At 67.8% G+C, this 55,604-nt stretch carries 60 protein-coding genes, 3 tRNA genes and 1 pseudogene; 35 read left to right on the top strand and 29 right to left on the bottom strand.

Going from position 1 to position 55,604, the window contains the following annotated elements; all coding sequences use genetic code 11:
* Positions 1-37: 37 nt before the first annotated feature.
* Complete coding sequence (locus ACFVDI_RS08570) at positions 38-682, top strand: TetR/AcrR family transcriptional regulator (RefSeq protein ID WP_378902912.1); 645 nt, start codon at positions 38-40, stop codon at positions 680-682.
* Here ACFVDI_RS08570 and ACFVDI_RS08565 read toward each other — a convergent pair whose 3' ends face one another.
* The 5 genes from ACFVDI_RS08565 to ACFVDI_RS08545 all read right to left on the bottom strand — a co-directional run bounded on the left by ACFVDI_RS08565 (position 683) and on the right by ACFVDI_RS08545 (position 5,537).
* Positions 683-1,915 carry an erythromycin esterase family protein gene (locus ACFVDI_RS08565; protein ID WP_378902909.1) on the bottom strand — a complete coding sequence of 411 codons (1,233 nt, stop codon included), beginning with the start codon at positions 1,913-1,915 and terminating at the stop codon, positions 683-685.
* Between the two features lie 80 nt (positions 1,916-1,995).
* Complete coding sequence (locus ACFVDI_RS08560) at positions 1,996-3,354, bottom strand: phosphoribosyltransferase family protein (protein ID WP_378902905.1); 1,359 nt, start codon at positions 3,352-3,354, stop codon at positions 1,996-1,998.
* Positions 3,355-3,458: 104 nt separating this feature from the next.
* Positions 3,459-3,830 (bottom strand): DoxX family protein, encoded by a 372-nt coding sequence (locus ACFVDI_RS08555; protein WP_378902902.1) that lies wholly within the window; start codon positions 3,828-3,830, stop codon positions 3,459-3,461.
* A gap of 165 nt (positions 3,831-3,995) precedes the next feature.
* Positions 3,996-4,769, bottom strand: coding sequence for an alpha/beta hydrolase (locus ACFVDI_RS08550; protein ID WP_378902899.1), 774 nt, complete (start codon positions 4,767-4,769; stop codon positions 3,996-3,998).
* Between the two features lie 24 nt (positions 4,770-4,793).
* The gene (locus ACFVDI_RS08545; RefSeq protein WP_378902896.1) at positions 4,794-5,537 is read right to left on the bottom strand and encodes a dihydrofolate reductase family protein; all 744 of its coding nucleotides are present in this window, start codon (positions 5,535-5,537) and stop codon (positions 4,794-4,796) included.
* A gap of 363 nt (positions 5,538-5,900) precedes the next feature.
* Between ACFVDI_RS08545 and ACFVDI_RS08540 the strand changes: the two genes are divergently transcribed.
* Positions 5,901-6,743: a helix-turn-helix transcriptional regulator gene (locus ACFVDI_RS08540; protein WP_378902893.1), complete on the top strand. Its 843-nt coding sequence runs from the start codon at positions 5,901-5,903 to the stop codon at positions 6,741-6,743.
* Between the two features lie 102 nt (positions 6,744-6,845).
* On the opposite strand, the gene ACFVDI_RS08535 is transcribed toward ACFVDI_RS08540, so the two are convergent.
* Positions 6,846-6,929 (bottom strand) — tRNA-Leu (locus ACFVDI_RS08535).
* A gap of 242 nt (positions 6,930-7,171) precedes the next feature.
* Here ACFVDI_RS08535 and ACFVDI_RS08530 point away from each other — a divergent pair.
* From ACFVDI_RS08530 to pknB, 7 genes are read left to right on the top strand one after another with little or no spacing between them, the layout of a single operon-like run.
* The gene (locus ACFVDI_RS08530) at positions 7,172-7,879 is read left to right on the top strand and encodes an FhaA domain-containing protein (RefSeq protein ID WP_378902891.1); all 708 of its coding nucleotides are present in this window, start codon (positions 7,172-7,174) and stop codon (positions 7,877-7,879) included.
* Positions 7,876-8,355, top strand: coding sequence for an FHA domain-containing protein (locus ACFVDI_RS08525; RefSeq protein WP_328528071.1), 480 nt, complete (start codon positions 7,876-7,878; stop codon positions 8,353-8,355). The genes ACFVDI_RS08530 and ACFVDI_RS08525 overlap by 4 nt, the downstream gene beginning before the upstream one ends.
* Positions 8,352-9,686: a PP2C family protein-serine/threonine phosphatase gene (locus ACFVDI_RS08520; RefSeq protein WP_378902889.1), complete on the top strand. Its 1,335-nt coding sequence runs from the start codon at positions 8,352-8,354 to the stop codon at positions 9,684-9,686. The genes ACFVDI_RS08525 and ACFVDI_RS08520 overlap by 4 nt, the downstream gene beginning before the upstream one ends.
* Positions 9,683-11,116: an FtsW/RodA/SpoVE family cell cycle protein gene (locus ACFVDI_RS08515; protein ID WP_378902886.1), complete on the top strand. Its 1,434-nt coding sequence runs from the start codon at positions 9,683-9,685 to the stop codon at positions 11,114-11,116. Before ACFVDI_RS08520 ends, ACFVDI_RS08515 begins: the two co-directional genes overlap by 4 nt.
* Positions 11,113-12,579: a peptidoglycan D,D-transpeptidase FtsI family protein gene (locus tag ACFVDI_RS08510; protein WP_378902883.1), complete on the top strand. Its 1,467-nt coding sequence runs from the start codon at positions 11,113-11,115 to the stop codon at positions 12,577-12,579. The genes ACFVDI_RS08515 and ACFVDI_RS08510 overlap by 4 nt, the downstream gene beginning before the upstream one ends.
* A complete protein-coding gene (locus tag ACFVDI_RS08505) occupies positions 12,576-14,138 on the top strand; it encodes a serine/threonine protein kinase (protein WP_378902880.1) in 1,563 nt (520 codons plus the stop codon). The genes ACFVDI_RS08510 and ACFVDI_RS08505 overlap by 4 nt, the downstream gene beginning before the upstream one ends.
* Positions 14,131-15,942: a Stk1 family PASTA domain-containing Ser/Thr kinase gene (gene pknB / locus ACFVDI_RS08500; protein ID WP_378902877.1), complete on the top strand. Its 1,812-nt coding sequence runs from the start codon at positions 14,131-14,133 to the stop codon at positions 15,940-15,942. The genes ACFVDI_RS08505 and pknB overlap by 8 nt, the downstream gene beginning before the upstream one ends.
* A 137-nt stretch (positions 15,943-16,079) precedes the next feature.
* Here pknB and ACFVDI_RS08495 read toward each other — a convergent pair whose 3' ends face one another.
* Positions 16,080-16,868: a DUF881 domain-containing protein gene (locus ACFVDI_RS08495; protein ID WP_378902874.1), complete on the bottom strand. Its 789-nt coding sequence runs from the start codon at positions 16,866-16,868 to the stop codon at positions 16,080-16,082.
* A gap of 43 nt (positions 16,869-16,911) precedes the next feature.
* On the opposite strand from ACFVDI_RS08495, the gene ACFVDI_RS08490 reads away from it, so the two are divergent.
* Complete coding sequence (locus ACFVDI_RS08490) at positions 16,912-17,373, top strand: cell division protein CrgA (protein ID WP_378902871.1); 462 nt, start codon at positions 16,912-16,914, stop codon at positions 17,371-17,373.
* Between the two features lie 144 nt (positions 17,374-17,517).
* On the opposite strand, the gene ACFVDI_RS08485 is transcribed toward ACFVDI_RS08490, so the two are convergent.
* The 7 genes from ACFVDI_RS08485 to ACFVDI_RS08455 all read right to left on the bottom strand — a co-directional run bounded on the left by ACFVDI_RS08485 (position 17,518) and on the right by ACFVDI_RS08455 (position 23,141).
* Positions 17,518-18,324 (bottom strand): rhomboid family intramembrane serine protease, encoded by an 807-nt coding sequence (locus tag ACFVDI_RS08485; RefSeq protein ID WP_378902868.1) that lies wholly within the window; start codon positions 18,322-18,324, stop codon positions 17,518-17,520.
* Positions 18,325-18,591: 267 nt separating this feature from the next.
* Entirely contained in the window at positions 18,592-19,107 is a 516-nt protein-coding gene (locus ACFVDI_RS08480) for a peptidylprolyl isomerase (protein WP_008355625.1), read from the bottom strand.
* Positions 19,108-19,185: 78 nt separating this feature from the next.
* Positions 19,186-19,518 carry a DUF3817 domain-containing protein gene (locus ACFVDI_RS08475; protein ID WP_160026085.1) on the bottom strand — a complete coding sequence of 111 codons (333 nt, stop codon included), beginning with the start codon at positions 19,516-19,518 and terminating at the stop codon, positions 19,186-19,188.
* Positions 19,515-20,375, bottom strand: coding sequence for an SURF1 family protein (locus ACFVDI_RS08470; protein ID WP_378902864.1), 861 nt, complete (start codon positions 20,373-20,375; stop codon positions 19,515-19,517). The genes ACFVDI_RS08475 and ACFVDI_RS08470 overlap by 4 nt, the downstream gene beginning before the upstream one ends.
* A gap of 22 nt (positions 20,376-20,397) precedes the next feature.
* The gene (locus ACFVDI_RS08465) at positions 20,398-21,300 is read right to left on the bottom strand and encodes a hypothetical protein (RefSeq protein WP_378902861.1); all 903 of its coding nucleotides are present in this window, start codon (positions 21,298-21,300) and stop codon (positions 20,398-20,400) included.
* 115 nt (positions 21,301-21,415) lie between these two features.
* The gene (locus ACFVDI_RS08460; RefSeq protein WP_378902858.1) at positions 21,416-22,453 is read right to left on the bottom strand and encodes a TauD/TfdA family dioxygenase; all 1,038 of its coding nucleotides are present in this window, start codon (positions 22,451-22,453) and stop codon (positions 21,416-21,418) included.
* Positions 22,454-22,721: 268 nt separating this feature from the next.
* On the bottom strand, positions 22,722-23,141 hold the full coding sequence (locus tag ACFVDI_RS08455) for a MarR family winged helix-turn-helix transcriptional regulator (protein ID WP_378902855.1): 420 nt from the start codon (positions 23,139-23,141) through the stop codon (positions 22,722-22,724).
* Between the two features lie 169 nt (positions 23,142-23,310).
* Between ACFVDI_RS08455 and ACFVDI_RS08450 the strand changes: the two genes are divergently transcribed.
* The 3 genes from ACFVDI_RS08450 (at position 23,311) to ACFVDI_RS08440 (ending at position 24,738) form a co-directional block, all read left to right on the top strand.
* Positions 23,311-23,712, top strand: a complete 402-nt coding sequence (locus ACFVDI_RS08450) for a DUF1304 family protein (protein ID WP_378902852.1) — start codon at positions 23,311-23,313, stop codon at positions 23,710-23,712.
* Positions 23,713-23,807: 95 nt separating this feature from the next.
* Positions 23,808-24,140, top strand: coding sequence for an ArsR/SmtB family transcription factor (locus ACFVDI_RS08445; RefSeq protein WP_378902849.1), 333 nt, complete (start codon positions 23,808-23,810; stop codon positions 24,138-24,140).
* Position 24,141: 1 nt separating this feature from the next.
* Positions 24,142-24,738, top strand: a complete 597-nt coding sequence (locus tag ACFVDI_RS08440) for an SRPBCC domain-containing protein (protein WP_378902846.1) — start codon at positions 24,142-24,144, stop codon at positions 24,736-24,738.
* Positions 24,739-25,151: 413 nt separating this feature from the next.
* On the opposite strand, the gene ACFVDI_RS08435 is transcribed toward ACFVDI_RS08440, so the two are convergent.
* From ACFVDI_RS08435 to ACFVDI_RS08425, 3 genes are all read right to left on the bottom strand, one after another.
* The gene (locus ACFVDI_RS08435; protein ID WP_378902843.1) at positions 25,152-25,538 is read right to left on the bottom strand and encodes an SMI1/KNR4 family protein; all 387 of its coding nucleotides are present in this window, start codon (positions 25,536-25,538) and stop codon (positions 25,152-25,154) included.
* A 173-nt stretch (positions 25,539-25,711) separates the two neighbouring features.
* Entirely contained in the window at positions 25,712-26,020 is a 309-nt protein-coding gene (locus ACFVDI_RS08430) for a hypothetical protein (RefSeq protein WP_378902840.1), read from the bottom strand.
* Positions 26,021-26,152: 132 nt separating this feature from the next.
* Positions 26,153-27,214, bottom strand: a complete 1,062-nt coding sequence (locus tag ACFVDI_RS08425) for a DUF1152 domain-containing protein (protein ID WP_378902837.1) — start codon at positions 27,212-27,214, stop codon at positions 26,153-26,155.
* 75 nt (positions 27,215-27,289) lie between these two features.
* Between ACFVDI_RS08425 and ACFVDI_RS08420 the strand changes: the two are divergent.
* The 10 genes and pseudogenes from ACFVDI_RS08420 to xerC form a co-directional block, all read left to right on the top strand.
* Positions 27,290-27,496 (top strand): annotated as a pseudogene (locus ACFVDI_RS08420) (winged helix-turn-helix domain-containing protein); the annotation flags it as partial.
* A 24-nt stretch (positions 27,497-27,520) separates the two neighbouring features.
* Positions 27,521-28,033: a UTRA domain-containing protein gene (locus tag ACFVDI_RS08415; RefSeq protein ID WP_378903066.1), complete on the top strand. Its 513-nt coding sequence runs from the start codon at positions 27,521-27,523 to the stop codon at positions 28,031-28,033.
* Between the two features lie 121 nt (positions 28,034-28,154).
* Positions 28,155-28,622, top strand: coding sequence for a plasmid replication, integration and excision activator (locus ACFVDI_RS08410; RefSeq protein WP_378902834.1), 468 nt, complete (start codon positions 28,155-28,157; stop codon positions 28,620-28,622).
* Positions 28,622-28,888 (top strand): hypothetical protein, encoded by a 267-nt coding sequence (locus ACFVDI_RS08405; RefSeq protein WP_378902831.1) that lies wholly within the window; start codon positions 28,622-28,624, stop codon positions 28,886-28,888. The genes ACFVDI_RS08410 and ACFVDI_RS08405 overlap by 1 nt, the downstream gene beginning before the upstream one ends.
* An 11-nt stretch (positions 28,889-28,899) precedes the next feature.
* Positions 28,900-29,061, top strand: a complete 162-nt coding sequence (locus ACFVDI_RS08400) for a hypothetical protein (RefSeq protein ID WP_378902828.1) — start codon at positions 28,900-28,902, stop codon at positions 29,059-29,061.
* A gap of 103 nt (positions 29,062-29,164) precedes the next feature.
* Entirely contained in the window at positions 29,165-30,490 is a 1,326-nt protein-coding gene (locus ACFVDI_RS08395; protein ID WP_378902825.1) for an FtsK/SpoIIIE domain-containing protein, read from the top strand.
* Entirely contained in the window at positions 30,487-30,750 is a 264-nt protein-coding gene (locus ACFVDI_RS08390; protein WP_378902822.1) for a hypothetical protein, read from the top strand. Before ACFVDI_RS08395 ends, ACFVDI_RS08390 begins: the two co-directional genes overlap by 4 nt.
* On the top strand, positions 30,747-32,378 hold the full coding sequence (locus ACFVDI_RS08385; protein ID WP_378902819.1) for a replication initiator: 1,632 nt from the start codon (positions 30,747-30,749) through the stop codon (positions 32,376-32,378). The genes ACFVDI_RS08390 and ACFVDI_RS08385 overlap by 4 nt, the downstream gene beginning before the upstream one ends.
* 12 nt (positions 32,379-32,390) lie before the next feature.
* On the top strand, positions 32,391-32,585 hold the full coding sequence (locus ACFVDI_RS08380; RefSeq protein WP_189117145.1) for a helix-turn-helix domain-containing protein: 195 nt from the start codon (positions 32,391-32,393) through the stop codon (positions 32,583-32,585).
* Positions 32,582-33,790: a tyrosine recombinase XerC gene (gene xerC, locus ACFVDI_RS08375; RefSeq protein ID WP_378902814.1), complete on the top strand. Its 1,209-nt coding sequence runs from the start codon at positions 32,582-32,584 to the stop codon at positions 33,788-33,790. Before ACFVDI_RS08380 ends, xerC begins: the two co-directional genes overlap by 4 nt.
* An 80-nt stretch (positions 33,791-33,870) precedes the next feature.
* Here the strand turns inward: xerC and ACFVDI_RS08370 are convergent.
* The 3 genes from ACFVDI_RS08370 to ACFVDI_RS08360 form a co-directional block, all read right to left on the bottom strand.
* Positions 33,871-33,943: transfer RNA gene (locus ACFVDI_RS08370), tRNA-Ala, on the bottom strand.
* 16 nt (positions 33,944-33,959) lie between these two features.
* Positions 33,960-34,079, bottom strand: coding sequence for a DLW-39 family protein (locus ACFVDI_RS08365; RefSeq protein WP_008355567.1), 120 nt, complete (start codon positions 34,077-34,079; stop codon positions 33,960-33,962).
* Positions 34,080-34,159: 80 nt separating this feature from the next.
* Entirely contained in the window at positions 34,160-35,107 is a 948-nt protein-coding gene (locus ACFVDI_RS08360) for a hypothetical protein (protein ID WP_378902810.1), read from the bottom strand.
* Between the two features lie 72 nt (positions 35,108-35,179).
* Here ACFVDI_RS08360 and ACFVDI_RS08355 point away from each other — a divergent pair, with 72 nt between their 5' ends.
* From ACFVDI_RS08355 to ACFVDI_RS08340, 4 genes are all read left to right on the top strand, one after another.
* Entirely contained in the window at positions 35,180-36,112 is a 933-nt protein-coding gene (locus tag ACFVDI_RS08355; RefSeq protein WP_378902807.1) for an MBL fold metallo-hydrolase, read from the top strand.
* 105 nt (positions 36,113-36,217) lie between these two features.
* Positions 36,218-36,694 (top strand): CoA-binding protein, encoded by a 477-nt coding sequence (locus tag ACFVDI_RS08350; RefSeq protein WP_378902804.1) that lies wholly within the window; start codon positions 36,218-36,220, stop codon positions 36,692-36,694.
* A 6-nt stretch (positions 36,695-36,700) separates the two neighbouring features.
* Positions 36,701-37,609, top strand: coding sequence for an SPFH domain-containing protein (locus ACFVDI_RS08345; RefSeq protein ID WP_378902801.1), 909 nt, complete (start codon positions 36,701-36,703; stop codon positions 37,607-37,609).
* Entirely contained in the window at positions 37,606-38,553 is a 948-nt protein-coding gene (locus ACFVDI_RS08340; protein ID WP_378902798.1) for a universal stress protein, read from the top strand. The genes ACFVDI_RS08345 and ACFVDI_RS08340 overlap by 4 nt, the downstream gene beginning before the upstream one ends.
* A 57-nt stretch (positions 38,554-38,610) precedes the next feature.
* Here the strand turns inward: ACFVDI_RS08340 and ACFVDI_RS08335 are convergent.
* Positions 38,611-38,684, bottom strand: a tRNA-Ile gene (locus tag ACFVDI_RS08335).
* A 153-nt stretch (positions 38,685-38,837) separates the two neighbouring features.
* Between ACFVDI_RS08335 and ACFVDI_RS08330 the strand changes: the two genes are divergently transcribed.
* On the top strand, positions 38,838-39,824 hold the full coding sequence (locus ACFVDI_RS08330; protein WP_378902795.1) for a hypothetical protein: 987 nt from the start codon (positions 38,838-38,840) through the stop codon (positions 39,822-39,824).
* A gap of 66 nt (positions 39,825-39,890) precedes the next feature.
* Here ACFVDI_RS08330 and ACFVDI_RS08325 read toward each other — a convergent pair whose 3' ends face one another.
* The 5 genes from ACFVDI_RS08325 to recF all read right to left on the bottom strand — a co-directional run bounded on the left by ACFVDI_RS08325 (position 39,891) and on the right by recF (position 47,328).
* Positions 39,891-40,445 (bottom strand): DUF3566 domain-containing protein, encoded by a 555-nt coding sequence (locus ACFVDI_RS08325; RefSeq protein ID WP_378902792.1) that lies wholly within the window; start codon positions 40,443-40,445, stop codon positions 39,891-39,893.
* Positions 40,445-43,144 carry a DNA gyrase subunit A gene (gene gyrA / locus ACFVDI_RS08320; RefSeq protein WP_378902789.1) on the bottom strand — a complete coding sequence of 900 codons (2,700 nt, stop codon included), beginning with the start codon at positions 43,142-43,144 and terminating at the stop codon, positions 40,445-40,447. The genes ACFVDI_RS08325 and gyrA overlap by 1 nt, the downstream gene beginning before the upstream one ends.
* Before the next feature lie 49 nt (positions 43,145-43,193).
* Positions 43,194-45,257, bottom strand: coding sequence for a DNA topoisomerase (ATP-hydrolyzing) subunit B (gyrB, locus tag ACFVDI_RS08315; protein WP_378903063.1), 2,064 nt, complete (start codon positions 45,255-45,257; stop codon positions 43,194-43,196).
* Between the two features lie 354 nt (positions 45,258-45,611).
* Positions 45,612-46,187 carry a DUF721 domain-containing protein gene (locus ACFVDI_RS08310; protein ID WP_378902786.1) on the bottom strand — a complete coding sequence of 192 codons (576 nt, stop codon included), beginning with the start codon at positions 46,185-46,187 and terminating at the stop codon, positions 45,612-45,614.
* On the bottom strand, positions 46,180-47,328 hold the full coding sequence (recF, locus tag ACFVDI_RS08305) for a DNA replication/repair protein RecF (RefSeq protein WP_378902782.1): 1,149 nt from the start codon (positions 47,326-47,328) through the stop codon (positions 46,180-46,182). Before recF ends, ACFVDI_RS08310 begins: the two co-directional genes overlap by 8 nt.
* A 29-nt stretch (positions 47,329-47,357) precedes the next feature.
* Here recF and ACFVDI_RS08300 point away from each other — a divergent pair, with 29 nt between their 5' ends.
* Together ACFVDI_RS08300 and ACFVDI_RS08295 are read left to right on the top strand one after the other, a co-directional pair.
* Positions 47,358-47,780 carry an NINE protein gene (locus ACFVDI_RS08300; RefSeq protein ID WP_328528096.1) on the top strand — a complete coding sequence of 141 codons (423 nt, stop codon included), beginning with the start codon at positions 47,358-47,360 and terminating at the stop codon, positions 47,778-47,780.
* Positions 47,755-48,219 (top strand): DUF2752 domain-containing protein, encoded by a 465-nt coding sequence (locus ACFVDI_RS08295; protein ID WP_378902779.1) that lies wholly within the window; start codon positions 47,755-47,757, stop codon positions 48,217-48,219. Before ACFVDI_RS08300 ends, ACFVDI_RS08295 begins: the two co-directional genes overlap by 26 nt.
* Positions 48,220-48,274: 55 nt before the next feature.
* Here the strand turns inward: ACFVDI_RS08295 and gnd are convergent, their stop codons facing one another.
* From gnd to dnaA, 3 genes are all read right to left on the bottom strand, one after another.
* On the bottom strand, positions 48,275-49,165 hold the full coding sequence (gnd, locus tag ACFVDI_RS08290) for a phosphogluconate dehydrogenase (NAD(+)-dependent, decarboxylating) (RefSeq protein ID WP_378902776.1): 891 nt from the start codon (positions 49,163-49,165) through the stop codon (positions 48,275-48,277).
* Positions 49,166-49,240: 75 nt separating this feature from the next.
* Positions 49,241-50,380 (bottom strand): DNA polymerase III subunit beta, encoded by a 1,140-nt coding sequence (dnaN, locus tag ACFVDI_RS08285; RefSeq protein WP_008355535.1) that lies wholly within the window; start codon positions 50,378-50,380, stop codon positions 49,241-49,243.
* Positions 50,381-50,988: 608 nt separating this feature from the next.
* Positions 50,989-52,662 carry a chromosomal replication initiator protein DnaA gene (dnaA, locus tag ACFVDI_RS08280; protein WP_378902773.1) on the bottom strand — a complete coding sequence of 558 codons (1,674 nt, stop codon included), beginning with the start codon at positions 52,660-52,662 and terminating at the stop codon, positions 50,989-50,991.
* A gap of 546 nt (positions 52,663-53,208) precedes the next feature.
* Here dnaA and rpmH point away from each other — a divergent pair.
* The 5 genes from rpmH to ACFVDI_RS08255 are packed head-to-tail and all read left to right on the top strand — an operon-like array spanning position 53,209 to position 55,559.
* Positions 53,209-53,346, top strand: a complete 138-nt coding sequence (gene rpmH / locus ACFVDI_RS08275) for a 50S ribosomal protein L34 (protein ID WP_141778545.1) — start codon at positions 53,209-53,211, stop codon at positions 53,344-53,346.
* 25 nt (positions 53,347-53,371) lie between these two features.
* Positions 53,372-53,725, top strand: coding sequence for a ribonuclease P protein component (gene rnpA, locus ACFVDI_RS08270; RefSeq protein ID WP_378902768.1), 354 nt, complete (start codon positions 53,372-53,374; stop codon positions 53,723-53,725).
* The gene (gene yidD, locus ACFVDI_RS08265; RefSeq protein ID WP_328528101.1) at positions 53,722-54,045 is read left to right on the top strand and encodes a membrane protein insertion efficiency factor YidD; all 324 of its coding nucleotides are present in this window, start codon (positions 53,722-53,724) and stop codon (positions 54,043-54,045) included. Before rnpA ends, yidD begins: the two co-directional genes overlap by 4 nt.
* 3 nt (positions 54,046-54,048) lie before the next feature.
* On the top strand, positions 54,049-55,041 hold the full coding sequence (yidC, locus tag ACFVDI_RS08260) for a membrane protein insertase YidC (protein ID WP_328528102.1): 993 nt from the start codon (positions 54,049-54,051) through the stop codon (positions 55,039-55,041).
* A gap of 11 nt (positions 55,042-55,052) precedes the next feature.
* Positions 55,053-55,559 carry a R3H domain-containing nucleic acid-binding protein gene (locus ACFVDI_RS08255; RefSeq protein ID WP_328528103.1) on the top strand — a complete coding sequence of 169 codons (507 nt, stop codon included), beginning with the start codon at positions 55,053-55,055 and terminating at the stop codon, positions 55,557-55,559.
* Positions 55,560-55,604: the final 45 nt, after the last annotated feature.

The raw sequence follows: 55,604 nt of genomic DNA, 5'->3' as shown, positions 1-55,604 counted from the left end.
TTCAGCGTAATCTACACCGCTGTAATATTGTGTGCACGTGACGCCCGACACACCTCCACGGCCGAAGCGCCGCTATGCGCGCCGGCTTCCGGTCGAGCAGCGGCGCGAGCATCTCCTCGACGCAGCACTGAGGGTGATCGCCCGCGACGGCTACGAGTCGGTCTCCATCGAGGCGATCGCGCAGGAGGCGGAGGTCACCCGCCCCGTCGTCTACAGCGCGTACGACGGCCTCGAGCCGCTCCTCCACGCCCTGCTCGACCGCACCCAACGGCGCGCCCTCGTCTCGGCGCTGCGGCTGATGCCCGAGCCCGGACGCGACCAGGACGTCGCCGAATGGGCACTCGAGGCGTACGCCGCCCTGCTGGACATCGTGCGCAAGGAGCCCGACGTGTGGCGCCCGGTGCTCGGCCTGACCCGCAACGCCCCCGCCGTCGTACGCGACCGCATCGACGCCACCCGGGAACTGATCCGCGGCTACCTCTCCGACGCTTTTCAGGAGGGTATCGAGCGGCGAGATGACAGCATGCAGGTCGATGTCGATCTCCTTGCCCACCTGACGCTGGTCACCGCCGAGGAGTTCGCCCGGCTCACCCTCGAGGACCCGGATCGCTACGACAAGGACCGCCTGATGGCAACCATCGAGACCCTGCTGTCCTCGTTCACGGACCCGGGTCGCGGCTGATCAGAGCCCTGAGGGCTCGGTCTCGTACTCGGGCTCCTGGGGTGGCGCCTCGTGGTGGAGCGGGCGCAGTGCTGTCGACTGCTCCAGCCACACGAGCGCGTCATACCGCTGGCCGATGACGGTGGAGACGTAGTTCCCTGCTTCGCGGCCGGGTTCGTAGACCACCCCGATGGCACGGTGTCCTCGCGGAACGGTGAGCCAGCTGCCGCTGCGGTCCTCGGGGAAGATCAGGCATGCTGGTTCACCCAGCGTGTGGTGGAGGAGATCCTCATGGCTCCCCGGACGGGCTGCGGGGACGTCGAGCACCAGCTCGGGCTCGCCCCAGCCGGAGGCCGCCAGGACCGATCCGCGGTGCGCGGCGAACCCCACCAGCGCCACACCGTCGTCGGCGTGCCGCTCCCTGAGCAGCTGCCCCACGTTGACCAGTCCGGCCTGTGCCATGTCGGTGGCTCGGGCGTCTCCGATGTGGGTGTTGTGCTCCCAGATCAAGCCTTTGGCCCCTGGCCCGAGGTGCTGTGCGATCCGAGCGGCGGTGCCGGCCATGTGCAGGTCACGGATGTTCCAGGACATGCGGTCGCCACGGACCATCGTCCGGTAGTAGCGCTCGGCGTTGGCGGCGACCTCCGCGTTCTGCCATGCGTCGAAGGCGTCTTCGTCGTTCTGGGAATCCGGTACGGCCGTCGTACGCCGGCGGACCTCCGCAAGCATCGTGACGACCTCCTCCTCGCAGGACAGCGGCACCAGGCGGGTGGCCCACGCGTACTGGTGCGGATCCTCGCCGAAGGGAACGAAGCAGCGCCATGCCTCGAGCGCTTGTGCCACTGCGGCGGGGGCGTGCTCGTCCAGCCAGGCGATGAGCTTCCGCAGGGAGTCCCACAGCGAGTAGACGTCGAGGCCGTAGAACCCGACCCGCTGGACCGCAGGCCGGGCGAGGTTCCAGGCGCGCAACCAGTCCAGGAAGTCGGCGACGTCGGTGTTGGCCCACATCCAGGTCGGCCAGCGCTCGAAGCCGGCGAGGACCTGCCGGGCGCTGAGGTCGAGACCGGTCGCGCCGCGGACCCAGCGGTTGATCCGCCAGCAGTCCGGCCAGTCACCCTCCACTCCGATCCAGGTGAATCCCTTCTCCTCGATCAGCCGGCGACTCAGGTCCGCCCGCCAGCGGTAGAACTCGTGAGTTCCATGCGAGGCCTCGCCCAGGCAGGCGAAGCGTACGGGGCCAAGGCGCTCGACCAAGGCGTCAAGATCGTCTGTGCCTGTCAGCGGACGGGCCAGGTCCCGGATCTGTGCCGGGGACGCATCGTCGAGCCACTCCCTCATCGGGTCCCCGCCGACGTCGTTCCGTGACGGCTGTCGTTCGTCAGGACGAGGTGGTGACGGAACCAGTCCCGGGCGAGCCGAGCGGCCTCCTCCAGGGCACCCGGCTCCTCGAACAGATGCGTCGCGCCGGGTACGACACTGACGCGACTCGGCCCACCCAGCTCGATGGCCGCCTCCTGGTTGAGCCGAAGCACCTCGGTGTCGGCACCGCCGACGATCAGCAGAGTCGGCACGCTGACAGAGCCCAGCCGCGGGACAGCGAGATCGGGTCTCCCACCACGCGAGACCACGGCGGCGATGTCCAGGTCCGAGTCCGCCGCCGCCCACAGAGCGGCCCCGGCCCCCGTGCTCGCACCGAAGAGACCGACCGACGCCCCCACCGCGTCCGACCTCCGCCGCACCCATCGGACAGCCGCGCCGAGGCGGTCGGCCAGCAGCTGGATGTCGAACACGTTGGCGCGGTCACGCTCTTCCTCCGGCGTGAGCAGGTCCAGCAGCAAGGTGCCCAGACCCGCGTCGTACAGCACCGAGGCGACGTACCTGTTGCGGGGACTGTGTCGGCTGCTGCCGCTGCCATGTGCGAACACCACCACGCCCGCAGGACGCTCCGGCAGGTGCAGATGCCCTTGCAGTACGACCCGTCCGGCCGGGATGTCGACGTCGATGTCACAGTCGGCCGCGGCCTCGACCGCCCGCCGCCGGTCACGCCTGGCCGCTTCCGCGAGCAGCGTGACCACCTCATCGTCACTCGTCGGGGCGAAGTCCCGATAGTGATACCCCACGGCCAGGAACGGATCAGGGGTCTCCAGCACGACTACCTCATCGGCACCGGCGATGCCGTGGCGTACCTCGGGCGGACCGACCGGAGCGGCGAGCACGACGCGTCGCGCGCCCTTGTGGCGCGCCACCTCGCAGGCGACCCTCGCCGTGGCCCCCGTGGCGATGCCGTCATCGACGATGACGGCGACTCGGTCGGCGAGGTCGAGCGGGTCCCGACCCCGACGCAGCCTCGTGACCCTCGACTCCAGCTCGGATCGCTCACGGGCCTCGACCATGTGCAGCTCGCTCTCGGTGACACCTGTGTGGGCGATCAGCGGCCGGTCGAGCACCTCGTAGCCGCCTTCGCCGATCGCCCCCATGGCCAGCTCGGACTGGAACGGCAGGCCGAGCTTGCGGACCACGATCACGTCCAGGGGCGCCTGAAGTTCCTGGGCGACCTCGAACGCCACCGGCACACCTCCTCGCGGGAGGCCCAGCACGACCGGTGCCTCTGCACGCAGATGTGCCAGCCTCTTGCCCAGCCGACGGCCGGCATCGACGCGATCCTCGAACTCCCCCCTCGCGAGGTGGACCATGGCAGACCTCCCGCCGTTCGTTGCCCTCCACCGATCGTGGATCGCGCCGGAAGCCGCCGGGCAGAGACCTTCGGCCTTCTCATCACGGACGGATGGCCTTGCCGCTAGAACGGTTCGATCTCGAAGCGCCCCCACGCGATGAAGACCATCGCCGCCAGGAACACCAGGTCGCCGAGCAGCTCCTTGTACTCACCGCGCCGGATCCGCTCGGTGATCGCTCCGGCCATGTAGAGCGCCATGCACGACGCCGCGACGGGAACGAGGGTCGGTGCCACGCCGACCAGCCCAGGCAGGACCAGCCCGATGCCGCCGAGCACCTCGATGACGCCCATGAACCTCACGTTGCCGGGCGTGAAGTCCTCAGGCCAGCCCAGCTTCGCTGCGTACTTCTCATAAGGCATTGTCAGCTTGAGGATGCCGCCGGCGACATAGCCGAAGGCGAAGACGCCTGCGACGATCCACAGCGCGATGTTCATGATGTCTCCCTGTTCCGATGATCTCGATGTTCATCCCTTCGACGGAGCACCGGATCGATCTGTGACATCGACGGAGACCGCGTACCTGGATCAGGACGGCCCGCCACAGCAACGACCATCACGCTCGGTCACGCGTGAACCGCCGTCCTGCCAGGCGGGCGGGTCCTACATCTGGGGGAGGTCCCGGATCCAGCGCACGACCGGGGGTCCGACTCGAGGCAGAGCAGACTCGGCGATGATCCAGTGCGGCAGGTCGGGATGGACCTGATGCTCGGCGCGGTAGCGTCGAGCGAGCCGCTGCGACATCCAGGACGCGACGTTGCGGTCAGCGCCGCCGCTCACCACCAGCACCGGGCACTCAACCCGTTGTGCAGGAACTCGGGTAGCGCGGGTGCCCAGGCTCATCTCGCGGAACACCCGGCCTGAGTCGCGCACGAGCTGAGGGATGACCTCATCCTGTTCCTCAGGCGGCAGGTTGTAGAGGGGTACGTTGCGCATCGTCGTCGCCGACGGCAAGAACGGCCGCCCCCGGAGGACCGAGGGCAGGACCGGGAACAGGTAGGGCAGCATCCGGACCTGGGGCCAAAGGACTCCCGGCGGGACGGACGCCAGGAGCACGAGCGCCTTCGGATCCCGCCGGGCGGCGACTCGTTGGGCGACGAGGCCGCCCATGCTGTGGCCGATCAGGATCGGCGGGGTCGTGAGCGCGTCGTAGGCCTCGGTCGCCGCACTGACCAGGTCGTCGATGCGCGTCTCTAGGAGGACATCGTCCGAGGACGGATCACAACCCCTCAGCACCGGGACGTGGCACGTGAACCCCGAGCGCCTGAGGTAGGCAGCCCACGGTCCGAGGAGCGCAGGGGAACCGAAGACGCCGTGCAGCAACAGCACGGTCGACCCCGTCGTTGGCAGCGGGCCGTGCTCGATGACTCCGTTCACCGCAGGCTCCCTGCTCGACTCTCGTCAACCCGGCATCCCGACCTCGGCGTCGAGGTGAGAGAGCCACAGGTCACGGAGTGCCGGGGCGTGAGGCTGCTCGGCGACTTCGGAGCGCGTGCCGATGCGGGAAGCTGCCTGACGCACACCGGCCGCTTCGACGCCCGTTCGCGTATCCGAGCTGTCGGTGCTGTCATCGGCGGGAAGGTCCGTAGATGAGTTCCACCGTGTGGCCATCGAGTGTCCTGCTCTCGAGCAGCTCGAGGTCGAAGTCGGCGGCGCCTCTGAGGATGGGGTGGTCCCTGTTCGTCCTGAGATGACAGGGAAGATCGTCACCTGCAGGCGGTCGACGAGGCCGGCAGCCATGAGGGACCAGTTCAGCGACAGGCTTCCCTGGGACCGAAGGGGTACGTCGGACTCCTGCTTGAGTCGGGTGACGATGTCGACGGCGTCACCGCTCACGATGGTCGCGTCCGGCCAGCCGAGAGTGTCGTGCAGGGTGGAGGAGATCACCGTGGCCGGCGTCCGCATCGTGCGGATGTTCCAGTCGTCGAGTGTGTTGGGGTCGGTGTCCGAGCCCATGATCTGGGCCATCTCCCGAAACGTCGTGGCCCCGAAGACCATCCGATGCTTCGGGTCGACCAGGGCGGCGCGATGCTCGAGCAGGGCGGGACCTTGCTTGCCCCAGTAGCCGCCCCAGTCGGCTCCGTCGGCATAGGAGCCGTACCCGTCGAGGGTGGAGAAGACGTCCCAGGTGTAAGTGGCGGTCATGCAGTTCTCCTCAGGTGGTGATCGATGGACGTGACCAGGAAAGGCCTGGCGACACCGTGCCGCCGTTGGAAGGCTGCCGCCAGCGCCTGGCGGGGCTAACACCGTCGTGGGTGCCCCCGGCAGTGGCAGGCAACGGCGGGCGTGGCGGCTTCTGGTTCATGGCTCTCCTTCCGCTTCGGTCCCCGTCGCGGCCACGGACCCGGTCGAACTCGACATGGTGGGCCGGGCATGGTTGGTTGCCCAGGCCGTGATGGTCGGTGGCCTCGCGGCGTTCCCGGGCCGAACAGGGTGGCTCCGGCACTGACCTGCGACTTCCTGGCCGATCGGTCATCACAGCCGGTCGATCGGGGATACCGTCGGGGGGTGACTCAGCCCTCCCACGAGATCGCGCTGGGCGAGTTCCTGCGCAGCCGGCGCCACCGGGTCGATCCGGAACAGGCCGCCCTCCCGTCGTATCGGCGCCGACGCGTACCAGGCCTCCGACGCGAGGAGGTGGCACTGCTGGCCGGCGTCAGCACGTCGTACTACACGCGGATCGAGCAGGGCACGGCGTCCGGGGTGTCGGCGGGCATCCTCGAAGCGATCGCGCGCACGCTGAGACTCGACGACGAGGAGATCGCGCAGATGTACCGGCTGGCGCAGCTCGCGCCGCCGCGCGACCTGCGCGAGCCCGGCGCCCTCGCCCCGGAACTCGACCTGCTGCTGCGCAGCCTGACCACCGTGCCCGTCGGCGTGCTCGACAGCGCCCTGCAGGTGCTCGGCTGGAACCGGCTCGGCCACCTGGTGTTCGGGTCGCATGTCGCCTATGAGGCCCCGTGGTCGCCGCCCGGACTGAACTGGGCCCGAGAGCTCTTCCTCGAGGAGCGGGTCCGCTGCCTGTTCCGTGACTGGAACATGGTCGCCCTCGACGCGGTGGGACGTATGCGGGCCGCCGCCTCGCTGGGGCCGACGGCACCGGCACTGACAAGGACCGTTGCCGACCTGTGCGCGGCGAGCGCAGAATTCGCCGAGATGTGGGCCGCTCACCCGGTCCGCGAACGACCCTTGGGCCTCGTCATCCTCGACCATCCCACGCTGGGTGAGTTGCACATCACCGATTCGGTGCTGCGTCCTGGCGACCGGGACGACCAGGCCGCCTTCGTGTTCTACCCCGCACCCGGCAGCGACACCGAGCGGGTGCTGGCCAAGGCATGCGGCAAACAGTGAGTATCGCCGGCACGACCTGGTGCGCAGCGGCTGCCGATTCTTCCCAGAAAGCCATAGAAATGGACAAAGCCCCGGATCCGAGGACCCGGGGCCAGTCACACGTGCGCGAGGGGGGAGTTGAACCCCCACGTCCTTTCGGACACACGGACCTGAACCGTGCGCGTCTGCCTATTCCGCCACTCGCGCGTGCAACAGAGGAAACGTTAGCCCACACGGGTCCGCCCGCCCAAAACGACGGCACCCCGCTCGCCTTGACGCTGGCGGTCACCCGATCGTGGGAGGATCGAAACCACGCAGAATGCGGGAAGTGGCAGATCCCCTGGGGTGCACCGATACGATCGGGCCGAATCCGGGGACCACTGTGCCCGTACGCGACTGACACACCCAACCCGACCGGCCTACCCGGCACCTGAGAGGAGCGCAACAACGTGAGCGGCCTGCAGAAGTTCGAGCAGAAGCTGGAGCAGCTCATCTCAGGCGCTTTCGCCAAGGCGTTCCGGTCCGAGGTGAAGTCGGTGGAGATCGTCGCCGCACTCCAGCGCGAGATCGACAACAACGCCCAGGTGCTCAGCCGCCAGCGGCGCCTGGTCCCCAACGACTTCTTCGTGGAGCTGTCCTCCAGCGACCTGAGCAAGCTGGAGTCCTACGGACCCCACCTCAAGGAAGAGCTGAAGCGCCAGCTGATGGACCACGCCGAGGCACAGGGATTCGTGTTCCCGGGCCGCGTGAGCATCGAGTTCGGTGAGGCGAAGGACCTGACCATCGGTCGATTCCGGGTGCGGAGCCGTGCCCAGGCCGCGGTCTCCGGCGGCGACATGAGCGACACCCAGGTCAGCCGTGCGCAGGCCTACCTGGAGATCAACGGCACCAGGCACCCGCTCCACGGCAACCTCGTCGTGGGCCGAGGCACCGACGCCGATCTGCGCATCAACGACCCGGGCATCAGCCGCCGCCACATCGAGTTCCGCTCGAAGCAGGCCGGCGACCGCGTGCGCGTCGAGGTCTACGACCTCGGCTCGACCAACGGCATGCTGGTCAACGGGCAGAAGATGGCGAGTGCAACCTTGGACGACGGCTCTCAGGTGCGCATCGGCACCACCGTCATCACCGCGCACATCGTGGAGGAGCGCCGTTGAGCGAGCTGACTCTGTTCCTGATCCGGGTCGCTTATCTGGCGATCCTGTGGATCTTCGTGCTGGCCGCGTTGTCGGTGATCCGCTCCGACATGTTCGGCGCGCGGGTCACCAACGCCTCCGCCGGCCAGCCCGCCGCCGCACCGGGCCGCGGCAAGTCTCCCGCGCCGAGGGCACCGCGGCGCGGCGTACCCACGCATGTCGCGGTCACCACCGGCTCCAACGCCGGCGTGACCGTGCCCCTCTCGCAGGCCCCCATCGTCATCGGCCGCGGCAGCGATGCCGCGATCATCCTCGATGACGACTACGCCTCCACCCGCCACGCCCGGATCGCCGTCTCCGGCGACCAGTGGTTCGTGGAGGACCTCGGATCGACCAATGGCACCTACATCGGGTCCGTCCGGATCAATCAGCCGACCGCCATCTCTCTCGGAACCCAGGTGCGGATCGGTAAGACAATCCTGGAGCTGCGCAAGTGACCGCTGCGACCGACCCCACCCCCGACCCCTCTCCTGTCCGTGGCTCTGCCGACGGACGCCCGTTTCGCCTCGAGTTCGCGGCGATCTCGGACGTCGGCCGGGTCCGCAAGGACAACCAGGACAGCGGGTACGCCGGCCCCTGGCTGCTGACCGTCTGCGACGGTGTCGGTGGCGCTGCCCGTGGCGACATCGCCTCCAGCACGGCCGTCCAGCAGCTGCGCAAGCTCGACGAGGAGCCTGCTCCCGGCCTGGTCGACGACGACCTGATCGGCCTGGTCTCCCACGCGCTCCACATGGCGCACGACGAGATCGGCCACCTGGTCGACCACGACCCGACGCTCAACGGCACGAGCACGACCTCGACCGTCGGCCTCTTCGACGGCTCCAAGCTGACCGTCGGCCACGTCGGTGACAGCCGCGCCTACCTGCTGCGCAACGGCGCGATCCACCAGGTCACCCACGACCACACCTTCGTGCAGACACTGCTCGACGAGGGGAGGATCACGGAGGATGAGGCCAAGACCCACCCCCACCGCAACCTGATCCTCAAGGCCCTCGACGGCACCCGTGAGCTCGAGCCCGACCTGTTCATCGTCGACCTCGCCGCCGGCGACCGGCTGATGTTCTGCAGCGACGGCGTCTGCGGCTACGTCGACGATCCCCGGATCGCCGACATCCTCGCCACCGGCACCCCGGAGTACGCCGCCGTCGAGCTGGTCCGGGTCTCCCTCGACTCCGGCAGCACCGACAACGTGACCTGCGTGGTCGCCGACGTGGTGCCGAGCGACACCGTCCCGTCGGCCGGCCTCGAGGCCCAGATGGTGGGTGCGGCGGCCGAGCTCAAGCGGAGGACCACCAAGACCGGTCAGATGACCGCTCTGTTCCGCGGGCACCGGATGGGCGACACCGGCGAGCTGGACCCGATCGACGAGGAGATCCCCGACGGCGCGATCGCCGCCGACCCGGAGGAGATGCGCTACGCGCTCCAGGCGCCGGCGAAGTATCTGAAGCTGCGTTGGGCCTTCGGGCTGCTGACGCTGCTCGGTGTCGTCTGGATCGCAGTTGCGACCGCGTTCGTCTGGTCGCAGAACCAGTGGTACATCGGCGAGCAGGATGGCAACGTCACGATCTTCCGTGGCGTACCCACCACGATGATCGGCCTCGACCTCTCCGAGCCCTACCAGACCTCGGACCTGAAGGTCTCCGACCTGGCCGAGACCTACCAGAACCAGCTCGAGGACGGCATCCACAGCAAGGACCTGGCCGGCGCCCAGGAGAAGGTGCAGTCACTGGCCGACCAGAGCGCCGCGGACGCGGGAAGCGGGTCATGAGCGGTTTTACGCCGGCGAGCTCCATGCCCGTCTTCGTCCACCGGTCACGCCGAGGGGCGGAGCTGGTCCTGCTGCTCCTCGCCCTCGCGGTCGGGATCGGGGCCTACGCCGCGGTCGGCCTCGGGGTGCAGGAGGAGATCCCGGTCGACATCGTCGGCTACGGCACCTGGCTGGTCGCGCTCCTGGTGGCGGCCCACATCGGCGTACGTCTGCTGGCTCCGTACGCCGACCCCGTGCTGCTTCCGCTGGTGGCGATGCTCAACGGGTTCGGCCTGGCGGTCATCCACCGGCTCGACCTGGCCGCAGGAGCGAGCGAGACCGACGCGTTCGCTCGTCAGCAGCTGATCTGGATGACGATCGGCGTGGTGCTGTTCCTGATCACGCTCTTCGTGGTCCCCGACCACCGGATGCTGCAGCGGTTCACCTACACCGCCGGCCTCGGCGCAGTCGTCATGCTGATCCTGCCGATGCTCCCGCTCATCGGCAAGACGATCAACGGCGCTCGGATCTGGATCAACCTCGGGCCGGTCAGCTTCCAGCCCGGTGAGGTCGCCAAGGTCCTCCTGGTGATCTGCTTCGCCGGCTACCTGGCTGTCCACCGCGACGCGCTCGCCCTGGCCGGGCGCCGCTTCGTCGGCATCGACCTGCCCCGCGGCCGCGACCTCGGCCCGCTGCTGATGATGTGGGTGATCAGCCTCGCGATCCTGGTCCTGCAGCGCGACCTCGGCTCCAGCCTGCTCTTCTACGGCCTCTTCGTGGTGACGCTGTACGTCGCGACCGAGCGCAAGGGCTGGATCGTCGTCGGCGGACTGCTCTTCGCAGGTGGTGTCTTCGCTGCTCTGACCCTGTTCAGCCACGTACGCGTCCGGGTGTTCACGTGGCTGGACCCGTTCAAGTACTACCCCGTGGGCGATGACGGCGTGACCTCTTCAGGGCAGCTGGTCGAGGGGATGTTCGGGATGGCCTGGGGAGGCATGATCGGTCGTGGCTTCGGCTCCGGCGAGCCCTGGCGGATCCCCTACGCCAACTCCGACTTCATCGTCCCGGCGATCGGCGAGGAACTGGGTCTGACCGCGCTCCTCGCGCTGCTGCTCTGCTACGGCCTGATCGTCGAGCGCGGCCTGCGCACGGCGATCGTCGCCCGCGACGACTTCGGCAAGCTGCTCTCCGTCGGTCTGGCCACCTCGGTCGCGCTGCAGACCTTCGTGGTCGTCGGCGGCGTGACCGGGCTGATCCCGCTGACCGGTCTGACCACACCGTTCCTCTCGTATGGTGGATCTTCGCTGGTCGCCAACTGGGTGATCGTGGCCCTGCTGTTGCGCGTCTCGGACCAGTCGCGCCGTCCGCTGCCGACTGCGCCGTCCGATGAAGACCTCGCCGCTGAGGAGACCCAGATCGTCAAGCTCGACAAAGGGGCGATGAGCAAGTGAACCGCCCCATCCGCACGTTGAGTGTCGGCTGCCTGATCCTGTTCGTGGCGCTGATGCTCAACCTGACGTACGTCCAGTTCTTCAAGGCGAGCTGGTACAACAACCGCGCCGACAACCGACGGGTCACCGAAGAGGCCTACTCCCAGCAGCGCGGCGACATCCTGGTCGGCAAGAAGGCGATCGCCACCAGCAAGCCGAGCGACGACAAGTACGAGTGGCTGCGCACCTATCCCGGCGGCAAGAAGTACGCCCCGATCACGGGTTTCATGTCCTACTCCTACGGCCAGACGGGGATCGAGAGATCCCAGGACTCGGTGCTGTCGGGCAAGGACAACAAGCTCTTCACCAACCGCCTGGTCGACCTGGTCACCAACTCCGAGCCGGCCGGCGGCAACGTCGAGCTGACCATCGACCCGAAGGTCCAGGACGCTGCGTACGAGGGCCTGACCGCGCTGGGCGAGGACGTCCAGGCGGCCGCGGTGGCGATCGAGCCGAGCACCGGCAAGATCCTGGCGATGGCGTCCACCCCGACCTACAACCCCGACCGGCTGGCGACCCACGACTTCTCCGACGCGACGAAGTCCTACAACCAGCTCTCGAAGGACGACGACGAGCCCCTGCTCAACCGTTCCATCCAGACCGCGCTGCCGCCTGGCTCGACCTTCAAGCTGGTCACCGCCGCGGCCGCGATCGAGAACCTCGACATGGACGGCGACAGCAAGGTCTACGGCGGCGCGTCCCTCGACCTGCCCGGCACCACCACCGACCTGCCCAACCTCAACGGCACCAGCTGCGGCGGCGAGCAGATCACGCTGACCCGGGCGCTCGAGGTCTCCTGCAACACCGCCTTCGGTCAGCTCGGGATGGAGCTCTCCGACGAGGAGATGCAGGAGCAGGCCGAGGCGTTCGGGTTCGGCCAGGACTACCTCGACGACCTCGGTCCGCTGGCCAAGAGCCAGTACCCCGCCAACGACGGCAAGGCCGAGCAGGCCAGGGCCGCGATCGGTCAGCAGAGCGTGATCGCGACCCCGCTGCAGATGGCGATGGTCTCCGCGGGCATCGCCAACGGCGGCGAGGTCATGAAGCCCTACCTCGTCGACCGCGTCACCTCCTCCTCGCTCGACGTCATCGACCAGGGCAACCCGACCGCGATCGACAACCAGCCCGCGGTCTCGCAGGACACCGCCGAGATCCTGACCCAGATGATGGTCAGCACCGTCGACAACGGCACCGCCGAGGCGGCGTCCATCGACGGCGTGAGCGTCGCCGGCAAGACCGGCACCGCCCAGACGACGCCGGACAAGCCGCCGTACGCCTGGTTCACCTCGTTCGCCCCGGCGGAGAACCCGTCCATCGCGGTCGCCGTGATGGTCCAGAAGAGCGGCACCGAACGCAGCGAAATCGCCGGCGGACGGCTGGGCGGCCCAATCGCGAAGGCCATGATGGAGGCAGCGATCTCATGAGTCGTTACGTATTCCACGAGCTCATCGGCACCGGCGGGATGGGCGAGGTGTGGCGGGCGACCGACACGACGCTCAACCGCGAGGTCGCGATCAAGCTCCTCAAGCCGGAGCACGCCGAGGACCCGATCGGCCGCTCCCGCTTCGAGTCCGAGGCCAAGCACGCCGCCGCGCTCCACCACCCCAACGTGGTGGCCGTCTACGACGTCGGCGAGATGCCGACCGCCTCCGGCCTGATGCGCCCGTTCCTGGTGATGGAGCTGGTCGATCACAAGCCGCTCTCCGAGCTTCTCCGTGACGGTCGTCCCCTGGCCCCCGAGGTCGTACGCGACCTGCTCGGTCAGGCCGGCGACGCGCTGGCCGCCGCCCACCGGGCCGGCATCGTGCACCGCGACGTGAAGCCCGCCAACCTGCTGATCACCCCGCAGCGCAAGGTGAAGGTCACCGACTTCGGCATCGCCCGCGCCCAGGCGTCGACCGGCATCACCGGCACCGGCCAGGTGATGGGCACGCCGCAATACCTCAGCCCCGAGCAGGCACGTGGCGAGAAGGCCACGCCGGCCTCCGACGTCTACTCCCTCGGTGTGGTCGCCTTCGAGTGCCTGGCCGGCTACCGGCCGTTCCAGAAGGAGACCCCGGTCGCCACCGCGATCGCCCACCTGCACGACCCGGTGCCCCCGCTGCCCGACCACGTCCCCGCCGACCTGGCCGCGATCGTGATGCGGAGCCTCCAGAAGGACCCGACCCTCCGCTACGCAGACGCGGCCGCGTTCACGGCCGCGATGGTCGGTCACGGTGCCGCTGCTGACCCCGACGCCGACGCCACCACCGTCGTCGCCGCCGCGCCCGGTGACGCGACCGCGACGTCGGTCATGGACCCGGTCCCCTCGCCCGCGGGCACTCAGAACTTCGTCGGCATGCAGGGTGGTCCGGGCGGTCCCGAGGGGCCGACTCCGCCTCGCTACCAGGATCCATACGACCGTTACGACGAGGACGAGGACCAGCGGCCCTGGTACAAGAAGCCGTTCAACATCGTCGTGCTCGTGATGCTCGTGGCGGTGATCGTCGCGATCATCTGGATCATCTCGACCCTCGCCGCCGACCCGGAGACGCCTCCGGCCAACGACACCTCCACCACTCCCTCGGCCTCCCCGACGCCCACGCCGACGGAGAAGGCCGAAGAGGAGCCGAAGCCCGTCGAGATCGACGAGGACGCCTACATCGGCCGCAACGTCGACGAGGTGCGCGGCGAGCTGCGCGACCTCGGGCTGACCGTCAAGGTGACGGTCCAGGACAACGACGGCAGCTACGAGCCCGACACCGTCGCCGGCCTCGACCCGACCCGCAACCTCTACGAGGGCGACCCGATCACCATCCGCTACTACGGCGAGCGTCCGGAGGTCGACCCCACTCCCACCGAGGAAGAGCCCGACGAGGAGGAGACCGACGAGGAGGAGCCGACCGACGGCGAGTCCTCCGACGGCTGGGTCTTCCCCGACATCCCCGGCGAAGAGAACACCGACGGTGGCAACGGAAACGGCAACGGGGGCGGCAATGGCTGACGGAGCGCTCCTCGCCGGTCGTTACGAGGTCGGCGAGCTGCTCGGCCGAGGCGGGATGGCGGAGGTCCGCAAGGGCACCGACCACCGGCTCGGCCGCGTGGTCGCGATCAAGCGGCTGCGGATGGACCTCGCCAGCGATGCGACCTTCCAGGCGCGTTTTCGGCGTGAGGCGCAGTCCTCGGCCAAGCTCAACCACCCCTCGATCGTGTCGGTCTACGACACCGGCGAGGAGAAGGCTGACGACGGCGTCGCGCAGCCCTACATCGTGATGGAGTACGTCGCCGGCCGCACGCTGCGCGACGTGCTCCGTGAGGGTCGCAAGATCCTGCCCGAGCGGGCGCTGGAGATCAGCTCCGACGTACTCAACGCTCTCGACTACAGCCACCGCAACGGGATCATCCACCGCGACATCAAGCCGGGCAACGTCATGCTGACGCCGGCCGGTGACGTGAAGGTGATGGACTTCGGCATCGCCCGGGCGCTCAACGACGCCCAGTCCACGATGACCCAGACGGCGGCCGTCGTCGGCACCGCGCAATACCTCAGCCCCGAGCAGGCTCGTGGTGAGCAGGTCGACGCCCGCTCCGACGTCTACTCCGCCGGCTGCCTCCTCTACGAGCTGCTCACCGGCCGTCCGCCGTTCGTCGGCGACTCGCCGGTGTCGGTGGCCTACCAGCACGTGCGCGAGCACGCCCAGCCTCCGTCGGCCCACGACCCGTCGCTGCCCCGTGAGCTCGACGCGATCGTGATGAAATCGCTGGCCAAGCGGGTCGAGGACCGCTACCAGTCGGCACAGGCGATGCGCACCGACATCGAGCGCTACCTCGCCGGACGTCCGGTCCAGGCGACGGTGCCGCCGAGCATCGACCAGACCCAGGTCGCCCAGAACCGCGCCGTTCCCGGCGGCCCCTACGGCGATCCCACCAACGGTGGCTACTACCCGCCCCAGGACGAGCGTCCCGGCGGTCCGCGCCCGTGGGTGCTCGTCCTGCTCGGACTGGTCATCATCGGCCTGATCGCGGTGGGCGCCTACTTCCTGCCGACGGCCCTCGGTCCGCAGACCACGCCCGCGCCCGACGTCACCGGGCTGACCCAGGAGAAGGCGATGGCCGAGCTGAGCACGGCCAAGCTCAAGGGCGACGTCAAGCAGGAGTCGAGCGACTCCGTCGCGGTCGGCGTGGTGATCTCCCAGGACCCGCCCGCCGGCCAGGAGGTCGAGGAGGGCAGCACCGTCACCCTGACGGTCTCCACCGGGCCACCCAACCGGGAGATGCCCAACGTGGTCGGGATGCAACAGGCGGCGGCGAAGGACCTGCTCGAGGGCGCGCCCTACAACTTCACGGTGAAGATCGAGACGGCCCCCTCCGACAAGGACAAGGGCACCGTGATCGAGTCCGACCCGGTCGCAGACCAGAGCGTCACCACCGGCAAGACCACCGAGGTCCTGCTCACCGTCTCCAAGGGCCCGAAGAAGGTCCCCAACGTCGTCGGCAAGACCGCTGAGGAGGCCGAGGAGATCCTCCGCAACGCCGGCTTCACGCCGGTCCGCAAGGACGAGCCGAACACCGACAAGCCGAAGGACACCGTCGTCGACCAGACGCCGGCCAAGGGCACGCCGCTCGCCCAGGACGGCCAGGTGATCATCTTCGTCTCGACGAAGGAGGAGGCCCTGCCGAGCTGTCAGACGCTCGTGCCCGGGACCGACCCGGCCAACCCGTCGGCCTCGGCCACCCAGACGGCCGAGCCGGGCGACCCGCCGACGTGTGACCCGGCGCTTCCGCCGAGCACCCCGGCGGCACCGTAGCCCCCGCTGGTCGAGCCCGCGAGCGCCAGCGAGCGGTGTCGAGACCAACACAGTCCCATCGAGCGCCGAGGGCACTGTGTTGGTCTCGACACGCCTCCGCCTAGCGGCTCCGGCGGCTCGACCAGCGGCGCGGCTTCTCAGTTGTCCTGAGGCAGGGGCTTCGCGTATTTCACGTCGAGCAGGCCGTCGTAGGCCGGCGCGGTGAGGTAGGTCAGCGGCTTGAGGAACCAGCCGATCTGGACGTTGGGGTCACGGGCGTCGTCCCGGTAGTTCTGAACGTGGTCGTCCCGGTCGATCGCCGCCTGGAGACGGTCGGGGTCGCCGACGGCCTCGATGACGTACGGCTGGGGGTAGGGCACACCGTCGAGCTGCACCGTGCTGCCGGAGCACTTGATGCCGGTGGTGGTGATGATCCGCTTGCCGGCGATCGTGATCGCCTCGGCGCCACCGGCCCAGAGTGCGTTGACGACGGCCTGGATGTCCTGCTGGTGCACGACCAACGAGTTGGGGTCGTCGCCGGTGTAGCTCTCCTGGACCTCCGGGGGCGCGTCGCCCAGCACGATCTGCATGCCGGCGCCGCTGTGGTCGGAGGTGCCCGCCGGGTCGGCGAGACGCGCGGACTGGTGTCGGAGCTTCTTGACGTCCTTGTCGGTGACACCGCTGGTGAGCTGGTCCACCTCGCTCTGCAGGTCGGCCAGCTGGGCCTCGAGGCGGTTGTAGCGGATCCGCTCGCCGTCGACCAGCGTCGCCAGGTCCTCGTAGCGCCCCGGACGCAGGTCGGTGCCGTCCGCGTTCACGAAACTCACCGCCAGCAGGCCGCCACAGAGCAGCACCACGACGGGCGTACCGATCCTCCAGGAGGTCGCACGGGTCCAGCGCTTTGGTTTAGAAGTGGGGTTAGCCTGGGTTCCGGAGCTCACGACCATTAGGGTATGCGCAGCAATCACATTTGTCTGAGGAGCATCACCCGTGGCCAAGCTCAAGCTCTCGAAGAAGAGTGATCTCGACCTGCCCAAGGACCCGGTCTTCACTCCGCGCTTCGGGATCGCCCTGCTGCTGATCGCCCTCGGCATCGGCTGGATCGTCTACTACTACGTCGGGGTCCGCCCCAATGAGGTCGGTGGCGACTTCACCGGGCCGAAGCCGGTGCAGAAGCTCGAGGGGTGGAACTACCTGATCGGCTTCGTCCTGCTGTTCCTGGGACTGGCCGTCTCCGCCCACCCGAAGACCCCGCTGGGTCGCGGCCGCGGCGTCGTGGTCGGCATGCTCGGCTGCTTCTTGATCGGCCTGGTCTGGATCTGCGTCTTCTACGTCTTCGCCAACGACCACCTGGACAAGATCTGGGTGTTCAACGACCTGGGTCAGAAGAACCTTCTGGTCGGCATCGGCTTCATGGCGGTGGGCTTCACCTTCGCCACGAAGTGGGAGTGATCCCTGCGTTAGACCCCGAAAGAGGCGCAACCCTTGCGGTTGCGCCTCTTTGCGTTACACGGGTGTAGTTCTCCACAGGGTCTTCCACACCTGTGGATTTGTCCACGCCGTGAAAACGCCCCGAGAACACCTGCTACGAAGGCGTCAGAACAGCATCATCCGTACGCCGACCAGAGCAAGCAGCAGCAACGTGAGTCCACCCATCGCAGCCCATTGCAACGGCGCCTTCCGGTCGGCCCGGAGCGAGGTGAAGATGCCTGCGACGGCGAGACCGCCCACGAAGCCGCCGACGTGCCCCTGCCAGGAGATCCCGGGGCCGAAGAAGGTGATCGCCGCGTTGATCAGGAGGATCGGCAGCAGCGGAGACAACGACTGCCCGGCCCGCACGAACAGCACCACCAGGACACCCAGGAGTCCGAAGATCGCGCCCGAGGCGCCGACGGTCGAGCCGGCGGGAGCCGCTGCCCAGACCACCAGGGCCGAGCCTGCCAGCCCGGAGATCAGGTAGAACACCAGGAACCGCAGCCTGCCCACGATCGGCTCCAGGAAAGAGCCGAGCAGGTAGAGCGAGAACATGTTCACGGCCAGGTGGATGATCGAGACGTGCGTGAACGTCGAGGTCAGCAGCTGCCAGACCGCGCCGTCGTCGACGCCCGGCATCCAGCTGTAGCCGCTCGACCGGCAGACGCCTTCCGGCACCGCGAAGCCACCGTCCGGCGTGAGGCAGTAGCCCTGCAGACGGATCGCGATGAAATCGGCGATCCTCGAGCCGGCACCGCCGGTGAGGGTGATGCTCAGCCAGACCAGGACGTTGACGCCGATCAGCGACAGGGTCACCGGGAGTGCCCGGAAGCCGATCCGCGCGCTCGTGAAGCGCTTGGGCTGGCGTACGGACTTGTGGCCTTCCTTCACGCACTCGGGGCACTGGAAGCCGACGGAGGCGCTGGCCATGCAGTCAGGGCAGATGGGACGCCCACAGCGCTGACAGCTGATGTGAGTCTCACGGCCGGGGTGGCGGTAACAGATCGGCACCCCGACCGGGGTCGTCTCGGACAACTAGGCCATGCCTCCCGATACATCGCCTGCTGCGCGGCGCTTCGCATCCGATCTGGCGGCGTTGGCGCCGCTCGATGGTGCATCCAGACCGCCTTCGCGGCGCCGCCTTGCCAGATCGGCGCGAAGCACCGCTCGCGACGGCGCTGCATCGAGAGTCATGGCCTAGCCCTCGACGATCTCGACCGTCTCGATGACGACCGGCTCGACCGGGCGGTCCATCGCGCCGGTCTTGGTGCCGGAGATCGAGTCGACGGCCTTCTTCGACGCCTCGTCGGCGACCTCACCGAAGATGGTGTGCTTGAAGTTCAGCCACGGCGCCTGGCCGGTGGTGATGAAGAACTGCGAACCGTTGGTGCCGGGGCCGGCGTTGGCCATCGCGAGCAGGTAGGGCTTGTCGAAGGTGAGCTCGGGGTGCGGCTCGTCCTTGAAGGTGTAGCCCGGGCCGCCCGTACCGGTGCCCAGGGGGCAACCGCCCTGGATCATGAACCCGTCGATGACGCGGTGGAAGCCGAGACCGTCGTAGTAGGGGACACCGGAGCGGCCGGCGTCGTCCGTGTACTCCTTGGTCCCCGTCGCGAGGCCGACGAAGTTGGCGACCGTCTCCGGAGCGTGGTTGGGGAACAAGGTGATCGTGATGTCACCGTGGTTGGTGTGGAGGATGGCCTTCTGGTCAGCCATGACCTGCCCTTCCGACATTGGGATTGGTACGGGATGTAACTCCTCGATCCTCCCACAGGGTCGGTCGTGGACCCGAGGTCAGGAGGCCGCGTCAGCCAGCTTCGGAGCAATCCGGTCGGCGACGCGGCGCTCGACCCAGAAGATCAGCCCGGGGATCAGGCCGGCGATCATCATCAGCAGGAACTCGGGGATCGTCCAGCGAGCCTTCTGGGTGAGCAGGAAGGCGACGATCACGTAGATGATGAAGATCCAGCCGTGCGCGACCCACAGCGGCGTCATCGCCTCGCCGAAGGACTGCAGGGCGGTGCCCTCGGGAAGCAGGTACTTGAACAGCGAGGAGATGGTGCCGACGAGCAGCAGCACCCCGACGACGTAGGCAAGCACCTTGTAGGTGCCGAACAGCTTGTTCACGCGTCTGAGGGTACGCCCCCGGTGGTCGAGCTTGTCGAGACCATCTGTCCCGACGCATCGACCCCGTGATCAGCATCATCGTCATCGGTCCGCGGACGGAGCGTGTCGCGCACGTAGCGCCACCACACGTAGATCCCGAAGAGGCCGAACAGCCACCACTCGATCGCGTAGAGCAGATTGCGCAGTCCGGTCGTGGCCTCCGGCTCGGGCAGCTGCGGAGCGGGTACGTCGGCGACGTCGGTGGCACCGTCGTTGACCGGCATCGAGCTGGCCGGCCAGTTGTCCTCGATCGGCGAGCGCACCATGTAGGCGCTGTAGAGGTCGTAGCTGGTGCGCGAGATCAGGTCGGAGATGTCGAGCTGCGGGAAGACGTTGTCGGACTTGCGGTCGTCAGCGACGTCGGTCCAGTCGCTGGGCTGCAGCCAGCCGGTGACGGTGACGTGGCCGCGCGGCGCGGGCGGTGCGGTGCCGACCTCGGGCGTCCAGCCGCGCACGACATAGACGGCCGACTCAGCGTCCTCGACGAGCACCGGCGTCACGGCCCAGAAGCCGACCTGAGAGCCCCGCTCCATCCCGTCGATGAAGATGGTCTCCTCGGGCATCCAGATCCCGGAGACGGTCACCGGACGGCCGATCTGCTCCCACGGGAAGGCATCGTTGGGCCCGATGACGTCCGTGAACGCCTTCGGCTTCGCGTGCACGAGCTCCGCGACCTGGTCCTGCTTGTCCTGCTGGCTCGACTCGTACTGCCAGACCCCGAGCAGCACCGCGCCGGTCACGAAGATCACCACCAGCGCGTGCGCACCCCACATCCTGGGGGAGAAGATGCTTCGCGGGGGTCTGGTCTGGGCGGCCATAGCACTCCCAGCGTACGGCCCCTCAATCACAGACGGCGAATGGGACGGGTTCGCTGGTGATGAGGGTGGCCGCCGTCACCGGGCTCGTCACCCGGAACCCGATCCGCCCCGTGGACGGATCCGCGACTCCGTTGGTGAAGACCTTCCCGTACGCAGCATCCTGATCACCCAGCTTCAGCCGGTAGAACAGGTCGTCGCGGTCCGCGCCGAGTCGCAGCGTGGCCAGTCCTCCGCCGAACTCGACCGAGTAGGCCTCGACCGGCGCCAGCCGGGTCTTCTCCTTCGGCCCACCCTCCGCGCAGCCGTTGACGACGTACGTCGAGGTGGCGGGGCCTCCGGCGACTGCGACCAGTGCCTCCTGAGCCGCCCAGTTCTCGGCACCCGGGGCTGCGGTGTTCTTGGTGATCAGATGCGTCTTCGGGTCGAACTTCGCGCCCTTCAGGGGGCCGACGCCGGCCTTGATCGCCTGGCCCGGCTTCACCCGGTCGGCGACCCTGATGACGAACCCCTCCTTGACGCCACCGGTGAACCTGGCCTCCCAGACCACATCGGCCGCGCCCCACTGGTAGGTGTCGCGCAGGCGCTGATCCACCCCGCGCAGGAGCCCACCGCTGACCTGGGCTGCTCCCTTGTCGGCCCGGCTCCACAGCTCGCTCTGGTCCGCGGGACTCGACCTGCTGGTGACGCCGCCGAGGCCGAAGAGCGACTTCACCTCGTCGTAGTCGGTCACTGCCAGCGTCTTCGCACCCGCAGGAGCGAGCGTCATGGCCGCCTCGACGGGGCTCATCGTCGCGGCGTACCCGGGGTAGGTGTCCTCCGTCGGCGCCGCTTCCGGCTTCTTCGGCTCGCTGTCGTCCCCACAGCCGACCAGCGCAACGGCCAGCCCAATGGCCAGCACCCCGATGCCCCATCGCCTCACGTTCACCCCAACGAGTATTCCCGATCCCCGTCACGGTATGTGACACATCCGTCCCAGCGAGACGGCGCCACATAGAGGGAGGCCGCAGGCAGACTGCCTGCGGCCTCCTGGATCCCGAGCGTCAGCGACCAGCGCCTGTGAGCTCAAGGGATGCGGGGAGAGGCTCGAGCACCGGGTCGATGATCCGCGACGATGCCTCCGACCGAGCGACCCGACTGCGGCGCAGGTCCTTGACGGTCGTGAGGCGACGCAGCCAACGGTCGGTGCCGTCATAGCGAGCCTTGAACGGCTTGCGGCCGTGCAGTGCACGGTGGTTGTCGACGATGAGGATCTCACCCGGGGCCAGCGCGACGTCCTCGACGTTCGCGGAGAGCTCCATGATGAGCAGCTGGAGAGCCCGGTCGGCCTCGACGTCACCCGGCAGCGCCTCCATGTAGGGCGGGTCGAGCCGGACGTCGGGAGCCTGCGGAGAGCCGGAGAGCACGGCGGTCGGCGCGGCGAGCAGCTCGCCCTCGTTGACGCCGGCCTCGCGGAGGTTGCGCAGGTGCTCGTCGTCGGGGCGGATCACGTAGCGCGGCTCGAACAGGGGCGCGTACTCCGGGCCGCTCACGTCGATCGAGCTGATCCCCACCGCGGTGGTCGGGATCAGGTCCTCGTTGCGCAGCGAGATCAGGCCGAGGTGGTCGCAGCGCAGGCTGCTGAACGCGTCCTCGATGTGGAGGTCGAGCACGACGTCGCTGCTGTGACCGGTCTGCAGGCTCTCCTGCTTCTGGATCGGCAGGATGTTGTTGACCAGCTGGCCACCCTGCAGCGAGGACCAGGAGACGGCGTCACCGAGCTGGGCCATGATCAGCGCGAGCCAGAAGTCAGCGGCGTGCGGCGCCTGGGCGTCGGGGTGGTTCCAGTGCGGCGGGGTCGGGCCGGCGGTCACCGGGAGCCCACTGATCACCAGAGCGTCGGTCGCATCGCCGTAGCGGAACGCGCGGATCGCCCGGGCGACGCTTTCGGGGAGCTCGCCACCGAGGAACGGCGCGGTCTCGAGGAACTCCGAGGAGACCGGATCGCCGAATCGAGCGAGCAACGACTCCGCCAGCGTGGCTGCGGCCTGGGACTCGGCTGGGGTCATCTCGACCCGGGTGACTACGGACTCTGCGCCCACAACATTGACCTTTCGGACTTTGTGGTGGAGGGGTTTCGTCAGAAACGTTTTCTGGCACCCGCACCAAAGGGTTTCCTAAGTTCGAGACCACTTTGTTCCGCCGTACGGAATTCAAACGAGTGATAGGTCCAAATGGCGAGACGATAGGTATTAGGCCCCTTGCGCAAACGGCTCGAACCTGTTTAGGGAATGTATCTCCCTTGCGGTATCCCAGTTACCAGAGATTTGCCCGCTCAGCCGGGCTTTTCGGAAACCGTACGCCGGAAGTTCACCGGTACGGATCGACGAGCTCGCGCAGCGACATGAGCGCCTCCCGGAGAGCCGTCGCCAGATCCGGCCCGAGGTGCTCGTTCCACTCCTGCTCAACACCCATCACCACCTCCCGCGCACGGTCGGCGGCAGCCTGCCCCTCCGCGGTGAACCTGATCAGCCGCGCACGGCCGTCGGTCGGGTCCGGGACTCGCTCGACGAGGCCTTCTCGCTCCAAGGCCGCGACCAGCATGCTCGCGGTCTGCTTGGTGACCTGGGCCTGCTCGGCCAGGTCGACCAGGCGCGAACCGTCCACGGCGATCCGCTGGGCGAGCCGAGCCTGCGCGACGGTGATGTTGTAACCCGCTTCCCGCATCGCGGCGATGACGCGCTCGTCCATCGCCCGGTAGGCGATGAGCATGAGCGTGGCGACGTCCATCGAGCCCCTTGACACTGGTCGGCACTCTGGCGAATATGGTCAGTAAGACTGACTATTATACCGCTTTCCGGTGTCCAGACGACCGTCTGTTCACGGGGCTCCGCCGGACGCGCGTTGATTCCACGATCTCAACAGCCTCGCCATCGAGGCCCGTCCCGAGCAGGTCACCATGAACGCAGTCGCACAGCTCAGCGCCGGCATCTCCGCCCTGATCCTCATCGCCGTCTTCCCCTTCGAGGCCTTCCTCATCGACCGTCCAGCGGTCCAACGCTTCCTCGGCATCGAGCCGCACGGCATCCGCAACGTCCACCTGTGGTCGGCGTCCGTCGGCACCCGCAACGCCTTGGCCGGCGTCGGCACGCTGATCGGCCTCGGGATGGTGAACTTCGGCAACGAGTCCGCGGGAGTCACGGTCGTAGTCGTGACCTGCATCTACATGCTGCTCACCTCCTTGTCCATGGGCCTTTCCGATGCCCTCGGCGTCTGGCTCCCACACGGCGGCAGCATCAAGGGCACGGTCGCATCCTCGGTCCTGCCCGCGGTCGCACTGATCGCGATCGCTGTCGGATAGCACGGCGCTCTGGATCGCCATCGCGCAGCTGTCGGCCAGCCACGCACAGTTCATATGCCTTGACAGGAATATTCCGGTTGCGACATGTTTGAGGCGTGTCCACCCGCGACGTCTTCAGCGTGATCGCCGACCCGACCCGTCGACAGATCCTCGATCTGCTCTGCCAGCGCGAGATGGCGGTGGGCGAACTGGTGGAGACCCTCGGGCTCGCCCAGCCGAACGTGTCCAAGCACCTGCGGACGCTGGGCGAGGCAGATCTGGTCCACGTACGCATCGACGGACCGCGCCGCCACTACCGGCTGCGTCCCGAGCGGCTCCGCGAGCTGGAGGAGTGGCTGGCGCCCTACCGCCGGATGTGGGCCGACCGGCTGGATGCGCTCGAGCGTCACCTGGACCAGCTCGACGACCCTGATCATGAGGAGGACTGAGATGACCACGACGACCGGACCCATGGGCGAGGTGTTTCGCGACGGCGAGAGGACGGGCCTTCGCTACGTACGCCTGCTGCGCCACTCGCCCGAGAAGGTGTGGCGGGCGCTGACCGAGCCGGACGGCCTGCGGCACTGGTTCCCGACCGACATCGTCGGCGAACGCGCCGTCGGCGCGCGCCTGAGCCTCCCGTTCTGGCCCGAAGGCCTGGAGCTGGCGAGCACCACCGAGGCGATCGAGGAGATGGGGGTCGACCCGGAGAGCTACGTATCAGAGGGGGAGCTGCGCGTGTGGGACCCGCCCCGGACCTTCGAGTTCACCTGGGGGATGGACGGCCGCACCGACCTGACCGACCTGCTCCGCTTCGAGCTCGAACCCACCGACGACGGCACCCGCCTCACCTTCACCACCTGGCTGGGCGGCCCCACCGGCAACACGGACACCGCCGTCGGCTGGCACGTCTGCCTGGACCAGCTGGCCGGCCTCCTCGACGCCCCTGAGCCACCGACCGAGGAAACCCCGGCCGTCGTCGTCCAGCGTGTCATGGCCCAGGCCGACGAGCTGCGCCCGGCGTACGCCGCCCTGATCTCGTCGTAAATGAAACGAAACCGCAGGTCACCCTGCGGTCTCTGTGGGTGGAGCGTAGGGGACTCGAACCCCTAACCCCCTGCTTGCAAACGACAATCTGTTCGAATGCCGGACCACTGTCCACGCGGCCGAACGTCCGTGTTCGTCCACTCTCGGCGGTGCTGAGAGTCGAACGTTGTCAGGCAGTTTGTCAGGCACGAGCGGTTGTCCGTATCGCGGGGGCGGAGCGCAACCCTGGCCGGCACCTGGCCCCATTGGCGGGGGTCTGGGGGCTTGCCCCCACGCCGCCCAACCTCACCGTGCCTCGAGGTGTCGCGGGGTGTGTCCTTGCCGGCAGCAGCCCCTCCTCCTCCCTCGTCATCAGCCCAATAAACTTGAGCGAGTTCGTAGCTGCGGCCGACCTGCGGACTGGGAGGGGATGGTCAGGCTCGATTCGTCCAGCTGCGCCAGAACTCGTATGTGTCGTTGGCGATCGTCTCGAGTTCCCCGTCGATGGGGTGCCAAAGACTCACTCCTTCTTCTCCGCTGGTGACGCAGAAGGGTTCGCCGGCGCCGTTGTCTCCGAAGGCGATGAGGGGTGGGGGTGGTGCCCAGGTCTCGGAGGCTTCAGTGATGACTCGGCTGAGCGGCCAGATGACGAACCATTGGCCGGCCTGGTCGTAGACGCCGTCGGTGGTCCGGTAGAGGGCGCGGAGGCTCGGCGGGAGACGTCGGTTGATGGCGGCTTCGGCGCGGCTGATCGTGTCGTCGGTGGCGGCCTGGTCGAGGGTAACGGGGTCGGCGGTTAGCAGCTCGTGCCAGCGGTTCACGCTGCGATGGTCGCATAGAGCGCTTGGTCTACGGACTGGGCGCTCTACTTCATTTGCGCGGCACGTAGGGGGACCGGCCGCCAGGCCGCACGCCCCCGGAGGCCGCGCTCGCGGCCGAAGGCCGCCTTGAGTCAGTAGAGAAAGTTCTCACGCAAACATCAATGGGACGGCCATCACGGAAGCACCATCCCAACGAGCTTCACAAGGACCCGGACGCATCCCGACAGGCCCGCGGCGAGAACCATTGCAGCTACCGCGCCGAGGAACACCGTGCCGAAGGTCTGATTCAGCTTCTCGCCTGGGTTCAGCTCCTGCCACTCAAGGCGTCGCCATTCGAACTGGACGGGCCACCTCGAATGAACGTCTTTGTCGAACAGGCGTCGGTTGTACTGGACAATCCAGCGCCACCACATCACAGACGCCCAAGTGAGAAGGGCGCCGAGTGCCAGCAGGGCCCCCGTGCCGAAGATGAGCACGACCACCAGTCCCGGTCCTTCCGACAAAATGTTCGCGCCAAAGTTAGCGGATAAAGCAACACCTCGTCAGGGCTTCGACTACAACGTCTTTCGATCGGTCCGCTGCTTCACAAGGGCCAATTCCTGCCCTACCTCTGCCTATGCGCCGGCGAGTATCGCGTCGAGCGACCAAAGGCCGAGTCCGTCGACACGCGCCGCCTCAAACTGAGGGCAGTCGGCAGTCGTAGCCTCGAGCAGACGGCGCGTGGTGATGAACGACGCACCTAGCTCGAGACTCGCTCTAGCAATCGCGGACAGCGACATGGGCGGGTGACGGACCGCTTGCCCAGCGGCACGACGGCGCTCGTAGTCGAGTTCGTCGACGGCGACATTGCGCATGATCTGCTCAGCCCCTTGAAGGCTGTGCGTTTGCATGAGGGCAGCCGCGAGCGGAAAGTCCTCGATCGCCAGGGTGTCGACGACCCACACGCTCGCGCTGTCGTCGACCACCGGCACAGGATCCAGGCCCCGCCGCATGTCCACCAATCCCCGATGCCCCATCGCAGCCGCAGCTGCAAGTGTTGTTGCCTCCGTTGGGTGCCACGCGAGCACGTCAGACAGGGCCTCGACGTCAGCCGGAGTGATGTAACCGGTCCGTTCTGCACGAAGACGCGCGAGGACCTCTGTCACTTCGCCGGCCGTGAGTTCACCGTCTACTCCTGGTCCGAGGATCGCGAGCCGGACGGGAAGACCGGTCTGGAAGCTCGCCGCGAGGGTCAGTGAGTCTGCTAGCGGGCTAAGAAGTCTGGGCTCGTCGCCGCGCGCGACAATGTCCCCGCCGACGTCCACCACGGTGAGCGACTGAGCATCGAGGGCGTGCGCGAGCGACCGCAGCTGAGCGGCCAGGCCGACCGCACCGCCGGCGAAGTCGTGTACAAACAACCGAGCGTCGATATCTCCTGCGAGCCTCGGGAGGACCGAGCGGCCGGCGGGAAGCGTGTCGCTGGTTGGTCCGACCTCAGCACGAACGCCTGCGACAGCACGGAGGCCGACGAAGTCGCCTCGTGATCTAGGACCGGGTACCGGGTCGATCCGGAGTCGTTCCCAGGCACACGTAGTGACCAGGGTTTGCTCGCGTGGGTCGTGGCCTAGGAGTCGACGGATCAGCATTGCGCCTACCGCATCGCCGCCACCGCCGGCCGCCACCAAGAGAGTCCGCATGGCCTCGATTGTCACCTGCCAGTGGTCTAGGCGCTACCGTTGAGAAGTGGTATTAACCAGTCGGAAGAAGTAGCGATGAGCAACACGGCCAACGGAGCACCGAAGTTCCGTCAGATTGCGGACCAGATCCGCGCTCGGATCCTGAGCGGGGAACTGCGCCCGGGTGACGAGATCCCCAGCGAGCGGGCAGTCGCGGCGGATTACAACGTGTCGCGCCCAACCGCGACCAAAGCTCTGATGCTGCTTCGTGAGCTCGGCCTTGTGCACTCGATCCAGGGTTCAGGAACCTTTGTGTCCGATCTCGCTGTGAACCGGCGCGCAAGCGAGCGCTACACGAAGGCGCGTACGTCCGGCCGGATCTACGCCGATGGGACGCGCGCCGAGATCGTGGCTGCGGAGGTCGTTCTCGAGGCTCCAGAACATGTCGCGCGGGCCCTGCAACTCGAGGCAGGGAGCGCTGCGATTCGACGCCGTCGCATCACCTGGGAAGGTGAGCGCCGAGCTGAGACCTCGACATCGTGGTTCAACGCCGACCTGGCCGGCACCGCTCCCCGGCTGCTCACCAAGGAGCGGATCCGGTCCGGAACCCTGGCGTACGTCGAGACGCAGACCGGCCGGCTTGGCGCCTATGCCCGAGACCGGACATGCGCACGCACAGCCGGCGCAGATGCCGAAGACCTCGGCCTGGTCGACGATGCCGCACCGGTTCTCGTGGTCGAGCACATCGTGTACGACCAGCACGACCGCCCGATCGAGTTCGCGGAGGCGGTCTACCCGTCCGACCGCTGGAGCTACGAACAGCGGTACGACCTGAGCTAGTCAGCGCTCGTCACCGAGAAACCTTCGGGAAGGTGCTTGCATCCCCAAGTGGTATATGCCACTCTGTTGGTGAGTGGCATATACCACTTACCAACACACTCAGATCCGAGGAGATCAAGTCATGGCGATGAAGCAGCGTTTCGCAGTCCAGCACGGCGACGTGTTCCCGCAGGGAGCGTTCCTCAAGGGCGAGGTCGAGCCGGTCCTCGACTTCGACGCCGGCAAGCGGGCCGATGGGTCGATGCCCCAGCAGCTCGAGAAGGAGACCGGTCTCCCGATCTGGCAGGTCGTGGTCCTCGACGCCGACGACGCAGTCGGGAAGAAGGACACCGCGATCACGGTCAAGTTCCTGGCCAAGCACCAGCCGGTCCCGCCGGCCAACGACACCCCGTTCCCCTGGACTCCGGTGGAGTTCGTCGGCCTGACCGCGCTGCCGTACGTGGAGTACACGGGCGGGAAGAACCGTGAGGGCCAGGACCGGACCCGGATCACCTGGTCCTACCGGGCCGAGTCGATGGTGAAGCCCGGCGAGAACGCCGCGCGCAAGCCTGCCGCTGGTGGTGCCGCTGCTGCCTCGAAGGCGGCGTGATGGACACCCCGACGATCCAGCAGGTCAAGGACGAGGCCGAGATGTGGGCCGACCTGCTCACCTCCGAGCTGCGGGCCAAGTCCGCCCAGCACGAGGTCACCAAACGGGCTGACATGTACGTCCGCCTGGCTGGCCTCCGGGTCGAGAAAGTCCTCGACGCTCTCCAGATCGACGCCGAGACCTGGGCCGCGCGCCTCGAGGACCTGGAGGCCTGGCGCGCTGAGAACCGACGTGCCTACGACGAGACCCGGAGCGCCGCGTCGTGAGCCTCTACCTGGTGTGGATCGGCGATGGGTCCGACCCCGCGCATTACGCCGGGCTCAACGCCGATCACACCCTGTGCGGCCAGCCCAACGCCGGCAGCTCCTGGACCTGGGACTACCCCGACCTCTCAACCCCGGTGTGCCCGACCTGCCGCGCTAAGGCAGCCGGCTTGTGAGCGCACTCCACATTCGCCCGCTGGTCGTCATGGATGGGAAGCCGTGGCGGCTGGCGGGTCTCCAGCTCGATACCTCGAAGGAACGCAACGAACGGAGCATCTGATGAACGAGACAATCTACGTCAGCCTCGGCGGCATCCTCGCCCTGGCGATCGCGGTCCTGGTCGTGATCAAACCGACTCGCCCTGCAACCCTGGCCGCCTTGGGCTGGCTGGCCTCCATCGGCCGGCGTAGCTGGTGGTGGCTGGTCTTCCGGATCACCTGGAAGGGCGTTGCCCGTGAGGCCGGTCTGTCCAAGCGCCGCACGAAGCGGGTCAAGAAGATGGGCGTGGGTGAGGAGTCCATCGAGAAGTGGCGCGACCCCCGTCTCAAGCGCGTAACGACCTCGGCGCACTCGGTGACCCTCAAGGTCCGGACCCGTCGTGGCCAGGCCCTGGCCGACCTCGAGGCGTTCGCTCCGAAACTGGCCGCGACCTACAGCGCCGACGCCTACCGGGTCTACCCGCCCAAGCGCCGCGCCGGCTCGACGGTCATGTTCGAGCTAGTGATGCGGGACCTCATCAAGACACCGACCACGGCCGGGATGCCGGAGCCCCGGATGCAGACCGAAACGGTCCGCCTCGGCCGCCGCCAGTCCGGCAAGCCCTTCAACCTCCAGATCGAGCAGCGCCACACGCTCGTGGTCGGTTCCTCGGGCTCGGGGAAGGGCTCCTTCCTGTGGGGCATCGTCGGGTCCCTGGCGCCCGCGATCAAGGTGGACGCTGCGCGGGTCTACGGGATCGATCTCAAGGGCGGCATGGAGCTGACCATGGGTGCCCCGCTGTTCACCAAGATCGCCGTCACCGGGGAGCAGGCCCTCGAGCGGCTACGGGAGTTCGTCGCGATCGCGGACGCCCGTACCGAGGAACTGCGCGGGGTCTCTCGCAATCACAAGCCCGCCCCGGGGGACCCGCTCTACGTCCTCGTCATCGACGAGCTGGCCTCGCTGACCGCCTACGCCGACCAGGACATCAAGAAGGAGGCCGAACGGCTGTTGAAGCGGCTGCTCTCCATCGCCCGCGCCGTCGGTGTCGTGGTGTGCGCCTTCGTCCAGGACCCGCGTAAGGAGGTCATCGACATGCGAGGGCTCTTCACCCAGACCATCGCTCTGCGGCTGCGCTCCGCGATGGAGACCAACATGGTCCTGGGTGACGGCATGGCCCCGTTCGCGCCGGCACACCGCATCCTCAAGGGTGCCCAGGGCACGGCCTGGATCATCGACGAGGACGGCTCCACCGACCGCATCCGCGCCGACTACTGGTCCGACGACCTCATCCGCCGCGTTGCCTCGCTCTACCCGGCGACCCCGGAACTGGTCACGATCTCGGACGCTGCTCCTGGTGACCTGCCCGGGATGCAGCTCTCCCTCACCGATGGGGGTGCCCGATGACTACGCCGGCTTGGATGGAGCACGCCGCGTGCACGACCCGAGAGACTCGCGGTCTGCCCTGGACCACCGATGAGATCGAGACCCCGTCGGTCCTGGTCGAACTGATGCAGGAGACCTGCGCCGGCTGCCCGGTCCGGCTCGCCTGCACCGCCTACGCCCGCACCGCTACCGGTGGATGGTGGGCCGGCGTCGACCACGCCGCTGAGCCGGCCGACCTGCTCGACCTGCTCGACGTGATGCCCCTGGATGGTGCAGCGTGACCGTCTCGACCAGCTCGACTCTGGATGCGCCGGGCATCCACAGTGACGCATCGTCTCCGGCTCAGGGCTCGTTCCCTGGGTATGGGGAGGATGCGCCGCTGGATCTGTCCGGACTCACCCCGGCCGCCTTCAACGCGGTCGGTGCCCGACTCCTTGACGGCTCCTTCGACGCCTGGGCCGAGACCGCAGCAGCGGTCAAGTACTGCGCCCACCCGATCCGGCTGTCTGGCTCGTCGACCACGATTGATGCCCGTAGCGGGGAGCTTGTCGGTACGTTCTCGTCCGCGAATGCCCCGCTCGGGGTGCTCTACCGTCCCTGCGGCAACCGCCGCGCCGACGTCTGCCCCTCCTGCTCCCGGGTCTACGCCCGCGACACCTTCGCCATGATCAACGCCGGCCTGGTGGGCGGGAAGACGATCCCCGCCACGGTGGCAGACAACCCGCTGCTCTTCGTCACCTTCACCGCCCCTTCCTTCGGACACGTCCACGGATCCCGACCGAAGAACGGGCAACCGGTTGGCGGCAGGTGTCGGCCACGCTCTGCCAGGCCCGGGCAGCCGGTGACCTGCGAGCACGGCCGCCCCCTGGGCTGCATGAGCGTCCACGGTCCCGACGATTCCGCCAATGGCGCGCCACTGTGTCCGGAGTGTCACGATACCGATAGCGCCGTCATCTGGCAGTGGCACGCGCCGGAGCTGTGGCGGCGGACCACCATCGCGCTACGCCGTGCGCTGGCTCATCAGCTCGGGGTGACAGAGACCCGCCGGAAGCCCACCAAGAAGAACCCGACCCCTCCGCCGGCCCTTGCTGACGTGGCCTCGGTGCAGTTCGCCAAGGTCGCCGAGTACCAAGCCCGTGGGCTCGTGCACTTCCACGCCCTCATCCGCCTGGACGGTCCCGATGGTCCTGGATCACCTGCACCGCTGGACGGTCGCACTCTGGGCCGGCTCCTGGAGCACGCCGCCGGCGAAGTTCACCTCGAGGCTCCTCCGGTCGATGACGATGACACCGCTCGGGTGCTGTGCTGGGGGAAGCAGCTCGATGTCCGGGTCGTGCGTGACACGAACCGCACCGACGACCCGGACGGCCCTCTCACGCCTGGGCAGGTGGCTGGCTATTTGGCCAAGTACGCGACCAAGGACGCCACCTCGATCCGCGCTGACCGGCCGGTCGAGCACGTCGCCGAGTTCGCCTCGAGGTGCCGGCAGCTCAGCGCTCGAGCACGGGAACACTACGGACCCCACGTCGACGCCAAAGGGACGCCGGCCAACCCGTACCAGCTCCTGGGGAAGTGGGCTCACATGCTCGGGTTCCGGGGTCATTTCTCCACCAAGTCCCGGCGCTACTCCGTCACCCTTGGCCAGCTCCGCCGGGCACGTGCCAAATACCGCGACCTGGTGGCGACCGCTGAGCACGACGAAGACGCCCGTAAAGCGCTGCTCGACCTCGAGGAGCTCGAGGCACGGCTCTTGGCCGACGACACCGAGACAACCCTCGTCATCGGCAACTGGACCTACCAAGGCACCGGGTGGACGAACCCCGGCGACGAAACCCTCGCTCTCGCGGCCGCAGCTCGAGCGCGTGAGTACGAGCAGTGGAAAGCGCAGAACAAGAACACCAACCGATGAAGGAGTGAAGTGATGAGCGAGACAGTCGTCGTCCCGGTGCTCTACCGGGTTGAGGAAGCGGCCGAGGCGATGCGCATCAGCCGGTCTGTCATCTACGAGCTGATCCGTTCGGATCGTCTGCGGACGGTCAAGGTCGGTCGTAGTCGCCGGGTTCCGGTCGATGCCCTCGCTGAGTGCGTCGCCCTGCTCGCTGAGGAGGCAGCATGAGCACCGAAGACAAGAAGTCTCGTCGAGCTCGAGGCGATGGTGGTGTGCGTTGGGATGAGAAGCGCCAGCGCTACATCGCTGAGAAGACGGTGGGCTACGACGGACGCGGAAAGCGCATCGTCAAGACCGGCACCGGCAAGAGCGAGTCGGCAGCCCTCCGTAACCTGCGTGATCGCATCCGCGAGTACGAGGCCGGCCTCATGCCCGCAGCTCATCGGGTGACCGTGGCTCAGGTCTGTGAGGACTGGTTGAAGTTCGAGCGCTCGGACGTGGGGGAGAAGACGAAGGAGGGTGACAGCGACAAGTACCGCGTGCACATCAAGCCACATCTGGGCGGGCGTCGCTTGAAGGATCTTCGTCCCGACGAGGTCGACAAGTGGCTGCTCAAGTTGTCGTCGGATCTGTCGACCTCGACCTTGAAGCAGGTTCGCTCCGTGCTGCGGAGGTCGATCAATCGGGCGGTCAAGCGTGGGCTTGCTGAGCGAAACGTCGTCGACCTGTGCCCTGCGCCGAAGGGTCGGACTGGTCGTCCGTCGAAGTCGCTGACTCTCCAACAGGCCTCGGACATCCTCGAGAAGACGCGCAAGCACCACATGCACCCCTACATCGCGGTTTCGCTGCTCGTCGGCGTACGTCCTGAGGAAGTCCGGGCGCTGCGGTGGGATCGTGTGCACCTCGACGAGGCGACCCCTTACATCGAGGTATGGCGTTCCGTGCGGGCCGGCGGAGACACGAAGACGAAGAAGTCGAAGCGGACGCTTGCGGTCTCCGGCTACGTCGCCGCGATGCTGGAACGTGCCCGACGTGAGCAGGTCGAGATTCGGGAACGTGCGGGGGACCGGTGGCAGGAGAACGACCTGGTGTTTCCGTCCCTCGTGGGCACTGAGCAGGATGCACACAACGTACGCCGGATGTTCCGCGATGCTCTCCGCCTGGTCCCCGGCATAGATCCCGACGAGTGGGTGCCGTACGAGCTGCGGCACTCCTTCGTCTCGATCCTGTCCGAGCGGGGGATGCCGGTCGAGGAGATCTCGCGTCTCATGGGCCACAAGGGAACGGCGGTGACGGAGCTGGTCTACCGCCACGAGCTGCGGCCGGTGATCGAGTCAGGCGCCAGCGTCATGGACAGCGTGTTTCCGCTCTCCCTCGAGGACGCCGGCGACGACACCGAGGACGAGGAAGGCAACGACGATGACGCGGCGTAGTCAGGCAGTTCGTCAGGATTTGGCCCTTCGGCCGCTGACCCTTGCTCAGTCGCTTTCGCGTTTTGCCTGGTCAGAATGGGTGGAGCGTAGGGGACTCGAACCCCTAACCCCCTGCTTGCAAAGCAGGTGCGCTACCAATTGCGCCAACGCCCCGGACGGTGTCCGTCGGTCAGTTCACCTTGTCGGTCGCCGCGGCCCAGTGACCCTTCTCGGGGTTGGACTGGTCGAGCTTCTTCTTGGCGAGGACGATGCCAGCCGCGGCCAGCAGTACGAGGACGATCTTCTTCATGTCTTCTCCTGCGAGTCGTGGTGAGCATCGCTGCCCGTTAGACCAGGAAAGCGTACCGGCCCGCCATGAGGCGTACGAAATCACCCGGCCTCGGCGTCCGGTGCCAGGCCGAGGGAGGCGATGGGGGTGAGGGTCATGTGGGTGCTCGCCCACATCCGGCCGGTCAGGAGCCCGAACCCGTACGCCGAGGGCCGGCTGTAGGGGGAGGCGCCGGACTCGTAGGTGGTGATGAGCTCGCCCGAGACCTCGACGATCGCCTCGGCCATGTTGGGGAACCTGTACTTGCGCTGCACCGCACCGACCATGCCGTCGGGCTTCCGCTCGCAGATGAAGATCGTGCTCGGGCGGTGGCGGCCGAACGAGGAGGAGAAGACGTACTCGTCACGGCGGACGACGACACCCTGGACCTTCGGCGGGGTGGTGGTGGAGATGACCGGCTGGGAGAAGTCCCACTCGCCGTTCTCGCCCTTCTCGTAGGCGAACAGCGTCTGGTTGCCGAAGCCACCGACGTAGAGCTGGTTGCCGCGGATCCGGCAGTAGGAGCCGGCCGCCACCTTCGCCGGCGCCTCGATCGGCTCGACCTCGGCGGCCTTCTCCGAGTTGCGGATCTTCGACAGTGAGTAGCGGTAGAGCTTGCCGGTGCCGCCGCCGGCCCCCTTGGACACCCAGACGTCGTCGCCGTCGACCGCGACGCCGCCGGCGTGACCCGGTCCTGCCTTGCCGTTGTGTCCCACGAGCAGCACCTCGGCGACGGTCTTGCCGCTCTTCAGGTCGACCAGCACGAGCGCCGAGCCCTTGTCGTGGGAGTAGTAGCTCTGGGCCAGCAGGTTGGTGTCCGGCCCGTAGCCCAGCCCCTGCGGAGTCCAGTCGTCGGTGCCACCGGTGGCCAGCGTGTTGGGGATGAGCGGGCCGACCCGCCCACCCAACCGCTTCCCCCACCTCTCGGTGCGCCGCATCCCTCCCCTGACCCATCGCCGCGTACGTCCCGGGATGGAGTCGAGGTCGAACGGAAGGTCGATCTTCGTCATGATGGCGATGTTCGCATGCGGTTCCTACCGTGGTCGGATGGCGTACCGGCTCTTGGTCGATACGTTCCCTCTGTGACGAGCGATCCCACTGCTTCTGCAGCCACGCCGACCCCTCGCGAGCTGATCGGCGCCCTGACCGGGTTCGGCCGCGGTCTGCTCCGACCGCGGCGACCCGACCAACGACTTCTCGCCTCGATCACCGACGCCGGCCTGCCCCGGGGCGACCGGACGGTGACCGTACGCACGATGCCCCAGGTGCCACGCACACTGCCCGCCGGCGGTCTGATCGAGGGCGCCGGCCTCCGGCGGTCCGTACGCAACGCGATGACCTGCTTCATCGTCAGTCATCCCGAGGCGACGTTCGTCGTCGACCCCTCCTACTGCCGAGACGCTCCCGAGCGAGCCCTGAGCGAGCTCCCGGGGATGCTGCGTCGCCTTGTCACGCCGCCGTCGGACACCGTCGCCACCGTCGACTCACTGCTCACCGCGCAGATCAAGCCCGACTTCGCCCTCCCGACCCATGCCCACTGGGACCACGTCTGTGGTCTCCTCGACCTGCCCGGCCTCCCGGTCCACATGCGGACCACCGAGCGTGACTGGATCCTCGGCCCCGGCCGGCCGCCCGTCGGGGGAGTGCGCCCGGCTCTGACCGATGGCCGCCCGGTGGAGACGTACGACCTCGACGGCCCGCCCGTCGCCACCTTCACCGCCTCCCACGACCTGTTCGGGGACAGCTCCGTCCTGCTGGTCGAGCTCGCCGGCCATACGCCGGGCAGCATCGGTGTCCTCGCCCGGACCGCCTCCGGCTGGGTCCTGATCGCCGGCGACGCCGCCTGGCACTACGACCAGGTCGACCTGATCAGGCAGAAACCGGCATTCCCCGGTGACCTCGTCGACGAGGACCGCGATGCCGCCTTCGCCACTCTCCACCGCCTCCACCTGGCTCGCCACCTGATGCGGGTCGTCCCGACTCATGATCACGACGCGTCCGCCGGAATGGCGTAGGTCCCGGCACAGATGACCTAGGTCTCCTGAGCTCCTGGCCGGCCGAGAACAAGACTGGCAGCGGAGGGTGCGCCACACGCGCATCCGTGGACCCAGGGAGCTCAGATGATCCCCATCAAGCAGGCGACCGCACAGTTCCTCGCGAACAGACGCATTGCGGTGACGGGTGTTTCGCGGCACAACAGAGGTCACGGCGCCAACGTCGTGTACGAGCGGTTGCGAGACCGCGGGTACGACGTCACGCCGATCAATCCGAACGCCGACCACGTGGAAGGCGATCCCTGCTATCCCGACCTGGAGTCGGTTCCCGACGGGGTGGATGCAGTGGTGATCGGCACCCGTCCGGGACTCGCGCAGACCACGATGGAGCAGTGTGTCGAGCTCGGTATCAAGCAGGTCTGGATGCACCGGGGCCCCGGAGGCGGCAGCGTCTCGCCGGAGGCGGCCGACTACGGCCGGGAGCACGGCATCACGGTGATCGCCGGCGGTTGCCCGTGCATGTTCGGACCGACCGCCGATCCTGGACACAAGGTGATGCGGCTCTTCCTCGGTCTGAGCGGCAACGTACCGAAGGAGACGTGAGGGCACATGAGTGGAACCGCCTACATCGTGCTCGGCGCGGCGCTGCTGGTCCTCGCGCTGGCCATGTCCATCAGGGTGGTGCGGCAGTACGAGCGCGGAGTGCTGTTTCGGCTCGGCAAGGTGATCGGGGTGCGCGAGCCGGGTCTGCGACTGATCATCCCCGTGGTGGACGTGCTTCGGCGGGTGTCGCTGCGCACGGTCACGATGCCGATCCAGTCGCAGGGCATCATCACCAAGGACAACGTGAGCATCGACGTCGCCGGCGTCGCCTACTTCCACGTCGTCGACCCGGTGAAGTCCGTCGTCGCCATCGAGAGTGTGAGCGTGGCGATCGACCAGATCGCGCAGACGACGTTGCGCAACGTTGTCGGCCAGCACACCCTCGACCAGACCCTCTCCGAGACCGATGCGATCAACGCCAACATCCGGGAGATCCTCGACCGCACCACGACCGAGTGGGGCATCGTCGTCACGCTCGTCGAGCTCAAGGACATCCAACTTCCCGAGAGCATGAAGCGGGCGATGGCCCGGCAGGCCGAAGCAGAGCGGGAGAAGCGGGCCAAGATCATCGCCGCCGAAGGCGAGGCAGCCGCGGCAGCGGCGCTCGGACGGGCATCGGACACGATGATGGAACACCCGCTGGCGCTCCAGCTCCGCAACCTCCAGAGCCTGGTCGAGATCGGCGTGGACAAGAACACGACGGTTGTCTTCCCGGCCCCGCTGATGAGCACCATCTCCGACCTCGGAGCGTTCCTGCAACGCGAGCGGGTGGCAGCGTACGGCCAGCACGAGTCATCACCACCCAGACGCCCGGCATCCGCGGACCATGCCGCACCGCCCGTCCGCGGACACCGCCGCGATGGAGAGCCGTCGGTGCCTCGTGGCCCGTTGCCCGAGCGCGAGAGTCAGTCATGAACGAGAGCGGAGGCCTCATCCTGGCCGGAGTCGACGGCACCGAAGCCGGCCTCGCCGCAGCGCGCTATGCAGCGGGAGAGGCGGTCCGGTGCGGAGGCACCCTGCAGCTGGTCCACGTCGTCGACCCCTACGTGCCTCCACTGGCAGCGTGGCCGGTTGCTCCCGCCCGCCCTGACCCCGGCCTGCTGCGCCGTGGGCGCGAGATCCTCGTCGAGACGGAGCGCACCATCTCGGAGAGTGGTGCGCAGATCAGCACGCAGCTGCTGCTCGGCAGGCCCGCAACGATGCTCACCATCGAGGCGAGCAAGGCACGACTCGTGGTGCTCGGGGACCAGCCACGCACGTTGATCCAACGGGTCGGCACCTCCTCCGTCCTCGCCCCGGTGGCGACACATTCGCCGGTGCCCGTCGTCGCGGTCCCGGCGACCTGGTCGAGCCAGGACGTACCCCGCGAGATCGTCGTCGGGGTCCAAGACGTCGCCACCTCCATCGCCCTCGTACGCCGTGGGCTGGAGGTGGCGGCCGCTCGCGGGGCGAGCCTACGGCTGCTGCACGTCTGGCACCCCGTCGATGCCTATCAGGACTACCTGACTGTCGGCACCGAGGAGCAGCGCTGGACCGAGCGGGCCGAGCATGAGCTCACCGCCGCCCTCGAGACCGCCCGCGACGGCTCGGCCCCGGCGATCACCCAGGTCCCGGCTCGGATCGAGGTGGTCCAGGCCCAGGCCGCGTACGCCCTGGTCGAGGCGTCCCGGCACGCCGACCTGCTGATCCTGGGCCGCGGTCGGTTCCTCGGTTTCGGACACCTCGGCGGAACCGCCCGGGCGGTGCTGCGGGAGAGCGAGTGCCCGGTCGAGATCGACCCGCATGTGGCCCCGACCTTCGACGACGTTGCTGCAGCCGCCGACGTGACCGACGCGCGCGCCCGGAGTGGATCCGGGTGACATGAGTAAGGCCGCCTCACCAGAGTTCTGTCTGGTTGAGACGGCCTTGACGTGCTGTGCGCTTAGGAGGACTTGAACCTCCGACCCCCACATTATCAGTGTGGTGCTCTAACCGTCTGAGCTATAAGCGCAGGTGCCAGCCGGGGGTGGAAGCCCCACCAGCAGGCGAGAGGAAACACTACCCGCCCGCCGCCCGCGGAACCAAAACGGTGACACCCTGACCACCCTGGGGAGGTCAGTCCGAACCCGGTTCGGATGAGCCTCCCCAGGGTTAGGGTGCCAGCATGTCCGACTCGGAGGACCTCGAGGCGATCTTCGCGCGTGAGGATGCGGCGCGGATGCTGGATGCTCAGCGACGGATGCAGCACGGGGTCGCGAGCCATGCCCAGCTCACCGCAGGCGGGCTCACCAGGGTCGACATAGAGCGGGCCGTACGCCGCAAGGAGCTCCGCCGGGTGCATCCTCGCGTCTACATCGACCACACCGGCCCGCTCACCTGGGAGCAGCGCGCCTGGGCCGCGGTGCTGTACGCCGATCCGGCTGTGCTCTGCCGGGAGAGCCTCGAGGCACCACGAGGTCGTGACGACGGACGGCCGATCCACGTCGCGATCGACCACTCGCGCAAGGTGATGCCTCAGCCCGGCGTCGTCGTCCACCGGATGCGGGGGCTGAAGCTCAAGGCCTATGGCGGCACGCCGCCACGTCTCAAGGTCGAGGACAACGCGCTGGCGATGGCGAACGAGGCAAGGTCCGAGATCGACGCGATCGCTCGGGTCGCCGAGGTGGCGAGCAGGTCCTACGTCACGGCCGCCAGCCTCCAGGCGGCACTGGACCGAGCGCACTCCCTGCGTCGGCGCAAGCTCATCCAGGGATTGGTGGACGACCTGGCGTCAGGCACGCACTCCGTGCTCGAGCACGGCTACCTCGCCAAGGTCGAGCGAGCCCATTCATTACCTGCGGGGCGGCGCCAGTCTCCCCGGATCGGTTCCACGGGAAACCAGTACCGAGACGTCGAGTACGTGGCATACGGGCTCGTGGTCGAGCTCGATGGTGCGCTCGGCCACGACTCCTGGCGAGACCAGGCCCGCGACGCGGACCGCTCGTTGGACGATCTGGCGCAGTCGGGGACGGTGACCGCGCGACTGAGGTTCCACCAGGTCTTCGGCACCCCGTGCCAGACCGCGGCACGCATCGGACGGATCCTCACCAGGAACGGATGGCCCGGAAACCTGCGCCCATGCGGCGACACCTGCGAAGCCTCTGGCAAATGAACCTGGGGAGGGTTATCCGAACCACGTTCGGATAACCCTCCCCAGGTTGTGAGAAGCGGGTGCGGCTCAGTTCTCGGTGAGCTCGACCTCGACGCCGCCGAGCAGGGCGGCGGCCATGTTGTAGAGGAACGCGGCGAGGGTGGCGACGGCGGTCATGAGGACGATGTTGACCACCGAGACGACCATGGTGAAGCCCATGACGCGGGGGAGGCCGAGGTAGTCCTGCACGTTCCAGCCGGCGCTGGAGTCACCGACGACGTCCTGCACCGCCTGGTTGATCGAGTCCCAGACACCGGCGGCGCCGAGCACCGACCAGATGACGAAGACGGCGACGATCACGACGACGCTGAGCGCGATCGAGAGCAGGAAGGCCATCTTCATGACCGACCACGGGTCGATCCGGCTCAGGCTCAGGCGGGCCCGGCGGGCCGAGCCGCTGACCGCGTCCCGCTCCGCGCCGGCAGGGCCGGAGGTGCGGGCGGTCGAGGCCACCGCCGAGGTGGTGCGCCTGGCCGCGTTGGCCACCGTGTCCGTGATCCGCTGGGTCACCGGCTGTGCGGTCTCGTTCCGCTCGGTCATCGCGACTCCCCCAGTCGTGCTGTCGGCGGTGCGGTCCGTCATCAGGATTCATCTTCCGTAGTCGTCTCGGGCGACGCTCCGTGCTCGTCGTCACCACCGATTGTTACATCATCTGCAACCTCTGTCCCGGCGACAGCGTCGTCGTCGACCTCGCGGGCCTCGACGGAGCGTGCCACGACGGCGACCGAGTCACCCTTCTTCGGCGAGACGAACTTGACGCCCTGGGTCGAGCGACCGGTGGCCCGGAAGTCGGAGTTGATCGGGCTGCGTACGACCTGGCCGGACGCGGTGATCGAGAGGACCTCGTCGCCGTCGACCACGATGAACGCACCGACCAGACCGCCGCGGTCGACGTTCGCCAGGGCCATCGTCTTGATGCCGAGACCGCCGCGGGACTGCAGCCGGTACTCGGAGATCTTCGTACGCTTCGCGAAACCGCCGTCGGTGATCGTGAAGACGAACTGCTCCTTGACCTCGTCCGGCGACTCCGAGCCGGAGACCGGAGCGGCGACGTCGGCGGTGTCCTCGTTGGCCTCGGAGAGCCCGGCCGCGATCTCCGCGGCGACGTGCTCGGCCCGGATGACCGACATCGAGAGCAGGGAGTCGTTCTCCCGGAACTTCATGCCGGTGACGCCCGAGGTCGCCCGGCCCATCGGACGCAGCTGGCCGTCGTCGGCGCGGAACCGGATCGCCTGGCCCTTGCGGGAGACCAGCAGGATGTCGTCCTCGGAGTTGACCAGCTCGGCACCGATCAGCTCGTCGTCGTCCTCGCGGAAGTTGATCGCGATGACACCGGCCTGACGGGGCGAGTTGTAGTCGCCGAGGCGAGTCTTCTTGATCAGGCCGGAGCGGGTCGCCAGCACGAGGTAGGGCGCCTGGTCGTAGTCGCGGATCGCGAGCACCTGGGCGATCGACTCGTCCGGCTGGAACGAGAGCAAGCCGGCGACGTGACCGCCCTTGGCGTCACGCGCCGCCTCGGGCAGGTTGTAGGCCTTGATCCGGTAGACCCGGCCGGCCGTGGTGAAGAAGAGCAGCCAGTGGTGGTTGGTGGTCGCGATGAAGTGCTCGACCACGTCGTCGCCGCGCAGGGTGGCGCCGCGTACGCCCTTTCCGCCGCGCTTCTGGGTGCGGTACTCACCGGCGAGGGTGCGCTTGGCGTAGCCGCCGCGGGTGATCGAGACGACCAGCTCCTCATCGGGGATGAGGTCCTCCATGGAGAGGTCACCGTCGGCGGCGATGATCTGGGTGCGCCGGTCGTCGCCGTACTTCGCGACGATCTCGTCGAGCTCGTCGCCGACGATCTGGCGCTGGCGGGCGACGTTGGCGAGGATGTCCTCGAGGTCGGCGATGATCAGCTCGAGCTCGGCAAGGCGGTCGACGATCTTCTGCCGCTCGAGGGCCGCGAGGCGACGCAGCTGCATGTCGAGGATCGCGTTGGCCTGGATCTCGTCGATCTCGAGCAGCCGGATCAGGCCCTGGCGGGCGTCGTCGACCTCGGGGGAGGAGCGGATCAGCGCGATGACCGCGTCGAGCTGGTCGAGCGCCTTGACCAGGCCGCGCCAGATGTGGGCGTCCTCCTCGGCCTTGCGCAGCCGGAAGGCCGTACGCCTCCTGATGACGTCGATCTGGTGCTCGACCCAGTTCGAGATGAACTGGTCGATCGAGAGCGTGCGCGGGACACCGTCGACCAGCGCCAGCATGTTGGCGGAGAAGTTGGTCTGCAGCTCGGTGTGCTTGAGCAGGTTGTTGAGTACGACACGGGCGACCGCATCGCGCTTGAGCACGACCACGAGCTGCTGCCCGGTGCGGGAGGAGGTGTTGTCCTTGACGTCCGCGATGCCCTGCACCTTGCCGGTGTCGGCCAGGTCGGCGATCTTCTGGGCGAGGTTGTCCGGGTTCACCATGTAGGGGAGCTCGGTGATGACCAGGGTGGTGCGGCCCTTGTTGTCCTCGTCGACGTCGATCACCGCACGCTGGGTGATCGATCCGCGGCCGGTGCGGTAGGCCTGCTCGATGCCCTCCCGGCCGACGATCAGCGCGCCGTTGGGGAAGTCGGGGCCCTTGACCCGCTCGATCAGCGCGTCCTGGAGCTCCTCACGGGTGGCGTCGGGGTGCTCGAGCGCCCACTTCGCGCCCGAGGCGACCTCGCGCAGGTTGTGCGGCGGGATGTTGGTGGCCATGCCGACCGCGATGCCGGCGCTTCCGTTGACCAGGAGGTTCGGGAACCGGCTCGGCAGGATCGACGGCTCTTGCGACCGACCGTCGTAGTTGGGCCCGAAGTCGACGGTGTCCTCGGTGATGTCGCGGACCATCTCCAGCGCCAGCGGCGCCATCCGGCACTCGGTGTAACGCATGGCCGCGGCCGGGTCGTTACCGGGCGAACCGAAGTTGCCCTGGCCGTGGATCAGCGGATAGCGCAGCACCCACGGCTGCGCCAGCCGGACCAGGGTGTCGTAGATCGCCGAGTCGCCGTGGGGGTGGTAGTTACCCATCACCTCACCGACGACACGGGCGCACTTGGAGAACCCGCGGTCGGGGCGGTAGCCCCCGTCGTACATCGCGTAGAGCACCCGCCTGTGGACGGGCTTGAGGCCATCGCGTACGTCGGGCAACGCTCGGCCGACGATGACGGCCATCGCGTAGTCGATGTAGCTGGCCTGCATCGAGGACTGCAGCTCGACGGTCTCGATCCGGCCGCCGGCAGAGGTCTGCCCGGGGCCTTCCGGAGGAGTCTCGGTCACGATTTCACTTTCTGCGTGCGTCTATCGGTATCTAGGGCCTCGGCGAGACTCAGATATCGAGGAATCGGACGTCCTTGGCGTTGCGCTGGATGAAGGAGCGCCGTTCGGCGACGTCCTCACCCATCAGGATGGAGAAGATCTCGTCGGCGTGCGCGGCGTCCTCGAGGGTGACCTGCAGCAGAAGTCGCTGCGAGGGGTCCATCGTGGTCTCCCACAGCTCGTCGGCGTTCATCTCGCCCAGACCCTTGTAGCGCTGGACCGGGTTCTCCTTGGGCAGCTTCTTGCCCTGCTCGAGGCCGTCGCGCATGAGCGCGTCGCGCTCGGCGTCGGAGTAGACGAACTCGTGCTCGGCGGGCTTGTTCCAGCGCAGGCGGTAGAGCGGCGGCTGGGCGAGGTAGACGTAGCCCTGCTCGATCAGCGGCTTCATGAACCGGAACAGCAGCGTCAGCAGCAGCGTGTTGATGTGGTGACCGTCGACATCGGCGTCGGCCATCATCACGATCTTGTGGTAGCGCAGCCGGTTGATGTCGAAGTCGTCGTGCACGCCGGTGCCCAGCGCGGAGATGATCGACTGCACCTCCTGGTTGGCGAGCACCTTGTCGATCCGGGCCTTCTCGACGTTGAGGATCTTGCCTCGGATCGGGAGGATCGCCTGGATGCGCGGGTCGCGGCCGGACTTGGCCGAGCCACCCGCGGAGTCACCCTCGACGATGAAGATCTCGCACTCCTCGGGGTTGGTCGACTGGCAGTCGGCGAGCTTGCCGGGCAGACCGCCACCGCCGCCGATGCCCTTGCGGTTGCGGGCGAGGTCGCGGGCCTTGCGAGCCGCGATCCGCGCCGAGGCCGCGGCCATCGACTTGCGGATGACATCCTTGCCCTCGGCCGGGTTCTGCTCGAGCCAGGCACCGAGCTGGTCGTTGACCGCGCCCTGCACGAAGCCCTTGACCTCGGTGTTGCCGAGCTTGTCCTTGGTCTGACCCTCGAACTGCGGCTCGCTGATCTTCACCGAGATGATCGCGGTGAGACCTTCCCGGATGTCGTCACCGGTGAGCCGGTCCTCCTTCTTCTTGATCAGACCCCACTCCTCGCCCCAGCGGTTGACCAGGGTGGTGAGCGCGGCGCGGAAACCCTCTTCGTGGGTGCCGCCGCCGGGGGTGTTGACCGTGTTGGCGAAGGTGTGGACCGACTCGTTGTAGGAGGAGGCCTGCCACTGCATCGCGATCTCGACGCTCATCGGGTTGGGCGCCTTCTCGTCGGTCTCCGCCTCGAAGGCGATGATGCTGGAGACCGGGGTCTTGCGCTTGTTGAGGTGGTCGACGTAGTCGGCCAGACCGCGCTCGTAGTAGAAGGACTGCTCCAGGACCCGCTCACCGTTGCCCGAGCTGTGCAGCTCGTCGGCACCGTCGGTGTCCTGCTCGACGGTGCCGTCCTCGACGGCCTCGGCGATCGCGGAGGCCTGCGGACGCTCGTCGCGCAGCTCGATCCGCAGCCCCTTGTTGAGGAACGCGGTCTCGCGGAAGTGGCTCGAGATGGTCTCGAGGTTGTAGTCGGTCGACTCGAAGATCTCGGCGGAGGCGTTCCACGAGATCGTGGTGCCGGTGCGCTCACCCTCCTCGAGCTCGCGGACCTCGCGCAGGTCGTAGTCGGGTACGCCGCGGGTGAACTCCTGCTCCCACAGGCGACCGCGGTTCTTGATCTCCATGTGGAGGTTGGTGGAGAGCGCGTTCACCACAGACGAGCCGACACCGTGCAGACCACCGGAGACCTTGTAGCCGCCACCGCCGAACTTTCCGCCGGCGTGCAGCACGGTCAGCGCCAGGGTCGCCGCGGGGATCTCCTGCCCGGCCGCGGTGTCGGTCGGGATGCCTCGGCCGTTGTCGGCGACGCTCACCCAGCCGTCCTCACGCAGCGTCACCTTGATGGTGTCGCAGTAGCCGGCGAGCGCCTCGTCGACCGCGTTGTCCACGATCTCCCAGATCAGGTGGTGCAGGCCGCGGGCCCCGGTCGACCCGATGTACATACCCGGTCGTTTGCGGACCGCTTCGAGTCCTTCGAGAACCTGGATGGCAGACGCGTCGTACGCGACTCCGTCTGCGGTCTGGTCGTCCGGCATGGGAGTCGTCTGGTCGGCAGCGGTCACCGGTGCGATCCACCTGTCATTTCGGTCCGGATACGGACATGGTGTCGGTCGGGCATGCAACGGGCCGACCAGCGCCGCGGAAGGAAAACCCAGGACGATCGACCCAACCCCTATGTTACCCCGTAGAACCCCGGATTCCACGCACGCGGCCTGCCCTGAGGGGCAACTGTGATCTAAATGGGCCTCTGTGCGTCTCCTGACGGTGTCTCTGCGCCCTCAGCAGGGGGCTCGGTGAGTCCCTATACGTCCATGGGGCGCTCAGAGCGGCAGATCGCGGCTCGTGCGATGAGCCTCGAACACCTGTTCACGGCCGGTCCGACGCTGGCCTCAGCCGTAGGTGTCGCGGGGTCCGCGACCGTCGCGTACGCCGCGGGGACCCTTCTTCCACGAGGGCAGATGCGGGCCGAGCACCTCGATGACAAGGACGGTTCCGTGCCCCAGCTCCTCGTTGAGCCGCTTGACCAGGGTGGGCGCGAGCAGCTTGAGCTGGGTGGCCCACGCGGTCGAGTCGGTGCGTACGGACAGCTTGCCGTCGGCGTACGACTCCGGGGTGGTGTGGTCGGCGATCTCCTCGCCGACGATGTCGGGCCAGCGGGCCATCACACCGTGGACCCGCAGCGAGGTGTCCCAGCCGTGGTCGTTGACCATCCGGCTGACCACCGAGTCGATGAGCTGGGGGTCGCGGTCGTCGGGCCGCGCGCCGGAGACCATGCCGCGTCGGGTCGCACCGTCGGGCGGACGCCGCTTCTTCCGCATCCCGGCCTTCGGTGCGGGCATCTTCGCGGTCGCCCGGGTCAGGGAGCGGGCGAGATCCAGGCCGTCGGGGCGCTTCTCGGGTTCTTCTTCCTCAGGAGTGGTCTCGACAGGCTCGACCACCGGCTCGACCACCTCCTCGTCACTCACCGCGGGTCACCTCGCCGGCCTTGACGTGGTAGCGGGCACCCGCGAGGGCGGCGGGTACGTCCTCGGGGACCGCGGCGGTGACCAGGACCTGCTCGGCGTCGGCGACCAGCTCGGCCAGCTGGACCCGGCGCTGGCTGTCGAGCTCGGCGAAGACGTCGTCGAGGATGAGGATCGGGTCGTCGCCGTCGGCCCGCAGCAGGTCGTACGCCGCCAACCGAAGCGCCAGCGCGAACGACCAGGACTCGCCGTGGCTGGCATAGCCCTTCACCGGGAGGCGCTCGGCACCGGCGCTGATGTGGAGGAGCAGGTCGTCGCGGTGGGGACCGACCAGGCTGATGCCTCGGTCGAGCTCGTCCTTCTGGCGGCGGGCGAGCTCGGCGAGGATCGCCTCGCGAAGGGACTCGACGCTCGGGGTGGTGGTCTCGACAGGCTCGACCACCGGCTTGTAGGTGATCTCGGCGTCGTCCCTGCTCGCGCCACGGGCGACCGTCTCATAGGCCTTGCCGACGTACGGCCTCAACGCCTCGACCAGGGAGAGCCGCTGAGCGAGGATCTCGGCCCCGATGCTCGCGAGGTGGTCGTCCCAGACGGCCAAGGTGGCGAGCGCGCCCTCCCGGGCGGAGCCGCGCGCGAGGCCGGCGGTCTTGAGCAGCGAGTTGCGCTGTTTGAGGACACGGTCGTAGTCGCTGCGTACTCCGGCCAGCCGAGGTGCACGCAGGATCATCAGGTCGTCGAGGAAGCGGCGCCGGTCGGAGGGGTCACCCTTGACGAGGGTGAGGTCCTCGGGGGAGAAGACGACGGTGCGGACCAGGCCGACGAGGTCGCGGGTGCGGGGGAGCGGGCTCCGGTTGATCCGGGCCTTGTTGGCGCGGCCGGCGTTGATCTCGACCTCGAGGGTCGCGGTGCGTCCGTCCCTCACCACGGCGGCGCGCACGACGGCCTGCTCGGCACCGGCCCGGACCAGCGGGGCATCGGTGGCGACCCGGTGCGACTGCAGGCGGGAGAGGTAGTCGATCGCCTCGACCAGGTTGGTCTTGCCCTGGCCGTTGCGCCCGACGAAGGCGGTCACGCCTGCTTCGAGGGGGACCTCGACGTTCGGGTAGGAGCGGAAGTCGTGCAGAGAGAGGTGTGAGACGTACATCGGGTTTCCTCTCTCGTTAAGGTGCCTGCATGACCCAGTCTCCCAACCCCTACGGCCCACCTCCAGGGCAACCCGCCCTTGGCGAGCCGGCCGGGCCCTTCTATCTGTCGGTGATGGGCCAGGTCCACGGGCCCTACCCGGTCCAGCAGCTCGCCCAGATGGCCGCGGCGGGACAGATCAAGTCGGATACCCCGGCCAGCCTCGGCACCGACCAGCAGTGGTTTCCCGTGAAACAGATCCCGGGCGTCTTCTCGAGCCGGGAGTGGCTCGTCGCCCTGCTGCTCTCGATCTTCCTGGGCTCCCTCGGCGTCGACCGGTTCTACATCGGGCAGATCGGTCTCGGCATCCTCAAACTGGTCACCTGCGGTGGCTTCGGCATCTGGACGATCATCGACATCATCCTCATCATCGTGCGAAAGTTCCCAGATGCAGACGGACGCCCCCTCGCCTGAGACCGCCGCCCACCGCGGTGTGCGCGAGCGCCTCGCGGCGGTGAGCTCCACGGAGGTCACCGCCGCCATCGGCGTCGGCGGAATCGTCATCGCGGCGCTCCTGCCCGCCGGCGGCATCGAGGACGGCCCGGTGCTCTGCCCGTTCCGCGCGCTCACGGGTCTGCCCTGCCCCGGTTGCGGCCTGACCCGGTCGTGGGTCTACCTCATGCACGGCGACGTCGGCTCCTCGCTGGCGAGCAACTGGTTCGGACCGGTGCTCATCCTCGCCGTGATCGCCCTTGCCGTGGTCTCGGTCCGCTCCCGGATTTCCCGGAAACGCCCCGCTGACCTCGACAAACTCGTGAAGAGCTCGGTCGTCATCGGCCTCTTCGCGCTCTTCATCACCTACGGCGCCGTGCGCCTGATCCTCACCCTGACCGGAGCGATCCCCCCGATCTGACCGGTGGTCGAGCCGGTGGTCGAGCTTGTCGAGACCACCACCCCGACCGGAGGAATCAGGCCTCCGACTCCGAGATCACCGCGTGCCCACCGAACCCGTTGCGCATCGCGGCGATCGCCTTCATCGCGTGGTCGTCCTCCTGGCGGGAGACGAACCGCGCGAACAGCGAGGCCGAGATCGCCGGCATCGGGACGGCGTTCTCGATCGCGGCCTCGACGGTCCAGCGGCCCTCGCCCGAGTCGTCGGCGTAGCCCTTGATCTTGTCGAGGTGCTCGTCGGCGCGCAGCTGGTCGACGAGAAGATCGAGAAGCCAGGAACGTACGACCGTGCCGGTGCGCCACGAGGCGAAGATCTCCGGGACGTTGTCGACGATGTCGACCTTGTCGAGGAGCTCCCAGCCCTCGGCGTAGGCCTGCATCATCGCGTACTCGATGCCGTTGTGAACCATCTTGGAGAAGTGGCCGGCGCCGGGGGTGGAGCCGCAGTGGACCAGACCGTCCTCGGTGCCGGTCGGCTTGAGCGCCTCGAAAGCGGGCATCACCTTGGCGGCGTTCTCGGCGGAGCCGCCGTACATCAGGGCGTAGCCGTTCTGAAGGCCCCAGACGCCACCCGAGACACCGCAGTCGACGAAGCCGATGCCCTTCTCGGCCAGGCTCTCGGCGTTCTTGGCGTCGTCGGTGTATTTCGAGTTGCCGCCGTCGACCACCAGGTCGCCCTCACCGAGGAGCTCCTTGAGCTCGGCGATCGTGGAACGGGTCGGGTCGCCGGCCGGCACCATCACCCAGACCACCTTGGGGCTGGGCAGCGCCTCGACCAGCTCCGCGAGGCTCGCCACGTCGGCGAGGTCGGGGTTGCGGTCGTAGCCGACGACCGTGTGACCAGCCTCCCGCAGTCGGGTGCGCATGTTGCCACCCATCTTGCCGAGACCCACGAGTCCGATGTCCATGCAAGGTTCCTTATCCGGTGGTCGAGCTGTGCCCGGTGGTCGAGCTTGTCGAGACCACCCTACGAGCGACAGAAATCAGGAGAGCAGTCGCCGCGGCATCAGCAGGTAGCGGAAGCCCGGCTCCTCGCCACCCTCGGCCGGCTTGCCGCTGATCACCACGGGCTTCGGAGCCTGCGTGAAGGCGAGCTCGACGACCTGCTCGTCGATGGCCTGCAGCCCGTCGAGGAGGAACTGCGGGTTGAACCCGGTGGTCAGTCCCTCGCCCTCCATGGTCGCCTCGATCGACTCGGAGGCCTGGGCCTCGTCGCCGGAACCCGCGTCGAGCGTCAGCACGCCGTCCTCGAAGACCATCTGGACCGCGGTGTTGCGCTCGGCGACCAGAGCGACGCGCTTGACCGACTCGACCAGGGAGGCCTTGTCGACGAGCGCGGTGGTGAGGTGCTCGGCCGGGAACAGGCTGCGAACCTTCGGGAACTCACCGTCGAGCAGGCGCGTCGTCGTGCGTCGTACGCCGCCCGCGGCCGCGCCCTCGAAACCGATGATCCCCTCACCGGTGCCGGTGGTGGACAGCGCCAGGGTGACCTCGCTGCCGCTGGTCAGCGACTTGGCGGTGTCGCCGAGCACCTTCGCGGGCACCAGCGCGGCCAGACTCTCGTCGGGGGTCGCCGGGTTCCACTCGAGCTCACGGTGGGAGAGCCGGAAGCGGTCGGTGGCGAGCAGTGAGATCGTGGAGCCCTCGATCTCGAGCCGCACGCCGGTCAGGACCGGGAGCATGTCGTCGCGGCCGGCGGCGGTCACTGCCTGAGCGACGGCGTGAGCGAACAGCTCCGACTTCACCGTGCCGGCCGCGGTCGGCATCTCCGGCAGGGTCGGGTAGTCCTCGACCGGCATCGTCTGCAGACTGAAGCGCGCGCTCCCGCAGGTGAGCGAGACGCGGGCGCCGTCGGTCACCATCTCGACCGGCTTGGCCGGGAGGCTGCGACAGATGTCGGCGAGCAGCTTGCCCGAGACCAGTGCCTTGCCCTCGTCGGCCACCTCGGCCGACAGGGTCGCCCGCGCGGAGGTCTCGTAGTCGAACGTCGAGAGCACCAGGCCCTCGTGACCCGCCTCGATCAGGAGGCCGGAGAGCACCGGGGTGCTGGGGCGTACCGGAAGGCTGCGGGCAGCCCAGGCGACGGCATCCGCGAACACGTCGCGGTCGACGCGGAACTTCACGATGACCTGTCCTTCTTCTAACTCGACATCGGGGCGTATGAGGACATGTGGCCCGGGCTGTGCTTGAACCTGGGGGAAGACGCCACCGGTTCCGGAACGCCCCCGCGTTGACATGACCTGGAGTACGCATCCTGCCACGGACCGCCGACAACCGGTAAGCGCTCAGCCCTGTCATCTCTGCACAAGCGCACAACGGCGCTCGAGACCTGGAGCGGGTTGTCCCCAGGGAAGGGCGTTCGTGGAATTTCACCGAGGATCCATGGACGTAAATAGTTTCGTACGTTGTAAGAGCATCTGTGGGAAATGTGGATGATCGCGGTTTTACCTGGTCAAGCCGGGAAATGTGATTCCACAGGGGGTGTGGACGCGCTGCTGAAATGACGCACGTCACTGTGGGCTGTGGAGAGTTGTCGGCGCGTTCGGGTGTTTTGTGCACAGGCCATCCCCTTTTCCATCCCATTTGAACGGCCGGTTCTCCACAGGTTCCACCCAACCTGTGGGCTGTGGACAACCTGGGAAATCTCGTCCTGTGGGTTTTGCAAATCCCAAAACGCGAAACGGCCGCCGCCCCGGACTGGGTCGACGGCCGCGTACGGCTGCTGGTTCGGCTAGGCCTGGCGCGCCTGCATCTTGACGCGGTTGGTGAGCTCGGAGACCTGGTTGAAGACGGCTCGGCGCTCGGCGAGCAGCTGGTTGATCTTCCGCTCGGCGTACATGACGGTGGTGTGGTCGCGGCCGCCGAAGTGCTTGCCGATCTTGGGCAGGGAGTCCTCGGTGAGCTCGCGACACAGATACATGGCGATCTGACGGGCCATGACGAGGTGACGCCCGCGCGAGGGTCCGGTGAGCTCGTCGATCGACAGCCCGAAGTAGGCGGCGGTCTGGGCGATGATCAGGCCGGCGGTGATCTCGGGCTCGCCGCCGTCGGGGATCAGGTCCTTGAGAACGATCTCGGCCAGGGTCAGGTCGACGTCCTGCCGGTTGAGGTTGGCGAACGCCGTCACCCGGATCAGGGCGCCCTCGAGCTCACGGATGTTGGTCTGGATCTTGCTCGCGATGAACTCGAGCACGTCCGGCGGCGCGGTGAGCCGCTCCATCGCCGCCTTCTTGCGAAGGATGGCGATGCGGGTCTCGATGTCGGGCGGCTGCACGTCGGTGATCAGGCCCCACTCGAACCGGTTGCGCAGCCGGTCCTCGAGCGCCTCGAGCCGCTTGGGCGGGCGGTCGGAGGTGAGCACGATCTGCTTGTTGGCGTTGTGGAGCGTGTTGAAGGTGTGGAAGAACTCCTCCTGCGTCTGGGTCTTCCCCTCCAAGAACTGGATGTCGTCGATCAGCAGGACGTCGACATCGCGGTAGCGCCGCTTGAACCGGTCCTGCCGGTCGTCCCGGATCGCGTTGATGAACTCGTTGGTGAACTCCTCCGAGCTGACGTATCGCACCTTCGCCCCGGAGTAGAGGCTCCGGACGTAGTGACCGATCGCGTGCAGCAGGTGAGTCTTGCCCAGACCGGACTCGCCGTAGACGAGCAGCGGGTTGTAGGCCTTGCCCGGGGCCTCGCTGACCGCGACCGCGGCCGCGTGCGGGAACCGGTTGGACGACCCGATGACGAACGTCTCGAACGTGTATTTCGGGTTGAGCCGGGTCTCGAGCACGTTGTGGCTCGGCTCGCTCGCTCGTGTCGGCGGACCGGGCACCAGCGGCCGCGGCGGGACCGGCTCCTCGACGGGGGCCACCGGAGGCACAGGGGGATTTGTCGACATATCGGCATAGTCGGGACGTACGTCGCCACGACCTGCCGGCGGAGACGGCTGATGAGAGGGAGGCGGCGCGATCGGAGCCTGCGGTCCCGAGTAGGCGACAGGAGCCCCGGGCTCCTCGCGCGGCTGCTCGGTCGCCGGCGGGACGCCGGGGATCAGGCCGGGCGCGTTCGTCGGGTAGACCGACTGGTGCGGGAAGGCCGACTGGTGCGGGAAGGCGTTCTGCTGCTGGAGGGCCGCTGCGGCGGCCGCGTCGGCAGCGGCGATCTCGCGCTCGGAGATCATGATCGCCTGGGTGTCGGGGTCGGGGGTGACCTCGATGTCTGGGTTGACCGTGACCGCGATGCGGATCTCGCGGTCGAAGATCTCACCGAGCGACTTCTCCAGAGTGCCGCGCAGGCGGCCCTCGATCTGGTTGCGGATGAAGTCGTTGGGGACCTCGACGATCGCGGTCGACCCATGCAGGGTGAGCGGCTCGCTGTCACGGAGCCAGGCCCGCTGGTTCGGCGGAAGCTCGGCGACCACCCGCGTCCATGCGGACTGGAGATCTGGCTGTGGTTCTGGCGCGAGGCCGGAGTGCTCCACAGATTCCTGCCTTCCCTGAGGGCTCGGGTGGGTGGTCTTGTCTTGATGCAGCCTGGAATGACGCAGCGGTCAGGTCTACATCCTCCACAGACTTTTCCACAAGCTGTGGAGCATCCCCGAATGTAGGCATCGGAGACCTACCGAGACACGTCGCCGTCCTCGAGAATCCGACCGTATCGGCAGGTCAGGCGGGAAAAATAGATCCCGGCTTGGCATCCCCCCGAATGCGGCCGACGCTCCTGACGATGTGCAGGGAAACCTCGGTAGAGGACGAAGTTACCGGCTGGCGACCGTCACGGGCAACCCGTCCTCCACAGGTGGAGGGATAATCACAGGGGTGTGATAGGGCGTGAGTTTGACCGTGGTTTCGCCGTCCACGTACCGTTGCTAGGTCGCCCGGTCTACGGGTGCGAGATCTTCTGTCCGCGTGACAGGACAGCCGGACGAGCAGCCGGCCCCACGTCCACACCTACGAAAGAGCACCCCGTGAGCAAGCGTACTTACCAGCCGAACAACCGCCGCCGTCACAAGACGCACGGTTTCCGCCTGCGCATGCGCACCCGTGCCGGCCGTGCCATCCTCGCGACGCGCCGCCGCAAGGGTCGCAAGAGCCTGACCGTCTGAGGCCCCGGCCTCAGCCACCACGCGCGTGCTGCCACGTCGTCATCGACTGATCGATTCGTCGGGCTTCAAAGAAGCGGTACGACGAGGCAAGCGCGCGGGCTCGAAGAGCCTGGTGGTCCACCTGCTCGTCCCCGGCACCGGCAGCGATGCCGCCCGGGAGAGCGAGCCGCAGGTGGGCTTCGTGGTGAGCAAGGCCGTCGGCCCGGCCGTCGTCCGGAATCGTGTGAAGCGCAGACTGCGTCATCAGGCCCGGGAGTCCCTGAGCGGACTCCCGGGCTCTGCTGTGCTTGTGGTCCGTGCGCTTCCTGCCGCAGCCGACGCCGACTACGACGCGCTCGGCGCCGATCTGCGGGGCTGCCTGGAGCGGGTGCTGCGATGAGCACGGCAGTCCGCGTCGTACGTGGCGGTCTCGACAAGTTCGACCACCTGGTCGCGTCCGTCCTGATCGGACTGCTGCACGTGTGGCGGACTCTCGTCAGTCCGCTCTACGGCGACGTGTGTCGCTACTACCCGTCGTGCTCGGCGTACGGACTCGAGGCCGTCAAGACGCACGGCCCCTGGCGCGGGAGCTGGCTGACGGCGCGCCGTCTGGCCCGTTGCGTTCCCTGGGCCAAGACGCGGGGCTTCGATCCCGTACCTACCAAATCCCCTGAAGACGTTGTCCGTGTAAGTGCGGACTCCCCAAACCGAGGAGCCTGATCCGTGGGAGCCATAGGCGATCTGTTCGGATGGATCGCAACACCGCTGTATTACGCCATCTCGGGCATCCTGCTCGTGTGGCAGAAGGCGTTCGCGTACGTCATTCCGTCTGAAGGCTGGCAGTGGGCTCTGGCCATCGTCGGCCTCACCGTGACCATCCGGGCGCTGCTGATCCCGCTGTTCGTGAAGCAGATCAACTCGAGCCGCAACATGCAGCTGCTGCAGCCGAAGGTCCGCGAGCTGCAGAAGAAGTACGGTCACGACCGCGAGAAGCTCGCGAACGAGACCATGAAGCTCTACAAGGACTCGGGCACCAACCCGTTCGCGTCCTGCCTGCCGCTGCTGCTGCAGATGCCGATCTTCTTCGTGCTCTTCCGGATGCTCGAGCACGCCTCGGACGGCGTCGGCAAGGGATTCCTGAGCGACGAGGCCGCTCACGAGTTCGCCACGTCGACCTGGCTCGGTTCGCTGCTCTCGGACCAGTTCACGACGGCCGACCACACCAGCACGTACTTCCTGACCGGGTTCCTGGTCGTGGCGATGATCGCCACCACGTTCCTGACCCAGCGTCAGCTGATGTCGAAGAACATGCCGGCCGACGCGATGACCGGCCAGTACGCCCAGCAGCAGAAGCTTCTGCTCTACGTCCTCCCGGTCGTGTTCGCCGTCGGCGGTATCGCCTTCCCGGTCGGAACGATCCTCTACTGGACCTCCTCCAACCTGTGGACCATGGGCCAGCAGTTCTACGTGATCCGCAACAACCCGGCGCCGGGTACGCCCGCGTTCGAGGCGAAGCAGGAGCGTGACAAGGCCAAGCGCAGGAAGAAGGGCCTGACCGACGCGGAGATCGACATCGCCGAGGCCAACGAGGCGGCGGAGGCCGAGAAGCGCTCCGCGACGCGCACGCAGCCCAAGAACCAGACCCGGAGCCAGCGGAAGAAGGCCGGCACGAGCGCCGGTCGCTCCACGACCCAGAAGAACGGGGGAACCAAGTGACGACTCAGGACGTGAGCGAGACCGTGACTGAGACCGCGGACGCGGTCACCGACGAGACGCGCCTCAAGCAGCTCGAGCAGGAGGGTGACATCGCGGCCGACTACCTCGAGGAGCTCCTCGACATCGCTGACCTGGACGGTGACCTCGACATGGACGTCGAGGGTGACCGGGCCGCGGTCTCGATCGTCGGTGGCGACCTGCAGCAGCTGGTCGGCCGGCACGGCGAGGTCCTGGACGCGCTCCAGGAGCTGACCCGGCTCGCGGTCTACCGCGAGACCGGCGAGAGGTCCCGGCTGATGCTCGATGTCGGTGGCTACCGCGCCGACCGTCGCTCGACGCTGATGGCGCTCGCGGAGGAGACGGTGGCCAAGGTCAAGGAGTCCGGCGCCCCGGTCTCGCTCAAGCCGATGTCGCCGTTCGAGCGGAAGGTCGTCCACGACGCCGTCGCCGCCGCGGGCCTCACCTCGGAGTCCTCCGGTGTGGAGCCGCGCCGCTACGTGGTCGTCCTGCCTGAGTGACGCGGGAGCAAAGAGATCGCCCCTCGTGCCGTCTGGCACGAGGGG

It is taken from the genome of Nocardioides sp. NPDC057767 (assembly GCF_042798275.1).
In the GTDB taxonomy this organism is placed as follows: domain Bacteria; phylum Actinomycetota; class Actinomycetes; order Propionibacteriales; family Nocardioidaceae; genus Nocardioides.
This window is presented reverse-complemented; position numbering and strand designations above follow the sequence as displayed.

Bases quoted from the DNA above. Each gene is read 5' to 3' on its own strand.
- ACFVDI_RS08560 (WP_378902905.1), bottom strand. From the start codon at position 3,354: ATGGTCCACCTCGCGAGGGGGGAGTTCGAGGATCGCGTCGATGCCGGC.
- ACFVDI_RS08555 (WP_378902902.1), bottom strand. From the start codon at position 3,830: ATGAACATCGCGCTGTGGATCGTCGCAGGCGTCTTCGCCTTCGGCTAT.
- ACFVDI_RS08545 (WP_378902896.1), bottom strand. From the start codon at position 5,537: ATGACCGCCACTTACACCTGGGACGTCTTCTCCACCCTCGACGGGTAC.
- ACFVDI_RS08515 (WP_378902886.1), top strand. From the start codon at position 9,683: ATGAGCGGTTTTACGCCGGCGAGCTCCATGCCCGTCTTCGTCCACCGG.
- ACFVDI_RS08505 (WP_378902880.1), top strand. From the start codon at position 12,576: ATGAGTCGTTACGTATTCCACGAGCTCATCGGCACCGGCGGGATGGGC.
- pknB (WP_378902877.1), top strand. From the start codon at position 14,131: ATGGCTGACGGAGCGCTCCTCGCCGGTCGTTACGAGGTCGGCGAGCTG.
- ACFVDI_RS08495 (WP_378902874.1), bottom strand. From the start codon at position 16,868: ATGGTCGTGAGCTCCGGAACCCAGGCTAACCCCACTTCTAAACCAAAG.
- ACFVDI_RS08485 (WP_378902868.1), bottom strand. From the start codon at position 18,324: ATGGCCAGCGCCTCCGTCGGCTTCCAGTGCCCCGAGTGCGTGAAGGAA.
- ACFVDI_RS08480 (WP_008355625.1), bottom strand. From the start codon at position 19,107: ATGGCTGACCAGAAGGCCATCCTCCACACCAACCACGGTGACATCACG.
- ACFVDI_RS08470 (WP_378902864.1), bottom strand. From the start codon at position 20,375: ATGGCCGCCCAGACCAGACCCCCGCGAAGCATCTTCTCCCCCAGGATG.
- ACFVDI_RS08455 (WP_378902855.1), bottom strand. From the start codon at position 23,141: ATGGACGTCGCCACGCTCATGCTCATCGCCTACCGGGCGATGGACGAG.
- ACFVDI_RS08450 (WP_378902852.1), top strand. From the start codon at position 23,311: ATGAACGCAGTCGCACAGCTCAGCGCCGGCATCTCCGCCCTGATCCTC.
- ACFVDI_RS08440 (WP_378902846.1), top strand. From the start codon at position 24,142: ATGACCACGACGACCGGACCCATGGGCGAGGTGTTTCGCGACGGCGAG.
- ACFVDI_RS08425 (WP_378902837.1), bottom strand. From the start codon at position 27,214: ATGCGGACTCTCTTGGTGGCGGCCGGCGGTGGCGGCGATGCGGTAGGC.
- ACFVDI_RS08410 (WP_378902834.1), top strand. From the start codon at position 28,155: ATGGCGATGAAGCAGCGTTTCGCAGTCCAGCACGGCGACGTGTTCCCG.
- ACFVDI_RS08405 (WP_378902831.1), top strand. From the start codon at position 28,622: ATGGACACCCCGACGATCCAGCAGGTCAAGGACGAGGCCGAGATGTGG.
- ACFVDI_RS08395 (WP_378902825.1), top strand. From the start codon at position 29,165: ATGAACGAGACAATCTACGTCAGCCTCGGCGGCATCCTCGCCCTGGCG.
- ACFVDI_RS08390 (WP_378902822.1), top strand. From the start codon at position 30,487: ATGACTACGCCGGCTTGGATGGAGCACGCCGCGTGCACGACCCGAGAG.
- ACFVDI_RS08380 (WP_189117145.1), top strand. From the start codon at position 32,391: ATGAGCGAGACAGTCGTCGTCCCGGTGCTCTACCGGGTTGAGGAAGCG.
- xerC (WP_378902814.1), top strand. From the start codon at position 32,582: ATGAGCACCGAAGACAAGAAGTCTCGTCGAGCTCGAGGCGATGGTGGT.
- ACFVDI_RS08365 (WP_008355567.1), bottom strand. From the start codon at position 34,079: ATGAAGAAGATCGTCCTCGTACTGCTGGCCGCGGCTGGCATCGTCCTC.
- ACFVDI_RS08360 (WP_378902810.1), bottom strand. From the start codon at position 35,107: ATGACGAAGATCGACCTTCCGTTCGACCTCGACTCCATCCCGGGACGT.
- ACFVDI_RS08350 (WP_378902804.1), top strand. From the start codon at position 36,218: ATGATCCCCATCAAGCAGGCGACCGCACAGTTCCTCGCGAACAGACGC.
- ACFVDI_RS08345 (WP_378902801.1), top strand. From the start codon at position 36,701: ATGAGTGGAACCGCCTACATCGTGCTCGGCGCGGCGCTGCTGGTCCTC.
- ACFVDI_RS08340 (WP_378902798.1), top strand. From the start codon at position 37,606: ATGAACGAGAGCGGAGGCCTCATCCTGGCCGGAGTCGACGGCACCGAA.
- ACFVDI_RS08330 (WP_378902795.1), top strand. From the start codon at position 38,838: ATGTCCGACTCGGAGGACCTCGAGGCGATCTTCGCGCGTGAGGATGCG.
- ACFVDI_RS08325 (WP_378902792.1), bottom strand. From the start codon at position 40,445: ATGACGGACCGCACCGCCGACAGCACGACTGGGGGAGTCGCGATGACC.
- gyrB (WP_378903063.1), bottom strand. From the start codon at position 45,257: ATGCCGGACGACCAGACCGCAGACGGAGTCGCGTACGACGCGTCTGCC.
- recF (WP_378902782.1), bottom strand. From the start codon at position 47,328: ATGTACGTCTCACACCTCTCTCTGCACGACTTCCGCTCCTACCCGAAC.
- ACFVDI_RS08300 (WP_328528096.1), top strand. From the start codon at position 47,358: ATGACCCAGTCTCCCAACCCCTACGGCCCACCTCCAGGGCAACCCGCC.
- ACFVDI_RS08295 (WP_378902779.1), top strand. From the start codon at position 47,755: ATGCAGACGGACGCCCCCTCGCCTGAGACCGCCGCCCACCGCGGTGTG.
- gnd (WP_378902776.1), bottom strand. From the start codon at position 49,165: ATGGACATCGGACTCGTGGGTCTCGGCAAGATGGGTGGCAACATGCGC.
- yidD (WP_328528101.1), top strand. From the start codon at position 53,722: ATGAGCACGGCAGTCCGCGTCGTACGTGGCGGTCTCGACAAGTTCGAC.